Source organism: Micromonospora sp. IBHARD003 (assembly GCF_056106285.1).
The window spans coordinates 6,134,865-6,192,535 of record NZ_JBWBBX010000001.1; the positions used below are offsets into that span (position 1 = coordinate 6,134,865).

General features: G+C 68.2%; 41 protein-coding genes, 1 tRNA gene, 3 rRNA genes and 2 pseudogenes (2 of these 47 cut by a window edge). 31 read left to right on the forward strand and 16 right to left on the reverse strand.

The features are described from left to right. A protein-coding gene (gene eccCa, locus ACTWOL_RS27325) for a type VII secretion protein EccCa (RefSeq protein WP_474299446.1) crosses the window boundary here: on the reverse strand, positions 1–141 show its 5' portion. The gene continues 3,813 nt to the left of window position 1, outside the view; 141 of the gene's 3,954 nt are visible here — the first part of the coding sequence; the start codon lies at positions 139–141; its stop codon lies beyond the left edge, outside the window. Positions 142–358: 217 nt separating this feature from the next. Between eccCa and eccD the strand changes: the two genes are divergently transcribed. The 6 genes and pseudogenes from eccD to ACTWOL_RS27355 all read left to right on the forward strand — a co-directional run bounded on the left by eccD (position 359) and on the right by ACTWOL_RS27355 (position 7,520). Continuing rightward, complete coding sequence (eccD, locus tag ACTWOL_RS27330) at positions 359–1,828, forward strand: type VII secretion integral membrane protein EccD (RefSeq protein ID WP_474299448.1); 1,470 nt, start codon at positions 359–361, stop codon at positions 1,826–1,828. A 233-nt stretch (positions 1,829–2,061) separates the two neighbouring features. After that, positions 2,062–2,349, forward strand: a complete 288-nt coding sequence (gene rpsO, locus ACTWOL_RS27335) for a 30S ribosomal protein S15 (protein WP_138052768.1) — start codon at positions 2,062–2,064, stop codon at positions 2,347–2,349. 291 nt (positions 2,350–2,640) lie between these two features. Then, a pseudogene (locus ACTWOL_RS27340) lies at positions 2,641–4,869 on the forward strand (polyribonucleotide nucleotidyltransferase); the annotation flags it as partial. Positions 4,870–4,877: 8 nt separating this feature from the next. After that, entirely contained in the window at positions 4,878–6,257 is a 1,380-nt protein-coding gene (locus ACTWOL_RS27345; RefSeq protein ID WP_474299449.1) for a M16 family metallopeptidase, read from the forward strand. Between the two features lie 46 nt (positions 6,258–6,303). Continuing rightward, positions 6,304–7,056 carry a 4-hydroxy-tetrahydrodipicolinate reductase gene (dapB, locus tag ACTWOL_RS27350; RefSeq protein ID WP_474299450.1) on the forward strand — a complete coding sequence of 251 codons (753 nt, stop codon included), beginning with the start codon at positions 6,304–6,306 and terminating at the stop codon, positions 7,054–7,056. An 11-nt stretch (positions 7,057–7,067) separates the two neighbouring features. Further along, positions 7,068–7,520 (forward strand): hypothetical protein, encoded by a 453-nt coding sequence (locus tag ACTWOL_RS27355; RefSeq protein WP_474299451.1) that lies wholly within the window; start codon positions 7,068–7,070, stop codon positions 7,518–7,520. A 137-nt stretch (positions 7,521–7,657) separates the two neighbouring features. On the opposite strand, the gene ACTWOL_RS27360 is transcribed toward ACTWOL_RS27355, so the two are convergent. Together ACTWOL_RS27360 and ACTWOL_RS27365 are read right to left on the reverse strand one after the other, a co-directional pair. Then, positions 7,658–8,245 (reverse strand): hypothetical protein, encoded by a 588-nt coding sequence (locus ACTWOL_RS27360; RefSeq protein WP_474299452.1) that lies wholly within the window; start codon positions 8,243–8,245, stop codon positions 7,658–7,660. A gap of 91 nt (positions 8,246–8,336) precedes the next feature. After that, the gene (locus tag ACTWOL_RS27365) at positions 8,337–8,606 is read right to left on the reverse strand and encodes a hypothetical protein (protein ID WP_474299453.1); all 270 of its coding nucleotides are present in this window, start codon (positions 8,604–8,606) and stop codon (positions 8,337–8,339) included. A 187-nt stretch (positions 8,607–8,793) separates the two neighbouring features. Between ACTWOL_RS27365 and thyX the strand changes: the two genes are divergently transcribed. The 7 genes from thyX to ACTWOL_RS27400 all read left to right on the forward strand — a co-directional run bounded on the left by thyX (position 8,794) and on the right by ACTWOL_RS27400 (position 18,463). After that, entirely contained in the window at positions 8,794–9,531 is a 738-nt protein-coding gene (gene thyX, locus ACTWOL_RS27370; protein ID WP_474299454.1) for an FAD-dependent thymidylate synthase, read from the forward strand. 190 nt (positions 9,532–9,721) lie between these two features. Beyond that, positions 9,722–10,621 (forward strand): 4-hydroxy-tetrahydrodipicolinate synthase, encoded by a 900-nt coding sequence (gene dapA, locus ACTWOL_RS27375; protein ID WP_474299455.1) that lies wholly within the window; start codon positions 9,722–9,724, stop codon positions 10,619–10,621. 127 nt (positions 10,622–10,748) lie between these two features. Further along, positions 10,749–12,434 carry a ribonuclease J gene (locus ACTWOL_RS27380; RefSeq protein ID WP_474299456.1) on the forward strand — a complete coding sequence of 562 codons (1,686 nt, stop codon included), beginning with the start codon at positions 10,749–10,751 and terminating at the stop codon, positions 12,432–12,434. 543 nt (positions 12,435–12,977) lie between these two features. Further along, positions 12,978–14,503: ribosomal RNA gene (locus ACTWOL_RS27385) — 16S ribosomal RNA — on the forward strand. A gap of 308 nt (positions 14,504–14,811) precedes the next feature. Then, positions 14,812–17,935, forward strand: a 23S ribosomal RNA gene (locus ACTWOL_RS27390). Between the two features lie 83 nt (positions 17,936–18,018). After that, a 5S ribosomal RNA gene (gene rrf / locus ACTWOL_RS27395) occupies positions 18,019–18,135 on the forward strand. Together the 16S, 23S and 5S rRNA genes with 1 tRNA gene alongside form the textbook arrangement of a ribosomal RNA operon. Positions 18,136–18,387: 252 nt before the next feature. Continuing rightward, a tRNA-Thr gene (locus ACTWOL_RS27400) sits at positions 18,388–18,463 on the forward strand. 67 nt (positions 18,464–18,530) lie between these two features. On the opposite strand, the gene ACTWOL_RS27405 is transcribed toward ACTWOL_RS27400, so the two are convergent. Beyond that, entirely contained in the window at positions 18,531–21,185 is a 2,655-nt protein-coding gene (locus ACTWOL_RS27405) for a SpoIIE family protein phosphatase (protein WP_474299457.1), read from the reverse strand. A 402-nt stretch (positions 21,186–21,587) separates the two neighbouring features. Between ACTWOL_RS27405 and ACTWOL_RS27410 the strand changes: the two genes are divergently transcribed. From ACTWOL_RS27410 to ACTWOL_RS27450, 9 genes and pseudogenes are all read left to right on the forward strand, one after another. After that, positions 21,588–26,963, forward strand: coding sequence for a HAMP domain-containing protein (locus ACTWOL_RS27410; RefSeq protein ID WP_474301272.1), 5,376 nt, complete (start codon positions 21,588–21,590; stop codon positions 26,961–26,963). A 305-nt stretch (positions 26,964–27,268) separates the two neighbouring features. Next, positions 27,269–27,688: pseudogene (locus tag ACTWOL_RS27415) on the forward strand (response regulator); the annotation flags it as partial. Positions 27,689–28,135: 447 nt separating this feature from the next. After that, positions 28,136–30,874 (forward strand): DNA translocase FtsK, encoded by a 2,739-nt coding sequence (locus tag ACTWOL_RS27420; RefSeq protein WP_474299458.1) that lies wholly within the window; start codon positions 28,136–28,138, stop codon positions 30,872–30,874. A gap of 189 nt (positions 30,875–31,063) precedes the next feature. Further along, entirely contained in the window at positions 31,064–31,927 is an 864-nt protein-coding gene (locus ACTWOL_RS27425; RefSeq protein WP_474299459.1) for a helix-turn-helix domain-containing protein, read from the forward strand. 347 nt (positions 31,928–32,274) lie between these two features. Beyond that, complete coding sequence (gene rimO / locus ACTWOL_RS27430; RefSeq protein WP_474299460.1) at positions 32,275–33,825, forward strand: 30S ribosomal protein S12 methylthiotransferase RimO; 1,551 nt, start codon at positions 32,275–32,277, stop codon at positions 33,823–33,825. Then, a complete protein-coding gene (pgsA, locus tag ACTWOL_RS27435; RefSeq protein WP_474299461.1) occupies positions 33,822–34,514 on the forward strand; it encodes a CDP-diacylglycerol--glycerol-3-phosphate 3-phosphatidyltransferase in 693 nt (230 codons plus the stop codon). Before rimO ends, pgsA begins: the two co-directional genes overlap by 4 nt. Next, positions 34,511–35,032: a CinA family protein gene (locus ACTWOL_RS27440; protein WP_474299462.1), complete on the forward strand. Its 522-nt coding sequence runs from the start codon at positions 34,511–34,513 to the stop codon at positions 35,030–35,032. Before pgsA ends, ACTWOL_RS27440 begins: the two co-directional genes overlap by 4 nt. A gap of 109 nt (positions 35,033–35,141) precedes the next feature. Further along, a complete protein-coding gene (locus ACTWOL_RS27445; RefSeq protein ID WP_474299463.1) occupies positions 35,142–35,525 on the forward strand; it encodes a helix-turn-helix domain-containing protein in 384 nt (127 codons plus the stop codon). A 149-nt stretch (positions 35,526–35,674) separates the two neighbouring features. Continuing rightward, positions 35,675–36,145 carry a Dps family protein gene (locus ACTWOL_RS27450; protein ID WP_474299464.1) on the forward strand — a complete coding sequence of 157 codons (471 nt, stop codon included), beginning with the start codon at positions 35,675–35,677 and terminating at the stop codon, positions 36,143–36,145. Between the two features lie 598 nt (positions 36,146–36,743). Here the strand turns inward: ACTWOL_RS27450 and ACTWOL_RS27455 are convergent. From ACTWOL_RS27455 to ACTWOL_RS27465, 3 genes are all read right to left on the reverse strand, one after another. Beyond that, positions 36,744–37,520 carry an SDR family NAD(P)-dependent oxidoreductase gene (locus ACTWOL_RS27455; protein ID WP_474299465.1) on the reverse strand — a complete coding sequence of 259 codons (777 nt, stop codon included), beginning with the start codon at positions 37,518–37,520 and terminating at the stop codon, positions 36,744–36,746. A 67-nt stretch (positions 37,521–37,587) separates the two neighbouring features. Next, positions 37,588–38,379: an Fpg/Nei family DNA glycosylase gene (locus ACTWOL_RS27460; RefSeq protein WP_474299466.1), complete on the reverse strand. Its 792-nt coding sequence runs from the start codon at positions 38,377–38,379 to the stop codon at positions 37,588–37,590. 100 nt (positions 38,380–38,479) lie between these two features. Then, positions 38,480–43,102 (reverse strand): ATP-dependent helicase, encoded by a 4,623-nt coding sequence (locus ACTWOL_RS27465; protein ID WP_474299467.1) that lies wholly within the window; start codon positions 43,100–43,102, stop codon positions 38,480–38,482. An 89-nt stretch (positions 43,103–43,191) separates the two neighbouring features. Between ACTWOL_RS27465 and ACTWOL_RS27470 the strand changes: the two genes are divergently transcribed. The 3 genes from ACTWOL_RS27470 to ACTWOL_RS27480 are packed head-to-tail and all read left to right on the forward strand — an operon-like array spanning position 43,192 to position 45,177. Beyond that, the gene (locus ACTWOL_RS27470) at positions 43,192–44,076 is read left to right on the forward strand and encodes an AraC family transcriptional regulator (RefSeq protein ID WP_474299468.1); all 885 of its coding nucleotides are present in this window, start codon (positions 43,192–43,194) and stop codon (positions 44,074–44,076) included. A 10-nt stretch (positions 44,077–44,086) separates the two neighbouring features. Then, on the forward strand, positions 44,087–44,872 hold the full coding sequence (locus ACTWOL_RS27475; RefSeq protein ID WP_474299469.1) for an AzlC family ABC transporter permease: 786 nt from the start codon (positions 44,087–44,089) through the stop codon (positions 44,870–44,872). Continuing rightward, complete coding sequence (locus tag ACTWOL_RS27480; RefSeq protein ID WP_474299470.1) at positions 44,869–45,177, forward strand: AzlD domain-containing protein; 309 nt, start codon at positions 44,869–44,871, stop codon at positions 45,175–45,177. The genes ACTWOL_RS27475 and ACTWOL_RS27480 overlap by 4 nt, the downstream gene beginning before the upstream one ends. A 96-nt stretch (positions 45,178–45,273) precedes the next feature. Here the strand turns inward: ACTWOL_RS27480 and ACTWOL_RS27485 are convergent, their stop codons facing one another. Beyond that, positions 45,274–46,179: a hypothetical protein gene (locus ACTWOL_RS27485; RefSeq protein ID WP_474299471.1), complete on the reverse strand. Its 906-nt coding sequence runs from the start codon at positions 46,177–46,179 to the stop codon at positions 45,274–45,276. A 79-nt stretch (positions 46,180–46,258) separates the two neighbouring features. Here ACTWOL_RS27485 and ACTWOL_RS27490 point away from each other — a divergent pair, with 79 nt between their 5' ends. The 4 genes from ACTWOL_RS27490 to recX all read left to right on the forward strand — a co-directional run bounded on the left by ACTWOL_RS27490 (position 46,259) and on the right by recX (position 49,894). Further along, the gene (locus tag ACTWOL_RS27490) at positions 46,259–46,453 is read left to right on the forward strand and encodes a DUF3046 domain-containing protein (protein ID WP_469771533.1); all 195 of its coding nucleotides are present in this window, start codon (positions 46,259–46,261) and stop codon (positions 46,451–46,453) included. An 82-nt stretch (positions 46,454–46,535) separates the two neighbouring features. Then, on the forward strand, positions 46,536–47,846 hold the full coding sequence (locus ACTWOL_RS27495) for an AI-2E family transporter (RefSeq protein ID WP_474299472.1): 1,311 nt from the start codon (positions 46,536–46,538) through the stop codon (positions 47,844–47,846). 324 nt (positions 47,847–48,170) lie between these two features. Continuing rightward, the gene (gene recA, locus ACTWOL_RS27500) at positions 48,171–49,304 is read left to right on the forward strand and encodes a recombinase RecA (RefSeq protein ID WP_474299473.1); all 1,134 of its coding nucleotides are present in this window, start codon (positions 48,171–48,173) and stop codon (positions 49,302–49,304) included. Further along, on the forward strand, positions 49,301–49,894 hold the full coding sequence (gene recX / locus ACTWOL_RS27505; protein ID WP_474301273.1) for a recombination regulator RecX: 594 nt from the start codon (positions 49,301–49,303) through the stop codon (positions 49,892–49,894). The genes recA and recX overlap by 4 nt, the downstream gene beginning before the upstream one ends. 223 nt (positions 49,895–50,117) lie before the next feature. On the opposite strand, the gene ACTWOL_RS27510 is transcribed toward recX, so the two are convergent. The 8 genes from ACTWOL_RS27510 to ACTWOL_RS27545 form a co-directional block, all read right to left on the reverse strand. Continuing rightward, positions 50,118–50,540: a rhodanese-like domain-containing protein gene (locus ACTWOL_RS27510; protein WP_474299474.1), complete on the reverse strand. Its 423-nt coding sequence runs from the start codon at positions 50,538–50,540 to the stop codon at positions 50,118–50,120. Continuing rightward, positions 50,537–51,130: a cupin domain-containing protein gene (locus ACTWOL_RS27515; RefSeq protein ID WP_474299476.1), complete on the reverse strand. Its 594-nt coding sequence runs from the start codon at positions 51,128–51,130 to the stop codon at positions 50,537–50,539. Before ACTWOL_RS27515 ends, ACTWOL_RS27510 begins: the two co-directional genes overlap by 4 nt. 88 nt (positions 51,131–51,218) lie before the next feature. Beyond that, a complete protein-coding gene (locus tag ACTWOL_RS27520; RefSeq protein ID WP_311605579.1) occupies positions 51,219–51,305 on the reverse strand; it encodes a putative leader peptide in 87 nt (28 codons plus the stop codon). A gap of 32 nt (positions 51,306–51,337) precedes the next feature. Next, entirely contained in the window at positions 51,338–52,960 is a 1,623-nt protein-coding gene (locus tag ACTWOL_RS27525) for an FAD-dependent monooxygenase (RefSeq protein WP_474299477.1), read from the reverse strand. Between the two features lie 182 nt (positions 52,961–53,142). After that, entirely contained in the window at positions 53,143–54,054 is a 912-nt protein-coding gene (locus ACTWOL_RS27530; RefSeq protein WP_474299478.1) for an amino acid ABC transporter permease, read from the reverse strand. Next, on the reverse strand, positions 54,051–54,701 hold the full coding sequence (locus tag ACTWOL_RS27535) for an amino acid ABC transporter permease (protein WP_474299479.1): 651 nt from the start codon (positions 54,699–54,701) through the stop codon (positions 54,051–54,053). Before ACTWOL_RS27535 ends, ACTWOL_RS27530 begins: the two co-directional genes overlap by 4 nt. Positions 54,702–54,804: 103 nt before the next feature. Then, the gene (locus tag ACTWOL_RS27540) at positions 54,805–55,653 is read right to left on the reverse strand and encodes a glutamate ABC transporter substrate-binding protein (protein WP_474299481.1); all 849 of its coding nucleotides are present in this window, start codon (positions 55,651–55,653) and stop codon (positions 54,805–54,807) included. 54 nt (positions 55,654–55,707) lie between these two features. After that, positions 55,708–56,493 carry an amino acid ABC transporter ATP-binding protein gene (locus ACTWOL_RS27545; protein WP_474299482.1) on the reverse strand — a complete coding sequence of 262 codons (786 nt, stop codon included), beginning with the start codon at positions 56,491–56,493 and terminating at the stop codon, positions 55,708–55,710. A gap of 279 nt (positions 56,494–56,772) precedes the next feature. Between ACTWOL_RS27545 and ACTWOL_RS27550 the strand changes: the two genes are divergently transcribed. Both ACTWOL_RS27550 and ACTWOL_RS27555 read left to right on the forward strand, forming a co-directional pair. Continuing rightward, positions 56,773–57,477 (forward strand): response regulator transcription factor, encoded by a 705-nt coding sequence (locus ACTWOL_RS27550; protein WP_474299483.1) that lies wholly within the window; start codon positions 56,773–56,775, stop codon positions 57,475–57,477. Positions 57,478–57,492: 15 nt separating this feature from the next. After that, positions 57,493–57,671 carry the 5' end (the start) of a sensor histidine kinase gene (locus tag ACTWOL_RS27555; RefSeq protein WP_474299484.1) on the forward strand. 1,231 nt of this gene lie beyond the right edge of the window, so 179 of the gene's 1,410 nt are visible here — the first part of the coding sequence; the start codon lies at positions 57,493–57,495; its stop codon lies off the right edge, out of view.

The following is a 57,671-nucleotide window of genomic DNA, read 5'->3' on the forward strand; positions in this document are numbered from 1 at the left end:
GCCGAGCATCGGCAGAAGCTGCATCAGCATGGACTCCTGCTGACCACGCGGCAGCTCCGGTGGAGCCTCCAGCGTCAGCTCATCCGTGGGCACTTCCGGCGGAAGCGAGCGCGGCGGGCGTTTGACGACGATCTGGCTCACCGGAACATCAATCCCTCGATACGGACGGAAGTCGGAGGTCCGGCGATGCCTGGATTCCGCACCGGCGCCCCCGTCGCTGCCAATGCTGCGCAGACTCGCTCCGCGCGACGGTGATCCTACTTGCAGTCAGTGACACTGCCTCCCGGTAGGGTGGCCCGGCACCGTGCGCAACCGCGAATCAGCTTGTGCGCCATCGCCATTCAGGGGGTCCAGACACGTGAGTACGACCGCAGCGACCGGCTTCTGCCGCGTCACTGTCGTGGCGCCCGACAGCCGGATCGACGTCGCCCTCCCCGAGGACATCGCCGTCGCCGACGTCTACCCGGAGATCCTTCGGCTCACCGGTCAGACGCAGGCCGTCGGCACACCCACGGGGTACCACCTGGTCCGCCGCGACGGCACCGTGCTCGACGGCGCCCGCTCGCTCGCCGCCCAGCAGGTGCTCGACGGCGAGGTGCTCAGCCTGCGTCCGTTCGCCCAGTCGCTGCCGCCCGCGGTCTTCGACGATGTGTCAGACGCCGTCGCCGCGGCCGTCACGCGTGACCGCCACCTGTGGAGCGACGAACTGCTGCGCGGGGCCGGACTCGCCGGCGGGGTGCTGCTGCTGGTCCTCATGGGCTTCGTGCTCTGGTTCGCCGATCCGGTACGCCACGACATGCACAGCCTCCCCGGCGTCATCGCGGGCGCGGCAGGCCTGCTGCTGACCGCTTTCGCCGGCGTGCGGGCCCGGGTGTACGCCGACCGGGCCACCGCCGTCGCACTCGGGCTCGGCGCACTCCCGCTGCTGCTCATCGCGGGCTCCGGGATCATCGCTCCGGCGGAGGGCCACGGCCCCGGGCGGCTGCAGTTCCTGCTCGGGTGTGTGACCGTCCTCGTCGCCTCGGTCGCCCTGGTCGCCCTCACCCCGAGTGGTGACGCCCCGTTCGTCGCCGCCACCTTCCTGGCCGTGGTCGGCACCCTCGCCACGTTCGCCGCGGTCCTCACCGAGGCGTCGCCCACCGCGACCGCCGCCGTCTGTGCCCCGGTCGCCATCGGCCTTGTCGCCTTCCTGCCCGGGCTGTCGGCCCGCTTCGCCCGCCTGCCCATCGGTTACTCGTCGCCGCGCAGCGCCGCGGACGACGAATTCCACGCCGCACCGCACGAGCTCCCCGAGGCCCAGCCCGTCGACGCGGACCGCATCGCCGCCCAGGCCCGCCGGGGGCACGAGATGCTGCTCGGACTGGTCGGAGGCTGTGCGGCCGTCGTGATCGGCTCCGCGGCCGTCCTCGGCTTCGCCGGCAACGTGTGGGGCCACTTCCTTGCCCTGGCCGCCGGTCTGGCGATGCTGCTGCGCGCGCGTCTCTTCCGCTACACCTCACAGGTCGCCTGCGCCCTGGTGGCGGGCATCGCCGCGATCGCCCTGCTCGTCCTCGGGCTCTCCCTGAATCCGCCCGTCGATCTGGTCAAGGAACTGCTGATCTTCGGGGACCGAGGCGGTCTGGACCTCCGTACGATGTGGCTCGCCGCTGCCGTCGCCGGCGGAGCGGCCCTGATCACCGCGATCGGTCTGATCATTCCGAAGAAGGGTCTCTCGCCGTTCTGGGGCCGGCTGCTGGACCTCACCGAGGGCCTGGTGCTGCTCGCCCTGATCCCGCTGTGTCTGGCCGTCCTCGACGTCTTCGACGCCGCCAGGTCCCTGACCAGCTGACCGACCCGTCGCACCGGGCCCCGCGGACGTTTCGTCGGCGTCCGGGGCCCGGTCGGATCAGGACACCGAGGCTGGTACGCTGTGTGACGGCCGTATGTGTACGCGCCCCCAGCCTCGGCTTCGCACAGCTGGGAGCAGCGCCCATCGCGCCTTCGCCTTCGAGTCACGGAAGCTCCCCTGAGACCAAGACCAGGGGCACTCGCAGGCGCACGAATTCGAAAGAGGAGTACCGCGTGTCTCTCGACGCCGCTACGAAGAAGCAGATCATGTCCGAGTTCGGCACCAAGGAGGGCGACACCGGCTCCCCGGAGGTCCAGGTCGCGATGCTGTCGCGCCGCATCTCCGACCTGACCGAGCACCTCAAGACCCACAAGCACGACCACCACTCGCGCCGTGGTCTGCTGATCCTGGTCGGCCAGCGCCGCCGTCTGCTGCAGTACCTGGCCAAGAAGGACATCCAGCGCTTCCGTACGCTGGTCGACCGCCTCGGCATCCGCCGTGGTGCGGCGGGCGCGAAGTAAGACGCCGTGAAGGGAGCGGTTCCCAGACCTAGGGAGCCGCTCCTTTTGCTGTACATGCGGTCCTGCGGCGAACCTCAGTAACCTGGTGGTAACGCAGTACCGGAAAATACGGCAGAGCCGTACAGAAAACGCAATACCGAACGAGGAGGAGCGCCCCTCCGCCGCCGGTCCTCGGTAGTGGCCCCCGGAACCCATATCCCGGGTGCTTCGATCGAAGACCGGCCCGCACACAAGGCGCGCTTCTCCGCCATCGTCCCCGGGCCACACGGGCCGGGGGACGCAGACGAGGAGATATCGCTGGTGGAGAACGAGACCCACTACGCCGAAGCCGTGATCGACAACGGTTCCTTCGGCACCCGTACCATCCGCTTCGAGACGGGCCGCCTGGCCAAGCAGGCCGCCGGTTCCGCCGTGGCGTACCTGGACGACGACACCATGGTGCTGTCGGCCACCACCGCGTCCAAGAACCCCAAGGACCAGCTGGACTTCTTCCCCCTGACGGTCGACGTCGAGGAGCGGATGTACGCCGCGGGCAAGATCCCCGGCTCCTTCTTCCGCCGTGAAGGCCGCCCGTCCGAGGACGCGGTCCTGACCTGCCGCCTGATCGACCGGCCGCTGCGCCCCTCCTTCAAGAAGGGCCTGCGCAACGAGATCCAGATCGTCGAGACGATCATGGCGCTCAACCCCGACCACCTGTACGACGTGGTCGCGATCAACGCCGCCTCCTGCTCCACGCAGCTGGCCGGCCTGCCCTTCTCCGGTCCGATCGGCGGCACGCGTGTCGCGCTGATCAAGGGCCAGTGGGTGGCGTTCCCGACCCACACCGAGCTCGAGGACGCCGTCTTCGACATGGTGGTCGCGGGCCGCGTCCTGGAGGACGGCGACGTCGCGATCATGATGGTCGAGGCCGAGGCCACCGAGAAGACCATCGAGCTGGTCAAGGGTGGTGCCGAGGCTCCGACCGAGGAGGTCGTCGCCGCCGGTCTCGAGGCCGCGAAGCCCTTCATCAAGGTCCTGTGCAAGGCGCAGGCGGACCTCGCCGCGAAGGCTGCCAAGCCGACCGGTGAGTTCCCCGTCTTCCTCGAGTACCAGGACGACGTCCTGGAGGCGCTCACCGCCGCGGTCAAGAGCGAGCTCTCCCAGGCGCTCACCATCCCCGGCAAGCAGGAGCGCGAGGCCGAGCTCGACCGCGTCAAGGCGCTCGCCGCCGAGAAGCTCCTTCCGGAGTTCGAGGGCCGCGAGAAGGAGATCTCCGCCGCGTACCGCTCGCTGACCAAGTCCCTGGTCCGTGCGCGCGTGATCAAGGAGAAGACGCGCATCGACGGCCGTGGCGTCACGGACATCCGTACGCTCGCCGCCGAGGTCGAGGCCATCCCGCGGGTGCACGGTTCCGCCCTGTTCGAGCGTGGCGAGACCCAGATCCTGGGCGTCACCACCCTCAACATGCTCCGTATGGAGCAGCAGCTGGACACCCTTTCCCCGGTGACCCGCAAGCGCTACATGCACAACTACAACTTCCCGCCGTACTCCGTCGGTGAGACCGGCCGTGTCGGCTCGCCGAAGCGCCGCGAGATCGGCCACGGCGCCCTGGCCGAGCGCGCCATCGTGCCGGTGCTGCCGACCCGCGAGGAGTTCCCGTACGCGATCCGTCAGGTGTCCGAGGCTCTCGGCTCCAACGGTTCGACGTCCATGGGATCGGTTTGCGCCTCCACCATGTCGCTGCTGAACGCCGGTGTGCCGCTGAAGGCCCCCGTCGCCGGTATCGCCATGGGCCTGATCTCCCAGGAGATCGACGGCCAGACGCACTACGTCGCCCTCACCGACATCCTCGGTGCGGAGGACGCCTTCGGCGACATGGACTTCAAGGTCGCCGGTACGAAGGAGTTCGTCACCGCCCTCCAGCTCGACACCAAGCTGGACGGCATCCCGGCCTCCGTCCTGGCCGCGGCCCTCAAGCAGGCCCGCGACGCCCGCCTCCACATCCTCGACGTGATGATGGAAGCGATCGACACCCCGGACGAGATGTCCCCGAACGCCCCGCGGATCATCACCGTCAAGATCCCCGTGGACAAGATCGGTGAGGTCATCGGCCCCAAGGGCAAGATGATCAACCAGATCCAGGAGGACACCGGCGCCGAGATCACGATCGAGGACGACGGCACCATCTACATCGGTGCCTCCGAGGGCCCGGCCGCCGAGGCCGCCCGTGCCACGATCAACTCGATCGCCAACCCGACCATGCCGGAGGTCGGCGAGCGTTACCTGGGTACGGTCGTCAAGACCACCACCTTCGGTGCCTTCGTCTCCCTGATGCCCGGCAAGGACGGTCTGCTGCACATCTCGCAGATCCGCAAGCTCGCCGGCGGCAAGCGCGTGGAGAACGTCGAGGACGTGGTCGGCGTGGGCCAGAAGGTCCAGGTCGAGATCGCCGAGATCGACCAGCGCGGCAAGCTCTCCCTCATCCCCGTGATCGAGGGCGAGGGCGAGGGCGAGAACGACGCCGATGGCGAGAAGGACGACGCTGCCAAGTGACGTCCCGTAGTTCCAGGACGACGGCCCGCACCTCCTCGGAGGCGCGGGCCGTCGCCCGTACCCAAACGCTCCTCAAGGGCGAGCACGGCATCGGCACGGTCCGCCGCACGGTCCTGCCCGGCGGGCTGCGCATCGTCACCGAGACCCTCCCCTCCGTGCGCTCGGCCACCTTCGGTATCTGGGCACACGTCGGATCACGCGACGAGACCCCTTCGCTCAACGGCGCCACGCACTATCTGGAGCACCTGCTCTTCAAGGGCACCGAGCGCCGCTCCGCCCTGGACATCTCCGCCGCCATCGACGCGGTCGGCGGCGAGATGAACGCGTTCACGGCGAAGGAATACACCTGCTACTACGCGCGGGTGCTCGACACCGACCTGCCACTGGCGATCGACGTCGTCTGCGACATGCTCACCGGCTCCCTGATCCTCGACGAGGACGTCGACGCCGAGCGCGGTGTCATCCTCGAGGAAATCGCGATGACCGAGGACGACCCGGGTGACGTCGTCCACGACCTCTTCGCGCAGACCATGTTCGGTGACACCCCGCTGGGCCGTCCGGTCCTCGGCACGGTCGACACGATCAACGCCCTCGGCCGCTCGCAGATCACCCGCTTCTACAAGAAGCACTACGACCCCACGCACCTGGTCGTCGCCGCCGCGGGCAACATCGACCACGGCACGGTCGTCCGCCAGGTCCGCAGGGCTTTCGAGCGGGCCGGAGCGCTGACCCGGACGGATGCCCGGCCGATCGCCCCGCGCGACGGCCGCCGGACGATCAAGGCCGCCGGCAGGCTCGACGTCCTCGGCCGCAAGACCGAGCAGGCCCATGTGGTCCTCGGCATGCCAGGACTGGCCCGCACCGACGAGCGCCGGTGGGCCCTCGGAGTACTGAACACGGCACTCGGCGGCGGTATGTCGTCGCGCCTCTTCCAGGAGGTGCGCGAGAAGCGGGGCCTCGCCTACAGCGTGTACTCGTACACGTCGGGCTTCGCCGACTGCGGACTGTTCGGCGTGTACGCGGGCTGCAGGCCCAGCCAGGTCCACGACGTACTGAAGATCTGCCGTGGCGAGCTGGACCGCGTGGCCTCCGAAGGTCTGTCCGACGACGAGATCGGCCGTGCCATCGGCCAGCTCTCCGGTTCCACGGTCCTCGGACTCGAGGACACCGGTGCGCTGATGAACCGCATCGGCAAGAGCGAGCTGTGCTGGGGTGCCCAGATGTCGGTCGACGACATGCTGGCCAACATAGCCGCGGTGACCCCCGACGACGTCAGGGCGGTCGCCCGCGACGTCCTCGGACAGCGCCCCTCGCTCGCGGTGATCGGTCCGCTGAAGGACAAGCAGGCGGACCGGCTGCACGAGTCCGTCTCATAGAGCCCGCAGAGCCCGTAGTTTCCGATTCGTAGAGAGAGCACAAGCAATGAGCAAGCTGCGTGTGGCCGTCCTCGGAGCCCGGGGCCGTATCGGATCCGAGGCGGTCCGGGCGGTCGAAGCCGCCGACGACATGGAACTGGTCGCCGCGCTCGGCCGGGGCGACAAGCTGGAGACCCTCGCCGAGAAGGGCGCGCAGGCCGTGGTCGAACTGACCACGCCCGCCTCGGTGATGGGCAACCTCGACTTCTGCGTACGCCACGGCATGCACGCGGTGGTCGGTACCACCGGCTGGACCGACGAGCGGCTCGCGCATCTGCGTACCTCGCTGGACGCTTCCCCGGACACCGGTGTGCTCATCGCGCCCAACTTCTCCATCGGCGCCGTGCTCACCATGAAGTTCGCCGCCCAGGCCGCTCGCTACTTCGAGTCGGTCGAGGTCGTCGAGCTGCACCACCCGAACAAGGCGGATGCACCCTCCGGTACGGCGACGCGCACCGCCCAGCTGATCGCCGCGGCCCGCGCCGAAGCCGGCTGCGCCCCTCAGCCCGATGCCACGGTCACGGCGCTGGAGGGTGCGCGGGGTGCGGACGTCGACGGGGTGCCCGTACACGCCGTACGGCTGCGGGGACTGCTCGCCCACCAGGAGGTCCTGCTGGGAGGTGAGGGCGAGACCCTCACGATCCGGCACGACTCGCTGCACCACAGCAGCTTCATGCCGGGCATCCTGCTCGGGGTGAGGGGCGTGGTGAGCACACCGGGGCTCACCTTCGGCCTTGAGCACTTCCTCGACCTGGACTGAGGATCGACCCCATGCGCGCGAAGATCACCTACCTCGTCACGGCTGCCGTCCTGGTCGTCTACTTCGTCCTGGTCGGCAGCCGGGGTGTACTGCTCGTCCGGCAGGGCACCGCGCTGACCGTCTCGTTCGGTGTGGCCGTGCTCATCCTGCCGGGGATCGGCCTGTGGTTCCTGTGGAAGAACACCCAGTTCGTCAAGAAGGCCAATGCCCTCGCGGACGAGTTGGACGCTGAGGGCGGACTGCCGGTCGACGAGCTGGTGCGGACCCCGGGTGGCCGTATCGACCGCGAATCGGCCGACGCCGTCTTCGCCAGGCGCCGGACGGAGGCCGAGGAGTCGCCCGGAGACTGGCGCTGCTGGTTCCGGCTGGCCGTGGCCTATCACGACGCGCGGGACACGCCACGTGCCCGCAAGGCCATGCAGCGTGCGATCGCGTTGCACGACGGCAAGCCCGTCCGGGTCTGAGCTCGCAGGGTGTGTGCCGGACTCTGCGGCACGGTGCGTGCCGGATCTGATCCGGCCGAGGAGTTCCTCGGGCCCTGACCCGGTCGTCCCGTGGTCAGGGCCTGCTCGGAGACCGGCCTGATCGTCCGGTCAGCCCCTCACTGCCCGCGGGCGGCGGGAGCGGCAGCAAGACCCTGGCCGTACTGGGCGCCCCAGGCCTCGATCGTGTCCGCGGCCCGGTCGAACGCCTCCATCCGGGACAGGAAGTCGGCATTGTGATCGGTGAGCAGCGGCAGCGGGTCCTTGCTGCCGCCGCGGATCAGCATCAGCGACTGCCCCTGAACCGTGCGCGGCAGTCCCAGCCAGCGCACCGGCTGCTGCGCCGTCCGCAGTCCCGTGACGTGCCCCCAGCCGACGGTGGACGTCGAGAAGAAGCTGACGCAGCGCAGACCATGCCTGCTCACCCAGGTGCCCATGCGCAGCAGCCGCAGCGCCGCGACGATCACCAGCACGGCGAATCCGAAGCACAGCCCCGCACCCGGCAGCGCGCCCGCGAACGCGATGATCACTGCTGCCATGAGCACGAACGACGCGAACAGCAGGAGAAGGGCAGCCGCCGCCACCCGCCAGGGGCCCGGACGGTAGGGTCGCCGCCACTCGTCATGGTCGTCGAGCGGCAGTGCGACATCGTCATCCGGCGCCGACGTGTCGAAGGCGCGGTCGGCCGTCAGAAAGGGCAGGGGCACGGCTGAACCTCACTCATTGCGCACAACGGGCTGTGACGGGTGAGGCTACCGATGCGGTCAACCCCGGACCACCCCAGGGGGTCCGAAAGAGTCAGCGACTCTGGCCCGAGCCGGACCGCTGAGCCTGCGACGGAGCCTTCTGCGGGGCCTCGAGCGCAGGCATCCCGAAGAGCAGCGATCCGGCCAGGCCGGCCACGACGGTCAGCCCGATCAGCGCACGGCCGAGGATCTGCCCCGTGCTCGGCCGGGTCCTGGGCGGGGGAGCGACATTGCTGCGAAATCGGTCGGCGTCGGCGACGAAGGCGAACGGTACGGCCTCGCGCCTGGTGGTACCGCCCAGCGAGGGCTGGGGGAGGGACATCTGAACGAGCCTCCTTGGCTGTGAAGGGTGTGGTTACCGGTACAGACGCACGGAACGACCACATGGTGCCCGATTCCGGTGAATTGGCCGAGAAAAATCGAGACGACCCGCCCCGGCCGTCGTTGTCAGTGCCGAGCCGTAGAGAATGGGCGCCGCACGAGCGACGCAACTGGAAGGACACCCACCGGTGACCGAGAGCCCCGCCGACATCAAACCCGGCTTCCGCAGCGATGTGACCGTCGAGCTGGTGAAGCACACCGCCGGCGACTCGGACGTGCTGTGGGCGGCCCGGGTCTCCACTGCGGGCGAGCAGTCCCTGGAAGAGCTCTCCAGGGACCCCGAGCGCTCGAAAGGCCTGATCAACTATCTGATGCGGGACCGCCACGGCAGCCCCTTCGAGCACAACTCGATGACCTTCTTCATCAGCGCACCGATCTTCGTCTTCCGGGAGTTCATGCGGCACCGGGTCGGCTGGTCGTACAACGAGGAGTCGGGGCGCTACCGGGAGCTGCAGCCCGTCTTCTACGTCCCGGACGAGTCGCGCAAGCTGGTCCAGGAGGGCCGCCCGGGCAAGTACGTCTTCGTCGAGGGCACGCAGGCGCAGCAGGAGCTGACGGGGCGCGTGATGGAGGACTCGTACCGACACGCGTACGAGGCGTACCAGGAGATGCTGGCGGCCGGGGTCGCCCGCGAGGTCGCCCGCTCGGTGCTGCCCGTGGGCCTCTACTCGTCGATGTACGCCACGTGCAACGCCCGTTCGCTGATGCACTTCCTCGGTCTGCGTACGCAGCACGAACTCGCCAAGGTGCCCTCCTTCCCACAGCGGGAGATCGAGATGGTCGGCGAGAAGATGGAGGAACACTGGGCCAGGCTCATGCCGCTCACCTATGCCGCGTTCAACGCGAACGGGCGCATCGCTCCTTAAGGGACAGATGTACGGTTCAGCCTTACTCGGTGTCCGTATTGCGGCGTTTCGAGAAGTTCATCTAGGCTGATCAAACGGACCCGGCACTGCCTGAACCCCCGAGCAGGCAGTGCCGGGCTCCACCGGTCACGGCATACGTCACGTCCCCCGAGGGAGCCCTACCCGCCAAGCAGCGAGTAGCGTGTTACCCATGGCTCCGATCTCCACTCCGCAGACCCCCTTCGGACGGGTCCTCACCGCTATGGTCACGCCGTTCGCGGCGGACGGCGCACTCGATCTCGACGGCGCGCAGCGGCTCGCCGCCCACCTGGTGGACGCAGGCAACGACGGCCTGATCGTGAACGGCACCACCGGCGAGTCCCCGACCACCAGCGATGCGGAGAAAGACCAGCTCGTGAGGGCGGTCCTCGAAGCGGTCGGCGACCGGGCCCATGTGGTCGCAGGAATCGGCACCAACGACACCCGCCACAGCATCGAGCTCGCCCGCGCTGCCGAGAGCGCCGGCGCGCACGGCCTGCTCGCAGTCACGCCGTACTACAACAAGCCCCCACAGGAGGGGCTGTACCGGCACTTCTCGACCATCGCCGACAGCACGGGTCTGCCCGTCATGCTGTACGACATCCCCGGCCGCAGCGGTGTGCCGATCGACACCGAAACGATCGTGCGACTCGCGCAGCACCCGCGGATCGTGGCCAACAAGGACGCCAAGGGCGACCTGGGCCGTGCCAGCTGGGCCATCGCCCAGAGCGGCCTCGCCTGGTACTCGGGCGACGACATGCTCAATCTCCCGCTCCTGTCCGTCGGCGCCGTCGGCTTCGTCTCGGTGGTCGGCCATGTGGTCACCCCCGAGCTGCGAGCCCTCGTCGACGCGTACACCGCGGGTGACGTGCAGAAGGCCACCGAGATCCACCAGAAGCTGCTCCCGGTGTTCACCGGCATGTTCCGGACCCAGGGCGTCATCACCACGAAGGCGGCGCTCGCGCTCCAGGGTCTGCCCGCCGGTCCGCTCCGCCTGCCGCTGATCGAGCTCAGCGAGACCGAGACCGCGCAGCTCAAGCTCGATCTCGCCGCAGGCGGGGTACAGCTGTAGCCACAGACTTCACAACTGAATATGAAACAACTGAACACACATCACATCGACGACAACAGCAAGTGCACGAATGTCACGCGCGCCACGTGCCCACGCGGTACGTGGCGCGCGTGGTGAGGAGAGTCTTTTGAGTCATCCGCATCCTGAACTCGGCGCTCCGCCGAAGCTCCCCCCGGGCGGCCTTCGCGTCACCCCGCTCGGCGGTCTCGGTGAGATCGGCCGAAACATGACGGTCTTCGAGTACGACGGCCGACTCCTGATCGTCGACTGCGGCGTCCTCTTCCCCGAGGAGGAGCAGCCCGGTGTCGATCTGATCCTGCCGGACTTCAACGCGATCAAGGACCGCCTCGACGACGTCGAGGGCATCGTGCTCACGCACGGACACGAGGACCACATCGGTGGCGTTCCTTTCCTGCTCCGGCTCAAGCCGGACATTCCGCTGATCGGCTCCAAGCTGACCCTCGCTCTCATCGAGGCCAAGCTCCAGGAACACCGCATCCGCCCGTACACCCTCGAGGTGGCCGAAGGGGACCGCGAGCGCGTCGGCCCCTTCGACTGCGAGTTCATCGCGGTCAACCACTCCATCCCGGACGCGCTGGCCGTCGCCATCCGCACCCCCGCGGGCATGGTCGTCCACACCGGCGACTTCAAGATGGACCAGCTCCCGCTGGACGGCCGCCTCACCGACCTGCACGCGTTCGCCCGGCTGAGCGAAGAGGGAATCGACCTCCTGCTGGTGGACTCCACCAATGCGGAGGTTCCCGGATTCGTCCCCGCCGAGCGCGACATCTCCAATGTGCTGCGTGGTGTCTTCGCAGGGGCGAGTAAGCGCATCATCGTGGCCAGCTTCGCCAGCCACGTCCACCGCATCCAGCAGATCCTGGACGCCGCACACGAGTACGGCCGCCGAGTCGCGTTCGTCGGCCGTTCGATGGTCCGCAACATGGGCATCGCCCGGGATCTGGGCTATCTGAAGGTCCCGGCGGGTCTCGTCGTGGACGTCAAGACGCTGGACGACCTGCCGGACGAGAAAGTCGTACTCGTCTGTACGGGCTCCCAGGGCGAGCCGATGGCCGCCCTCTCGCGGATGGCCAACCGCGACCACCAGATCCGCATCGTCCAGGGCGACACCGTGATCCTGGCGTCCTCGCTCATCCCGGGCAACGAGAACGCGGTCTACCGCGTGATCAACGGTCTGACGCGGTGGGGAGCGAACGTCGTCCACAAGGGCAACGCCCGCGTCCATGTCTCGGGCCACGCCTCGGCCGGCGAGCTGCTGTACTTCTACAACATCTGCAGGCCGAGGAACCTGATGCCGGTCCACGGTGAGTGGCGGCACCTCCGGGCCAACGCCGAGCTGGGAGCCATGACGGGCGTCCCGAAGGACCGCATCGTCATCGCGGAGGACGGTGTGGTCGTCGACCTGATCGACGGCAAGGCCAAGATCTCCGGCAAGGTCCAGGCGGGGTACGTCTACGTCGACGGCCTTTCGGTCGGCGATGTCACGGAGTCCTCGCTCAAGGACCGTCGCATCCTCGGCGACGAGGGCATCATCTCCGTCTTCGTCGTGGTCGACTCGACGACCGGAAAGATCGTCGGCGGCCCGAACATTCATGCGCGCGGCTCCGGTATCGAGGACAAGGTGTTCGACGCTGTCATCCCGAAGATCGAGGAAGCCCTCAACAAGTCCGCGGCGGACGGCGTCGCCGAGCCCCATCAGCTGCAGCAACTCATCCGGCGCACCATCGGCAAGTGGGTCTCCGACACCTACCGTCGGCGTCCGATGATCCTCCCTGTGGTCGTGGAGGTCTGACACTTCGTCGGACGACCCTGGAGCGGAGCGGCCCTCGATTTGCATCGACCGCTCCGCTCCAGTACGTTTACGGCTCCACCCAAGGGAAGCCTGCGGCGCACACGTGTGTGCGGGCCCAAGGCCTCCCGAAGAGGGTGGGAATTCCGACTCAGATCCTCTGATAAAGTCGGATCAGCCGAAAGGCAAAAGGCCCTCCAACGGCCACCGGAATTCAGAATCCGAACCGGGAACGGAACGGAAAAAGAATCTGGTAAGGTTGGAAACACCGAAGGGAAGCGCCCGGAGGAAAGCCCGAGAGGGTGAGTACGAAGGAAGCGTCCGTTCCTTGAGAACTCAACAGCGTGCCAAAAATCAACGCCAGATTAGTTGATACCCCGTCTCCCATCGTGGAGATGAGGTTCCTTTGAAAAGTCCTACCGGCCACTTGTGGTGGGTAGGCGATACACAGCGAGGACGCTGTGTGCGATCGGGATTATTCCTCCTGGTCGCACCGCTCTCGTGGTGTCAGCCCGCAGCTTTTTGTTAAGCGCAGTCGGGTAAGCATTCACGGAGAGTTTGATCCTGGCTCAGGACGAACGCTGGCGGCGTGCTTAACACATGCAAGTCGAACGATGAAGCCTTTCGGGGTGGATTAGTGGCGAACGGGTGAGTAACACGTGGGCAATCTGCCCTTCACTCTGGGACAAGCCCTGGAAACGGGGTCTAATACCGGATACCACTCTCTTCCGCATGGGGGAGGGTTGAAAGCTCCGGCGGTGAAGGATGAGCCCGCGGCCTATCAGCTTGTTGGTGGGGTGATGGCCTACCAAGGCGACGACGGGTAGCCGGCCTGAGAGGGCGACCGGCCACACTGGGACTGAGACACGGCCCAGACTCCTACGGGAGGCAGCAGTGGGGAATATTGCACAATGGGCGAAAGCCTGATGCAGCGACGCCGCGTGAGGGATGACGGCCTTCGGGTTGTAAACCTCTTTCAGCAGGGAAGAAGCGAAAGTGACGGTACCTGCAGAAGAAGCGCCGGCTAACTACGTGCCAGCAGCCGCGGTAATACGTAGGGCGCAAGCGTTGTCCGGAATTATTGGGCGTAAAGAGCTCGTAGGCGGCTTGTCACGTCGGATGTGAAAGCCCGGGGCTTAACCCCGGGTCTGCATTCGATACGGGCAGGCTAGAGTGTGGTAGGGGAGATCGGAATTCCTGGTGTAGCGGTGAAATGCGCAGATATCAGGAGGAACACCGGTGGCGAAGGCGGATCTCTGGGCCATTACTGACGCTGAGGAGCGAAAGCGTGGGGAGCGAACAGGATTAGATACCCTGGTAGTCCACGCCGTAAACGTTGGGAACTAGGTGTTGGCGACATTCCACGTCGTCGGTGCCGCAGCTAACGCATTAAGTTCCCCGCCTGGGGAGTACGGCCGCAAGGCTAAAACTCAAAGGAATTGACGGGGGCCCGCACAAGCAGCGGAGCATGTGGCTTAATTCGACGCAACGCGAAGAACCTTACCAAGGCTTGACATATACCGGAAACGGCCAGAGATGGTCGCCCCCTTGTGGTCGGTATACAGGTGGTGCATGGCTGTCGTCAGCTCGTGTCGTGAGATGTTGGGTTAAGTCCCGCAACGAGCGCAACCCTTGTTCTGTGTTGCCAGCATGCCCTTCGGGGTGATGGGGACTCACAGGAGACTGCCGGGGTCAACTCGGAGGAAGGTGGGGACGACGTCAAGTCATCATGCCCCTTATGTCTTGGGCTGCACACGTGCTACAATGGCCGGTACAAAGAGCTGCGAAGCCGCGAGGCAGAGCGAATCTCAAAAAGCCGGTCTCAGTTCGGATTGGGGTCTGCAACTCGACCCCATGAAGTCGGAGTTGCTAGTAATCGCAGATCAGCATTGCTGCGGTGAATACGTTCCCGGGCCTTGTACACACCGCCCGTCACGTCACGAAAGTCGGTAACACCCGAAGCCGGTGGCCCAACCCCTTGTGGGAGGGAGCTGTCGAAGGTGGGACTGGCGATTGGGACGAAGTCGTAACAAGGTAGCCGTACCGGAAGGTGCGGCTGGATCACCTCCTTTCTAAGGAGCACTTCTCACCAGCTTCGGTTGGTCAGAGGCCAGAACATCGGCGAATGTCCGGTGCTGGTAGCTCATGGGTGGAACGTTGATTATTCGGCACGATTCAGGATGAGAGACTGTTAGTACTGCTTCGGCGTGGAACGCAGAGTCTCAACTGATCGTGTCGGGCGCGCTGTTGGGTGTCTGAGGGTACGAGCGTGAGCTTGTGTCTTCGGGTTGCCGGCCCCAGTGAACTCGTCCTGTTGAAGGATGGGGTGATGGGTGGCTGGTCGTTGTTTGAGAACTGCACAGTGGACGCGAGCATCTGTGGCCAAGTTTTTAAGGGCGCACGGTGGATGCCTTGGCACCAGGAACCGATGAAGGACGTGGGAGGCCACGATAGTCCCCGGGGAGCCGTCAACCAGGCTTTGATCCGGGGGTTTCCGAATGGGGAAACCCGGCAGTCGTCATGGGCTGTCACCCGCTGCTGAACACATAGGCAGTGTGGAGGGAACGAGGGGAAGTGAAACATCTCAGTACCCTCAGGAAGAGAAAACAACCGTGATTCCGGGAGTAGTGGCGAGCGAAACTGGATGAGGCTAAACCTATGACGTGTGAGACCCGGCAGGGGTTGCGTCGTGGGGGTTGTGGGATTTCTCTTTCATCGTCTGCCGGCGATGAGACGAGTCAGAAACCGTTGATGTAGGCGAAGGGCATGCGAAAGGCCCGGCGTAGAGGGTAAGACCCCCGTAGCTGAAACATCAGCGGCTCGTTTGAGTTATTCCCAAGTAGCACGGGGCCCGAGAAATCCCGTGTGAATCTGGCGGGACCACCCGCTAAGCCTAAATATTCCCTGGTGACCGATAGCGGATAGTACCGTGAGGGAATGGTGAAAAGTACCGCGGGAGCGGAGTGAAATAGTACCTGAAACCGTGTGCCTACAAGCCGTGGGAGCGTCGCACAGAGACTTGTCTCTGTGTCGTGACTGCGTGCCTTTTGAAGAATGAGCCTGCGAGTTAGCGGTGTGTAGCGAGGTTAACCCGTGTGGGGAAGCCGTAGCGAAAGCGAGTCCGAATAGGGCGATTGAGTTGCACGCTCTAGACCCGAAGCGGAGTGATCTAGCCATGGGCAGGTTGAAGCGGAGGTAAGACTTCGTGGAGGACCGAACCCACCAGGGTTGAAAACCTGGGGGATGACCTGTGGTTAGGGGTGAAAGGCCAATCAAACTCCGTGATAGCTGGTTCTCCCCGAAATGCATTTAGGTGCAGCGTCGTGTGTTTCTTGCCGGAGGTAGAGCACTGGATAGGCGATGGGCCCTACCGGGTTACTGACCTTAGCCAAACTCCGAATGCCGGTAAGTGAGAGCGCGGCAGTGAGACTGTGGGGGATAAGCTCCATGGTCGAGAGGGAAACAGCCCAGAGCATCGACTAAGGCCCCTAAGCGTACGCTAAGTGGGAAAGGATGTGGAGTCGCAGAGACAACCAGGAGGTTGGCTTAGAAGCAGCCACCCTTGAAAGAGTGCGTAATAGCTCACTGGTCAAGTGATTCCGCGCCGACAATGTAGCGGGGCTCAAGCGTACCGCCGAAGTCGTGTCATTGCAGTATGTACCCCCAACGGGGACTGTGATGGGTAGGGGAGCGTCGTGTGCCGGGTGAAGCAGCCGCGGAAGCGAGTTGTGGACGGTTCACGAGTGAGAATGCAGGCATGAGTAGCGATACACACGTGGGAAACGTGTGCGCCGATTGACTAAGGGTTCCTGGGTCAAGCTGATCTGCCCAGGGTAAGTCGGGACCTAAGGCGAGGCCGACAGGCGTAGTCGATGGACAACCGGTTGATATTCCGGTACCCGCTTTGAAGCGCCCAATATCGAATCCATTAATGCTAAGGCCGTGAAGCCGCCCTTGATCTCTTCGGAGTGAGGGGGAGTGGTGGAGCCGCTGATCCAAGGTGGTAGTAGGTAAGTGATGGGGTGACGCAGGAAGGTAGTCCAGCCCGGGCGGTGGTTGTCCCGGGGTAAGGGTGTAGCCCGAGAGATAGGTAAATCCGTCTCTCATACAGGGTGAGACCTGATGCCGAGCCGATTGTGGTGAAGTGGATGATCCTATGCTGTCGAGAAAAGCCTCTAGCGAGTTTCATGGCGGCCCGTACCCTAAACCGACTCAGGTGGTCAGGTAGAGAATACCGAGGCGTTCGGGTGAACTATGGTTAAGGAACTCGGCAAAATGCCCCCGTAACTTCGGGAGAAGGGGGGCCACGTCTGGTGATCCGATTTACTCGGTGAGCTGGGGGTGGCCGCAGAGACCAGCGAGAAGCGACTGTTTACTAAAAACACAGGTCCGTGCGAAGCCGTAAGGCGATGTATACGGACTGACGCCTGCCCGGTGCTGGAACGTTAAGGGGACCGGTTAGCTCCATTTCGGTGGGGCGAAGCTGAGAACTTAAGCGCCAGTAAACGGCGGTGGTAACTATAACCATCCTAAGGTAGCGAAATTCCTTGTCGGGTAAGTTCCGACCTGCACGAATGGCGTAACGACTTCTCGACTGTCTCAACCATAGGCCCGGTGAAATTGCACTACGAGTAAAGATGCTCGTTTCGCGCAGCAGGACGGAAAGACCCCGGGACCTTTACTACAGTTTGATATTGGTGTTCGGTTCGGCTTGTGTAGGATAGGTGGGAGACTTTGAAGCGGCCACGCCAGTGGTTGTGGAGTCGTCGTTGAAATACCACTCTGGTCGTGCTGGATGTCTAACCTGGGTCCGTGATCCGGATCAGGGACAGTGTCTGATGGGTAGTTTAACTGGGGCGGTTGCCTCCTAAAGAGTAACGGAGGCGCCCAAAGGTTCCCTCAGCCTGGTTGGCAATCAGGTGTTGAGTGTAAGTGCACAAGGGAGCTTGACTGTGAGACCGACGGGTCGAGCAGGGACGAAAGTCGGGACTAGTGATCCGGCGGTGGCTTGTGGAAGCGCCGTCGCTCAACGGATAAAAGGTACCCCGGGGATAACAGGCTGATCTTCCCCAAGAGTCCATATCGACGGGATGGTTTGGCACCTCGATGTCGGCTCGTCGCATCCTGGGGCTGGAGTCGGTCCCAAGGGTTGGGCTGTTCGCCCATTAAAGCGGTACGCGAGCTGGGTTTAGAACGTCGTGAGACAGTTCGGTCCCTATCCGCTGCGCGCGCAGGAGTCTTGAGAAGGGCTGTCCCTAGTACGAGAGGACCGGGACGGACGAACCTCTGGTGTGCCAGTTGTTCTGCCAAGGGCATGGCTGGTTGGCTACGTTCGGGAGGGATAACCGCTGAAAGCATCTAAGCGGGAAGCCTGCTTCGAGATGAGGACTCCCACCCACTTGATGGGGTAAGGCTCCCAGTAGACGACTGGGTTGATAGGCCGGATATGGAAGCACGGTAACGTGTGAAGTTGACCGGTACTAATAGGCCGAGGGCTTGTCCTCAGTTGCTCGCGTCCACTGTGTTAGTTCTGAAGTAACGAACACGCCCCCGTTTATGCCGGTGGTGTTTGATTTCTTCATAGTGTTTCGGTGGTCATAGCGTTAGGGAAACGCCCGGTTACATTTCGAACCCGGAAGCTAAGCCTTTCAGCGCCGATGGTACTGCAGGGGGGACCCTGTGGGAGAGTAGGACGCCGCCGAACAATTTGTAGCCTCAACCCCCGGACTTTGTCCGGGGGTTGAGGCATTTCTGCATCCATATTCGGACGGAGTGCGGGCCCGGTCGGCCGGCCACCGAATCGCCGTCTACCCTCGAGCAGGCGACGTGGGCTCGTCGTGGCAACGAGGCTGATGTGGTGGGAGGAAGCAGCGTATCCAGCGAGACGGGCGGTTCTGAGCATTCCCCAGTTCAGGGTATGATTCTGTTCGTTGCTGCGGGAGACCGCAGGTGACAGGCCCCTATAGCTCAGTCGGTAGAGCGTCTCCATGGTAAGGAGAAGGTCAACGGTTCGATTCCGTTTGGGGGCTCCACAACAAAGAAGGCCCTCGCCTCACGGCGGGGGCCTTCTTCATGTCTCCGTACTCAGTGTCCCCGTACTCAACCCTTCTGCGGCTCAGGGACACGCATGGCCAGGATCGCCATGTCGTCCGACGCCGGTTCAGCGGCAAAGCGCTCGACCGCTCGCAGGATGCGTGCCGCCACTGCGCCCGCCGTCAGCCCCGTGCACGTCGTCAGCACATCCATGAGACCGTCGTCGCCGAGCATGCGCGTGCCCTCACGGCGTTCCGTGACACCGTCCGTCACGCACAGCAGGACATCGCCCGGGTCGAGCGTGATGGTCTGCTCGTACAGCTCCAGGTCGTCCATCACGCCCAGCAGCGGCTGCGGTTCCGCCGCGGGCTCCACGGTGCCGTCCTGGCGGAGCCGCAAGGGAAGCGGGTGGCCGGCGCAGACGACCTTGAGGGTCGCCGAGCCGTCCTCCTGGGGCCACAACTCCCCGTAGAGAAGAGTGAGAAAGCGGCTGCGGGCACCCTCGTCCAGGATGGCCGCGTTCAGTCGCTCGAGCACCGCCGGGCCGCCGAAACCCTCGCGGGCCAGCAGACGGAGGGCGTGGCGGGCGAGTCCGGTGACCGCGGCGGCTTCCGGTCCCGTACCGCAGACGTCGCCGATCGCGAAGCCGTAGACGCCGTCGCGGATGGGGAAGAGGTCGTAGAAGTCGCCGCCGACCTCGTTCCCTTCGCCCGCGGCACGGTAGATGACCTCGACCTCCACACCCGGCACCTCGGGGCGGCTGGGGGGAAGGAGGCTGCGCTGGAGCGACTGGCTGATGGCCGTGCGCTCGGAATAGAGCCGGGCGTTGTCGAGAGCCAGTGCCGCACGACGGGAGAGGTCTTCGGCGAGTTCCAGGATCTCCTGACGGAAGTGGTCGTCGGAGGGCTTGCCGAGGGTGAGCATCCCGATGACACGGTTGCGTGCGACGAGCGGAAGGACGACGGTCTCGCCGCCGACCGCGGAGGCGGTGGCCAAGGTGGTGCCGATACCGGAGGACAAGGGGGCGGACGCCATGCCCAGTTCGCGCATGGACGTGCGCAGCGCCGCCTGGTGCGCGGCTTCGGCCGGCGCACTCCAGACACGGGCACCGGGCGTGGGTACCGGGTCGGGCGGCGCAATCCTGGAGAGCAGGGCCTTGAGGCCGTCGATACGATCCTCGTCCTCGTGGAGTACATAGGAGAGGTCCGGCTCGGAGGACTGGTCCGCGATGGTGTAGACGGCACACCACGTCGCGAGCGTGGGGACGGTCATCTGCGCCATGAGGGCCAGGGTCTGGTCGCGGTCGAGCGTGCCCGCCAGCAGATCCGACGCCTCGACCAGGAAGCTCAGAGAGCCGCGACGCAGCCTCTCCAGCTCGCCGAGTCGTGCGGACTCGACGGCGAGGGCGATGCGGTCGGCGGCGAACTGGAGGCGCAATGCCTCCTCGTTGGAGTAACGGCCGCCCGATTCCGTGGCGACCCCGAGGGAACCGGTGAGCCGTCCCTCGACCTTCAGGGGCACGGTCACGACGGAACGCATTCCCGTGCCGTCGAGCAGGGGCACCGCGCCGGGTACGGCGGTGAGGTCCTCGTGTACGGCGGGCATCCTGGCGGAGCCGTAGCGGCCCGTGCCGGCCTCGACGGGAACCCGGGCGAAGCGCTGCCGCGCGGACGGGAGTCCGGTGGTGGCGCGCACCTCGAGCTCTGTCTCGTCGTCAGTGGCCAGCAGCAGGAAGGCGGAATCGCCGTCGAGCATGTCGCGGGCGCGCTCGACCGTGCGCTGGAGCAGCCCGTCGAGGTCGTCGGGGGCGGGAGAGCCGATGAACACCTCGAAGGGATCCGCGCTGCGGTTCTCGGGACCCGTGGTGTCGGCGGACGGCACGCGTACGGGCGACTGCAGCACCGCACGCTCGTAGTCACGGACGAGCAGGCACACGGTGGAGGCTTCGCCGTGGGTGTCGCGGACCCGGAGGTGGGAGGCGTAGACGGGGACGACCCGGCCGTCGGTGTCCCGGATGCCGTAGCTGCCTTCCCAGCGGGACAGTTGCAGCGCCTCGGCGATGCCGGTGCCGATGCCGGGTGTGTGGGGCCAGGCCGCGAGGTCGCCCAGCGGTTTTCCGAGCACCTGGTCCCCCGCGTATCCGAAGAGGTGCTCGGCGTCGTCGTTCCAGGAGCTGATGGCGCCGTTGCGGTCGATCTGGAGGACGGCCACCCGGACCCGCTCGTCGGCGACCGGGAGGAGGTCGATGGGGAGTACGGGGCCCGCCGAACGGGTGCCGACGGGACGCTGCGGCAGGTCGAGCTGGAACCAGACCTGTTTGGTCGTGGCCGAGTACTCGACGCCCCACCGTGTGGCCAGAGCGGCGCAGAGCAGGAGACCGCGGCCGTTCTCGCGGTCCGGGTGGGGGAGGGATCTGCCGCCGCCCTGGAGGGGGATCTCACGCTCGGGATAGCGGTCGCCGACCTCGACCCGTACGCCGTCCGGTGTCCGCAGGCAGAGCACATCGGCCGCGGTGCCGGCGTGGATCACCGCGTTGGTGACGAGTTCGCTGGTGAGGACCACCGCGTCGTCGACGACCTCGGCGTATCCCCAGCCCTGGAGTGTGTCCCGGACGAAGGCGCGGGCCGTGGCGACAGATCTCCCCACGGGGTCGAAGCTGGCAGCCGCCCGCGCGGTGATCACGGAACTCCTGGTACGCGTCTCGACGCCCGGCTCTGCCATGGTCGGTGCCTGCCCCTCCCAGTGCCCGGTCGTGGTCCTTGCGCCGCACTACCCCTGCCGGGCGACCGGGGCGGTTGGACAGCCGGATGCCAGGTTACTTACCTTCGCTGTCCGAGCGGATGCCGGTCGGGGTCGTTTCCGCCCTCCGGGTGTGGGGACGCTATGCGAAGCTGCCGAACTGTTATGGCCTGGTTCGGCTGCGGTGAAACACTGGGAACGATTCCTGAGACAGCCCGAGCATGACGTAACCCCTGCGGGAGGGACACGGTGGAGTCTGGTGCAGCGGCGCGAGGCACGAGCACGCGCGCACAAGGCGGACAGTCCCGGAAGAATCAACCCCGGGGCGGAACGACAGCGGTGGACACCGCGGCTCTGAACCGGCTTCTCGCGGCGCTCGTCTCCATGCGTGACGGGAACTTCCGCAAGCGCCTGACGGTCTCCGGCGACGGAGTCATGTCCGAGATCGCGGCCGTCTTCAACGAGGTCGCCGACCGCAATCTCCATCTCACCGGCGAGCTGGCGCGCGTCCGGCGTGTCGTCGGGCGTGAGGGAAAACTCACGGAACGGCTGGAGCCCGGTGCCTGCGAGGGGTCCTGGGCGGCCGCGATCGACGCGTCCAACGCGCTCGTGGACGATCTCGCCCGGCCGGTCTCCGAGGTCAGCCGGGTGCTGTCGGCCGTCGCGGAGGGCGATCTGGAGCAGCGCATGGAGCTGCGCTCGCACGCCGCCGAGGGCACCGAGGGGGCGGTGCGGCCGCTGCGCGGCGAGTTCCTGAAGGTCGCGCGCACGGTCAACAGCCTCGTGGATCAGCTGTCGGCGTTCACCGACGAGGTGACACGGGTCGCACTGGAGGTCGGCACCGAGGGCAAGCTCGGCGGCCAGGCCCAAGTGCGAGGTATGTCCGGTTCGTGGAAAGACCTCACGGATTCGGTGAACACGATGGCGTACCGGCTGACGGCCCAGGTGCGTGACATTGCTCTCGTCACCACGGCGGTCGCCAAGGGCGATCTGTCGCGGAAGGTCACCGTCCATGTGGCCGGTGAGATGCTCCAGCTGAAGAACACCGTCAACACGATGGTGGACCAGCTGTCCTCGTTCTCGTCCGAGGTGACGCGGGTCGCGCGCGAGGTGGGTACGGAGGGCGAGCTCGGCGGTCAGGCGGTTGTGCCGGGAGTCGCCGGCGTATGGAAGGACCTCACCGACTCCGTCAACACGATGGCGGGCAACCTCACATCTCAGGTGCGTGGCATCGCGGAGGTCACCACGGCGGTCGCCAACGGCGATCTGTCGCAGAAGGTCACGGTGAGCGCGCGCGGCGAGGTGGCGCAGCTGGCCGAGACGATCAACCAGATGACGGAGACGCTTCGTACCTTCGCGGACGAGGTGACCCGGGTGGCCAGCGAGGTCGGTGCCGAGGGCCTGCTGGGCGGCCAGGCGCAGGTGCCCGGGGCCGCCGGGACGTGGAAGGACCTCACGGACTCGGTCAACACCGTGTTCCGCAACCTCACCACACAGGTGCGGGACATCGCCCAGGTGACGACGGCGGTCGCGAGCGGTGATCTGTCGCAGAAGGTCACGGTGGATGTGGCCGGCGAGATGCTGGAGTTGAAGAACACCGTCAACACGATGGTGGACCAGCTTCAGTCGTTCGGTTCGGAAGTGACCCGGGTCGCCCGCGAGGTCGGTGTCGAAGGGCGGCTGGGCGGCCAGGCCGAGGTGCCGGGTGCGGCCGGGACGTGGAAGGACCTGACCGATTCGGTGAACACGGCCTTCCGTAACCTCACCGGTCAGGTGCGGGACATCGCCCAGGTGACGACGGCGGTCGCGAACGGTGATCTGTCGCAGAAGGTCACGGTGGATGTGGCCGGCGAGATGCTGGAGTTGAAGAACACCGTCAACACGATGGTGGCGCAGCTGTCGTCGTTCGCGGACCAGGTGACGCGGATGGCCCGGGACGTGGGCACCGAGGGCCGGCTCGGCGGTCAGGCGCGCGTGCCCGGCGTCTCCGGTACCTGGAAGGAGCTCACGGACTCCGTCAACTTCATGGCGGGGAACCTGACTTCACAGGTGCGGCAGATCGCGCAGGTGACGACGGCGGTGGCGCGTGGTGATCTGTCGCAGAAGATCGACGTGGACGCGCGTGGCGAGATCCTGGAGTTGAAGAACACCATCAACACGATGGTCGACCAGCTGTCGGCGTTCGCCGAGCAGGTGACCCGGGTGGCCCGTGAAGTGGGTACGGACGGCCGGCTGGGCGGTCAGGCGCAGGTGCCCGGCGTCGCGGGCGTCTGGCGCGACCTGACGGATTCCGTGAACGGCATGGCGGGGAATCTCACGGCCCAGGTCCGCAACATCGCCCAGGTCGCCACGGCGGTGGCGCGTGGTGATCTGTCGCAGAAGATCGACGTGGACGCGCGTGGCGAGATCCTGGAGCTGAAGAACACCCTCAACACGATGGTGGACCAGCTCTCCAGTTTCGCGGAGCAGGTGACCCGGGTGGCCCGGGAGGTGGGTACCGAGGGCATCCTCGGCGGCCAGGCCGAGGTCCAGGGCGTCTCCGGCACCTGGAAGGACCTCACCCAGTCCGTCAACTTCATGGCGAACAACCTCACCTCGCAGGTGCGCAACATCGCCGAGGTCACGAAGGCGGTCGCCAAGGGCGATCTGTCGAAGAAGATCACGGTCGATGCCAAGGGCGAGATCCTCGAGCTGGTGACGACCGTCAACACGATGGTGGACCAGCTCTCGAACTTCGCCGACGAGGTGACGCGGGTCGCCCGCGAGGTGGGTACGGAGGGCATCCTCGGCGGCCAGGCGCGGGTGCGTGGCGCCACGGGTATCTGGAAGGACCTCAGCGACAACGTCAACACCATGGCGGCGAATCTGACCAGCCAGGTGCGGAACATCTCCCGGGTGTCGTCGGCGGTCGCCAACGGCGATCTGACGAAGAAGGTGACCGTCGAGGCGCGTGGCGAGGTCGCCGAGCTCGCCGACACCGTGAACACGATGGTGACGACTCTGTCGGCGTTCGCGGAGCAGGTGACGCGGGTCGCCCGTGAGGTGGGGACGGAGGGCGAGCTGGGCGGACAGGCACGGGTGCCCGGCGTGTCCGGGACGTGGAAGGACCTCACGGAGTCCGTGAACTCGATGGCGTCCAACCTGACGGGTCAGGTGCGCCAGATCGCCGCGGTCACCACCGCCATCGCCAAGGGCGATCTCACCAAGAAGATCGACATCGACGCGCGCGGTGAGATCCAGGAGTTGAAGAACACCATCAACACGATGGTCGACCAGCTGTCGTCGTTCGCCCAAGAGGTCACCCGGGTGGCCCGTGAGGTGGGCACGGACGGGATGCTCGGCGGCCAGGCGCGGGTGCGGGATGTCGACGGCACCTGGCGGGATCTGACCGAGTCGGTGAACGAGATGGCGGGGAACCTGACCCGGCAGGTGCGCGCGATCGCGGCCGTCGCCACCGCCGTGACCCGCGGTGACCTCAATCTGAAGATCGACGTGGACGCGGCCGGCGAGATCCAGGTCCTCCAGGACAACATCAACACGATGATCGCCAACCTGCGTGACACCACGCTCGCCAACGAGGAGCAGGACTGGCTCAAGGGCAACCTGGCCCGGATCTCCGGTCTGATGCAGGGCCGCCGGGATCTCGACGACGTCGCGTCGCTCATCATGAGCGAGCTGACGCCGGTGGTCTCGGCGCAGCACGGCGCGTTCTTCCTGGCGATGCCGACGGGCGGCGGCGACCTCGGCGCGGAGGGCGAGGGCGGTGCGTACGAGCTGGTGATGCGCGGCAGTTACGGCTACTCGGCGGGTGCGATGCCGACGTCGTTCCGGCCGGGGGAGACGCTGATCGGGACGGCGGCCGAGGAGAAGCGGACGATCCAGGTCAATGTGCCGCCGGGTTATCTGAAGGTCTCGTCGGGGCTGGGCGAGGCGCCGCCCGCGTATGTGATCGTGCTGCCGGTCCTGTTCGAGGGGAAGGTCCTCGGTGTGATCGAGCTGGCGTCGTTCCAGCCGTTCGCCCACATCCAGCGCGACTTCCTCAACCAGATCGCCGAGATGATCGCGACGAGCGTCAACACGATCAGCGTCAACACCAAGACCGAGCTGCTGCTCAAGCAGTCCCAGGAGCTGACGGAGCAGCTGCGTGAGCGTTCCGCGGAGCTGGAGAACCGGCAGAAGGCGCTGCAGTCCTCCAACGCCGAGCTGGAGGACAAGGCCGAGCTGCTCGCCCAGCAGAACCGCGACATCGAGGTGAAGAACACCGAGATCGAGGAGGCGCGGCAGGTGCTGGAGGAGCGGGCCGAGCAGCTCGCCGTCTCCATGCGCTACAAGTCCGAGTTCCTGGCGAACATGTCGCACGAGCTGCGCACGCCGCTCAACTCGCTGCTGATCCTCGCCAAGCTGCTGGCCGACAACGCCGACAGCAATCTCACCCCGAAGCAGGTGGAGTTCGCCGAGACGATCCACGGGGCGGGGTCCGATCTGCTGCAGCTCATCAACGACATCCTCGATCTGTCGAAGGTCGAGGCGGGCAAGATGGACGTCAGTCCCACCCGTATCGCCCTGGTGCAGCTGGTGGACTACGTCGAGGCCACGTTCAGGCCGCTCACGGCGGAGAAGGGGCTGGACTTCTCGGTGCGGGTGTCGCCCGAACTGCCGGCGACGCTGCACACGGACGAACAGCGGCTGCTGCAGGTGCTGCGCAATCTGCTGTCGAACGCGGTGAAGTTCACCGACACGGGAGCGGTCGAGCTGGTGATCCGGCCGGCCAACAGCGATGTGCCGCAGTCGATCCGGGAGCAGCTGCTGGAGGCGGGCTCGCTGCGTGACCCGGACGGCGATCTGATCGCGTTCTCGGTGACCGACACCGGTATCGGGATCGCGGCCAGCAAGATGCGGGTGATCTTCGAGGCGTTCAAGCAGGCGGACGGCACGACCAGCCGCAAGTACGGCGGCACGGGTCTGGGCCTGTCCATCAGCCGGGAGATCGCCCGGCTGCTCGGTGGTGAGATCCATGCGGCGAGCGAACCGGGCCGTGGGTCCACGTTCACGCTCTATCTGCCGCTGCACCCGAGCGAGCTGCCCCCGCAGGGCTACCCGCAGCTCGGTCCCGGTGCCGACGCGCAGCCGGCCGCTTCGGACGACCCGACCGGATACGAGACGGGCGCGCGGGCTCCTCAGCCGGGCGGTCAGCCCGTGGCGGGCGGTGACCCGCAGTCAGGTCCTGCGGTCCTCTTCAGGCGCCGCCGCAAGGCTTTGGGCACCACGGATCTGCGGGCGGCACTGCCCGGACAGACGGACGGGGCGCCGGGCGCTGGACAGGAGTCGTGGAACGGCCACCATGCGCAGGACGGTTCGTCCGAGCCGCGCCGCACTTTCGAGTTCCACAGCGAGAAGGTGCTCATCGTCGACGACGACATCCGCAACGTCTTCGCACTGACGAGCGTGCTGGAGCAGCACGGTCTGTCCGTCCTGTATGCGGAGAACGGACGCGAAGGCATCGAAGTCCTGGAACAGCATGATGATGTGACGGTCGTACTGATGGACATCATGATGCCCGAGATGGACGGCTACGCCACGACGACGGCGATCCGCAGAATGCCCCAGTTCGCCGGTCTGCCCATCATCGCGCTCACCGCGAAGGCGATGAAGGGAGACCGCGAGAAGGCCATCGAGTCCGGTGCTTCCGACTACGTCACCAAGCCGGTCGACCCCGATCATCTGCTCTCGGTCATGGAGCAGTGGATGCGCGGAAAGTGACGACGTCCGGTTGCGGGCGTATCACGGTCCGGTTGCACCTTGTGCGGTTCTCTTCGGATCGCTGACGGACTGTGTCCGGGAGTGTGTGAGGGGACGGCAATCGGGGAACCTTCTGGTCTCGCGCCGAGTTTCCGTTACGTACACAGTGACATCACGGTGACAGGGTGTGGCGACGGGCGGGGTGCAGCTACGATGACCGGCACAAGGACGGGCGGCATACGGGAGTCGCCCCCTGGGGCGGCGCCCGGTGTTTACCCTGGCTCTTCGGGCTGGGGTGATCCCAAGCCGGGCGAGGAGGGCGAGGCATGGTGCAGAAGGCCAAGATCCTCCTGGTCGATGACCGGCCGGAGAATCTGCTGGCGCTGGAGGCCATCCTCTCTGCGCTCGATCAGACACTGGTACGGGCATCGTCAGGAGAGGAGGCGCTCAAAGCGCTTCTGACGGATGACTTCGCGGTCATCCTCCTGGACGTTCAGATGCCAGGAATGGACGGATTCGAGACCGCCGCGCACATCAAGCGACGGGAACGGACCCGGGACATCCCGATCATCTTCCTGACCGCGATCAACCATGGCCCGCATCACACCTTCCGTGGCTACGCGGCGGGCGCCGTGGACTACATCTCCAAGCCGTTCGACCCATGGGTGCTGCGCGCGAAGGTGTCCGTCTTCGTCGAGCTCTACATGAAGAACTGCCAGCTGCGTGAGCAGGCCGCGCTGCTGCGGCTCCAGTTGGAGGGCGGCCATGTCGGCGCCGGCGACAGCAAGGAGCCGGCGGGGCTGCTCGCCGAACTCTCCGCGCGGCTGGCGGCCGTTGAGGAGCAGGCGGAGGCCCTGTCCAAGCAACTCGACGACGAGTCGGCGGACGCCGCGGCCGTGGCCACCGCAGCGCATCTCGAGCGCAAGCTCACCGGGTTGCGCAGGGCGTTGGACGCCCTGGAACCGGGCACCGGTACCGGCACTGCCACGCTTCCTTCGCAGAGCTGAGAGCTGAGAGCTGACGGGGAGACGTCCGGCCGGGCCTTCCGTGGGTCGAGTCGCCGGTCCACACTGCGCAGTTCGTCCGTATTTCATTTGAACGGGCGTCAGCTTCCGTACACGACAGGGCGACACAAAAGGGTGAAGCGGTAGGCACGCGTGTCCACCGCCGTTCACACCGGTAACCTCACCATCATGGCCTCTCGTACGTCCGGCAAGGGTTCCCAGGGCACGGCGGGCACCGCGAAGCCGCGTGCCGGCCGTACCGCCGGTGCCGCGAAGAAAGCGGCGCCTGCCAAGAAGCCTGCAGCGAAGAAGCCCGCCGCCAGGAAGCCGGCGCCGGCGAAGAAGGCACCGGCCAAGAAGGCCGCGCCCAAACCCGCCCCGAATCCCACCGGCGGTGTCATCTGGCTTCTGCGCGCGGTGTGGATGGGCCTCGCGCATGCCGTCGGTGCGATGCTGCGGGGCATAGGGCGCGGTGCCAAGGGCCTCGACCCGGCCCACCGCAAGGACGGTCTCGCCCTGCTGTTGCTCGGACTGGCCCTGATCGTCGCCGCGGGCACCTGGTCCCATCTGCGCGGCCCCGTCGGGGACCTCGTCGCGATGCTCGTCACCGGCGCCTTCGGCCGGCTCGATCTGCTCGTGCCGATACTCCTCACGGCGATCGCCGTGAGGCTGATCCTGTACCCGGAGAAGCCGGAAGCCAACGGGCGGATCGTCATCGGCATGTCCGCGCTGGTCGTCGGTGTGCTCGGCCAGGTCCACATCGCGTGCGGCTCGCCGGGCCGCGACGAGGGCTCGGAAGCGATGCAGGATGCCGGCGGGCTGATCGGCTGGGGCATCTCCAAACCCCTGGTCTTCGCCATGGGCGAGGTCCTCGCCGTCCCCCTGCTGGTGCTGCTCACGGTCTTCGGTCTGCTGGTCGTCACCGCCACCCCGGTCAACGCCATCCCCCGGCGGCTGCGTGCGCTCGGCGTCAAGCTCGGACTCCTGGACCCGCCGCACGGCGCCGACGAGAGCGAGGACGACGAGCGCTACGACGACCACTGGCGGGACGAGCCGCCGGCGAAGCCCGTGCGCCGTCGCGCCCCTGCCGGCGCGGGGCCCGGCGACCACGACGCCGAACAGGCCGAGGAAGCGGCGCTGTCACGGCGTCGGCGGTCGCGCCGTTCCCCGGCACCACCGGCCTCGGACCGTCCGATGGATGCGGTCGACGTCGCCGCGGCAGCCGCGGCGGCGCTCGACGGTGCCGTGCTCAACGGAATGCCGCCCTCGCCGGTCGTCGCCGATCTGACCCGGGACCTCGGCATCGACCGCGAGCGCGCCGTCCGTCCGCTCCCGGGCGCCCGTACCGAGCAGCCGTCCGCGCCGCGCGAGTCCGTACCCGACCTGACCAAGCCGGCCCCCGAGCAGTCGGCGCCCCTTCCGCCTCGGGCGGAGCAGCTCCAGCTGTCCGGCGACATCACCTATGGGCTGCCCGCACTCGACCTGCTGGAGCGTGGCGGCCCAGGCAAGACGCGCAGTGCGGCGAACGACGCGATCGTCGCGTCGTTGACCAACGTCTTCGCGGAGTTCAAGGTCGACGCCGCCGTCACCGGTTTCACCCGCGGGCCGACGGTCACTCGTTACGAGGTCGAGCTCGGCCCCGCGGTGAAGGTCGAGCGGATCACGGCTCTGACCAAGAACATCGCGTACGCCGTGGCGAGCCCGGATGTACGGATCATCTCCCCGATCCCGGGGAAGTCGGCCGTCGGCATCGAGATCCCCAACTCCGACCGCGAGATGGTCAACCTCGGCGATGTGCTGCGTCTCGCCGACGCCGCCGGTGACGACCACCCCATGCTGGTCGCGCTCGGCAAGGACGTGGAGGGCGGCTATGTCATGGCCAATCTCGCGAAGATGCCGCACATCCTTGTCGCCGGCGCGACCGGCTCCGGAAAGTCGTCCTGCATCAACTGCCTGATCACCTCCGTGATGCTCCGTGCGACCCCGGAGGACGTACGGATGGTCCTCGTCGACCCCAAGCGGGTCGAGCTGACCGCGTACGAGGGCATTCCGCACCTGATCACGCCGATCATCACCAACCCCAAGCGGGCCGCCGAGGCGCTGCAGTGGGTGGTACGCGAGATGGACCTGCGCTACGACGACCTCGCGGCCTACGGCTTCCGGCACATCGACGACTTCAATCAGGCGGTGCGCAGCGGCAAGGTCACTCCGCCCGAGGGCAGCGAGCGCGAGCTGCAGCCGTATCCCTATCTGCTGGTGATCGTCGACGAGCTCGCGGATCTGATGATGGTCGCTCCCCGTGACGTCGAGGACGCCATCGTCCGTATCACCCAGCTGGCGCGCGCGGCCGGGATCCATCTGGTACTGGCCACCCAGCGCCCGTCCGTGGACGTCGTCACGGGCCTCATCAAGGCCAATGTGCCCTCCCGGCTGGCCTTCGCCACCTCCTCGCTCGCCGACAGCCGGGTGATCCTCGACCAGCCCGGCGCCGAGAAACTGATCGGCAAGGGCGACGGGCTGTTCCTGCCGATGGGCGCGAGCAAGCCGACCCGGATGCAGGGCGCGTATGTGACCGAGGACGAGGTCGCCGCGGTCGTCCGGCACTGCAAGGACCAGATGACCCCGGTCTTCCGGGACGACGTGGTGGTCGGGACGAAGCAGAAGAAGGAGATCGACGAGGACATCGGCGACGACCTCGACCTGCTGTGCCAGGCCGCCGAGCTGGTGGTGTCCACCCAGTTCGGATCGACGTCGATGCTCCAGCGCAAGCTGCGGGTCGGCTTCGCGAAGGCGGGCCGCCTCATGGATCTCATGGAGTCCAGGAACATCGTGGGGCCCAGCGAGGGGTCGAAGGCGCGTGACGTGCTCGTGAAACCCGATGAGCTGGATGGAGTGCTGGCGGTGATACGGGGGGAGGCTCACCCGTGAGGAAAAGGGGGCAACCGTTTCCCTTGGTCATACGTCAACTTGGAGAGAGGGCCGGGAACGTGTTCCACCCTCCCCGCTGTCGGGCCATTCTGATGGCGTACAAACGGCATCCGCCCGGTTGCCCCACCCTTTCGTACCACCCCTAGACTGAACCTCCAGCAGGTGGCTACACGCTCGAAAGGCGCACTCGTGTCCATCGGCAACTTCCCCGAAGATGACCGGCCTTCGACTGCGGAAGACCGGTCTTCGTTCGAAGATGACCGGCCTTCGATCGGTGCCGCGCTGCAGCAGGCTCGCTGCGCGGCAGGTCTGACCATTGACGAGGTCAGTTCCTCCACCCGTGTTCGCATCCCCATCGTTCAGGCGATCGAGCAGGACGACTTCTCCCGCTGCGGTGGCGACGTGTACGCACGCGGCCACATCGGGACGCTCGCCCGTGCCGTAGGACTGGATCCGGCCCCGCTCGTGGCGCAGTACGACGCCGAGCACGGTGGCCGGCCGTCGCCCACGCCCGCCGCGCCGCTCTTCGAGGCGGAACGTATCCGCCCAGAGCCCAGGCGCCCCAACTGGACCGCCGCGATGGTCGCGGCGATCGTCGCCGTGATCGGTTTTGCCGCCTTCACGCTGTTCAGCGGCAATGAGACGGCCACGACCACCAAGAACGTCGCCGAGGGCGCCGCCCCGGCCAAGAGCAGTCCGAAGCCGCCCGCGAGCCAGCAGCCGGCGCAGCCGCAGCAGCCCCAGCCCGCCAAGCCGGACCCCTCGGAGAGCGCGATCGCCGCCGTCCCGCAGGACAAGGTCACGGTCAAGCTGATCGCCGTCGACGACAAGAGCTGGATCTCCGCGAAGTCCGCCAGTGGGAAGCTGCTCTTCGACGGGCTGCTCGACAAGGGCCAGTCCAAGACGTTCCAGGACGACGAGCGGCTGGACCTGATCCTGGGCAACGCCGGGGCGATCGAGCTGTTCGTGAACGGCAAGAAGGTCGAAGACGAGTTCGAGCCGGGACAGGTCGAGCGGCTCTCCTACACGAAGGGTGACCCCGAGGCCGGCTGACCGGCCGCGGCCGGTCCTTAGGTCCTGTCCGGGCGATCTTCTCGAGCCCGCGACGACAGCTGCGGCCCTCCCCGAGCTGCTGGGAGGTATTCCCACGCCGCGTGTCGGAGTCGTCCGAGTACGTCCAGTACGAGGACGATCTTCCCCAGCCTCCGGCCGGGGGTACCCCCACCGCCTTGCGATGCTTCCCCTCGGCCCCGGAGGGCTTGGGAAGACCCCATGCGTCTGACGCCGCCGGCTGACCCTCAAGGATCGCCCGGACAGGACCTGGCAGGACCGGCCGGCCACGGTCCGGCGGGCGGCCGCCGCGGGGCTCGTGCCGCCGGGGAGCCTCGCGGATCAGGTGCGTGCCGGGACGAAGTAGTCTTGAGCCCATGCCCGAACGCCGTACCGTCGCCCTTGTCACTCTTGGCTGCGCCCGTAACGAGGTGGACTCGGAGGAGCTCGCAGGCCGCTTGGCAGCGGACGGCTGGGAGCTCGTCGAAGAGGCCGCCGAAGCCGACGTGGCGGTCGTCAACACGTGCGGCTTCGTCGAAGCCGCCAAGAAGGACTCCGTCGACGCGCTCCTCGAAGCGAACGATCTGAAGGACCACGGCAGAACCCAGGCCGTGGTCGCCGTCGGCTGTATGGCGGAGCGGTACGGCAAGGAGCTCGCCGAGGCACTGCCCGAGGCGGACGGTGTGCTCGGATTCGACGACTACGCCGACATCTCCGACCGGCTCCAGACCATCCTCAGCGGCGGCGTCCACGCCTCTCACACCCCGCGCGACCGCCGCAAGCTGCTGCCGATCAGCCCGGCGGAGCGGCAGACTGCCGCAGTCGCCCTGCCCGGGCACGCCCAGGCTCCGGAGCCCGAGAGCGTGCCGGAGGACCTGCCGGAGGGCCTCGCGCCCGCCTCCGGGCCGCGTGCTCCGCTGCGCCGGCGTCTGGACACGAGCCCCGTTGCCTCGGTGAAGCTCGCCTCGGGCTGCGACCGGCGCTGCTCCTTCTGCGCGATCCCGTCCTTCCGCGGCTCCTTCATCTCGCGGCGTCCAAGCGACGTCCTCGGCGAGACGCGCTGGCTCGCCGAGCAGGGCGTCAAGGAGATCATGCTGGTCTCCGAGAACAACACCTCGTACGGCAAGGACCTCGGCGACATCCGGCTGCTGGAGACCCTGCTCCCGGAGCTGGCGTCCGTCGACGGAATCGAACGGGTCCGCGTCAGCTATCTGCAGCCCGCAGAGATGCGTCCGGGTCTGATCGACGTGCTGACGTCCACGGAGAAGGTCGCCCCGTACTTCGACCTCTCCTTCCAGCACAGCGCACCGGGTGTGCTGCGCGCCATGCGGCGCTTCGGCGATACCGAGCGGTTCCTCGAACTGCTCGAGACGATCAGGTCCAAGGCGCCGGCGGCCGGTGTGCGCTCGAACTTCATCGTGGGCTTCCCCGGTGAGACCGAAGAGGACTTCGCCGAGCTGGAGCGCTTCCTCACGGCCGCCCGGCTGGATGCCATCGGCGTCTTCGGCTACTCCGACGAGGAGGGCACCGAGGCCGCCACCTACGAGACCAAGCTCGACCAGGACGTCGTGGACGAGCGGCTGGCGCATCTGTCCCGGCTGGCTGAGGAGCTGACCGCCCAGCGCGCGGACGAGCGGATCGGGGAGACCCTGGAGGTACTGGTCGAGTCCGTGTTCGACGGAGGCGGGAGCGAGGATCCGGCCGACGCCCTGGACGAGGACGAGTACGCCGCTGTCGGCCGGGCCTCGCACCAGGCGCCCGAGACCGACGGCCAGGTGATCTTCACGGCCGCCGAGGGGCTGGTGCCCGGACGTCTGGTCGAAGCCAAGGTGGTGGGCACCGAGGGCGTCGACCTGGTGGCCGAGGTCGTCACCGAGCGGTGTGAGGAGGCAGTCAGATGACGGGAGTCCCGGCGTCCGCGGCGGGCGGGACCGGCAGGCCGGCTTCGCCCGGCGGCAAGCTGGGCGCTGCGGCCGTCAACCAGGCCAGCCTGTGGAACATCGCCAACCTCCTCACCATGGTGCGGCTGCTGCTGGTGCCCGGCTTTGTGGTCCTGCTGCTCCAGAACGGCGGATACGACCCGGCCTGGCGGGCCTGGGCCTGGGCCGCTTTCGCCGTCGCCATGATCACCGACCTGTTCGACGGCCATCTGGCCCGGACGTACAACCTGGTCACGGACTTCGGCAAGATCGCCGACCCGATCGCCGACAAGGCGATCATGGCGGCCGGTCTGATCTGCCTCTCGGCACTCGGCGACCTGCCCTGGTGGGTCACGGGAGTGATCCTCTTCCGTGAGCTCGGGATCACGCTGATGCGCTTCTGGGTGATCCGGCACGGGGTCATCCCGGCCAGCCGCGGCGGAAAGATGAAGACGCTCGCGCAGGGCACGGCGGTCGGGATGTACGTGCTCGCGCTGACCGGTCCGCTGGCCACGCTGCGCTGGTGGGTGATGGCCGTGGCGGTCGTGCTGACCGTGGTCACCGGGCTGGACTATGTACGGCAGGCGGTGGTCCTGCGGCGCAGGGGGCTCGCCGCCGAGCGTGAGGCGGCGCGGACCGCCGGGCAGGACACCGCGGAGTCCACGCGATGAACGCCGCTCGCGGTGACGCCGCCGCGGTGCTGGCGCTGCTCGCCGAGCGTGGCGAGACCCTGGCCGTCGCGGAGTCGCTGACGGGCGGTCTGGTGGCCGCGGAGCTCACAGCGGTCCCGGGCGCCTCGCAGTCCTTCCGCGGGTCCGTCACGGCGTACGCGACGGCCGTGAAGCAGGACGTCCTGGGAGTGGACGCCGCCCTGCTCGCCGCGCGCGGCGCGGTGGATCCGGACGTCGCGACGCAGATGGCCCAAGGAGCGCGAGCCAGACTGGGGGCCGGCTGGGGCATCGCGACCACCGGTGTCGCGGGGCCCGAACCCCAGGACGGGCAGCCCGTGGGGACGGTCTACGTGGCTGTCGCGGGGCCCGGTGGATCGCGGAAAGTGACCGCACTGAGGTTGAACGGCGACCGTGCGGAAATTCGTAGAGAGAGTGTACGGAGCGTGCTGGAGCTGCTCGCCGGAGAACTCTCGGGGAACGGGCGGGCACAGGATACGGAACAGAACGGGGGGACTTGATGTTTGCAGCCCTGAGTGAACACGTCATCGCTCCCCGCACGGCCGCAGCGCGAGGCGGTACGGTGGGGCGTGAAGGATGCGGCTACGCGGTCCGAGGAGGGAGCCACCGATGATTCTGCTCCGTCGCCTGCTGGGTGACGTGCTGCGTCGGCAGCGCCAGCGCCAGGGCCGTACTCTGCGCGAAGTCTCCTCGTCCGCCCGAGTCTCGCTCGGCTATCTCTCCGAGGTGGAGCGGGGGCAGAAGGAGGCATCCTCCGAGCTGCTCTCCGCGATCTGCGACGCGCTTGACGTACGGATGTCCGAGCTCATGCGTGAAGTGAGCGACGAGCTGTCGCTGGCCGAGCTGGCCGAGTCGGCAGCGGCGAGCGAGCCGGTGCACGCGCCGGTGCGCCCGATGCTCAATTCCGTGTCCGTGACGTCGGTGGCGGGCGTGCCGACGGAGCGGGTGACGATCAAGGCGCCCGCGGAGGCGGTGGACGTCGTCGCCGCCTGACGGCGACAGGCGCGCGTCCGCACGCTGACCTCCACGTGTGAGCCCCGTTCGAATGGGTAATCGAACGGGGCTTCACTTTTCCATTAAATGACCGTTTTGTTCCATGTGTGCCATGGTGGAGAGCGGTGTCGTCTTGTGGGAGGTCGCATATGTCTGTGGTGAAGGGCTCGTTGTCGTCGCAGGACCGCAAAGTCACCGGAGAAGCCCTTCAGGGCGCACTGGTGGACCTCGTCGACCTGGCGCTGGTGGCCAAGCAGGTTCACTGGAACGTCGTCGGGCCGCGATTCCGTTCGGTGCATCTGCAGCTGGACGAGGTCGTCGCGACGGCGCGGACGCATTCCGACACGGTGGCGGAGCGTGCATCGGCGATCGGTGTTCCGCCCGACGGCAGGGCCGGCACCGTGGCGTCGTCCAGCGCCGTCGGGAAGGTACCGGAAGGCTGGATCCAGGACACCGACGTGGTGCGCACGATGGTGAAGGTGCTCGAGTCCGTGATCGGCAAGATGCGGGAGCGCATCGAGGTGACGGACGATCCCGACCCGGTGAGCCAGGACATCCTGATCCAGCTCACGGCCGACCTGGAAAAGCATGCCTGGATGTTCCAGGCGGAGAGCGCCTAGGGGCTTCTGATGGATCGCCGTGGAAAAGGAGGGCGTCCGGTGCGTGCTCTGGGGGTACCCCCTGCTCGAAGAGCTCGGGGGAGCGTGCCGGACGTCGCGACGTCGCGGAGATCCGTCAGAAGCCCCCGGTCCACCGGTGCGCCCGGGGTGTGCACGCCCGTCGGGGTGCCGGAGGCCGCGGATGCGCCTGCTGCCGGCGGAGCTCCTTCGCCGGCAGCAGGCGCACGGTCGTGCGCAGGGTCCGCCGGTGTGAACGGTGGAGGCGTGCGCGGGCGCATAGCCCGGTGCGTGAACCCCTGGGGCGCCTGGCACATACGCTGCGGACGCGCCCGGTGTGCAACCGGTGCGCCCTCCCGCCGAGTGATCGGTCCGGTCTAGCGTCGACCGGAGGAGGCGGCCATGGTAAGGCGATGGGTCCTGCTGCCGGCGCTTGCACTGGGCGCGCTGTGGTGGTGGGCCGTACTGCGGCTGGCGTTGGTGCCGGAGCAAGCGGGGCTCGTCGAGGGGGCAGTGGCGGCAGGCGGGTGGGGGCTCAGCCTGTTGCCGGTGCATGTGGCGTCGCGAGCCGCGGACGCCGAGGGAGCCGGGGGAACGACGGCTACCACGGCATCGCGACGCCCCCGTTCGGCCGGAGGATCTGACCCGTCGTGAACGACGACGCGTCGGAGGCGAGGTGGAGGACCGCATGAGCGATGTCCTCGGGCTCGCCGACCCGGCCGAGCGGTGAGAGCCGGACCATGGCGGCCTCCGTCTTGTGCTGGAGGCTCTCGTCATGACGGTCGGTCATGGGGCTGCGTACCCAGCCCGGGGCGACCGCGTTCACCCGGATGGCGTAAGGCCCGAGTTCCGATGCCAGGGTCCTGGTGAGTTGTACGACGGCCGCCTTGGCGACGCCGTAGCAGAGCAGTCCGGGGCTGCCGGTGTCGACCGCGCCCGAAGCCATGGTGATCAGGGATCCGGCGATACCCGCGTCGATCATGCTGCGAGCGGCTGCCTGGCAGGCGTAGAGCACCCCTTTGAAGTTCACCGCGAGGATTCGGTCGAGGTCCTCCTCGCGTGTCTCGAGGACCGTGCTCGTATGCATGATCCCGGCGATCGCGGCCATGATGTGCAGCGGGCCGGCGGCGCGGACCGCCTCGTGGAGCGCGTGCCGGTCGCTGACGTCGACGGCATGGGCCTGGGCTGTGCGGCCGGGTCCGGACGCGCTGTCCGCGATCAGAGCCAGGGTCTCGTGGAGACCCTTCTCCTCCACGTCGGCGCAGTGCACCGTGGCGCCCGCCTGGGCGAGGAGGACGGCGGTCGCGCGGCCGATGCCGCTCGCCGCACCGGTGACGAACGCGGTGCGGCCGCTGAGGTCGTACGCCGTGAGGGCCATGAACGTGAACGTACGACCGTATCTGACGGTCCGTCAACCAAACTGCGGGGGACCGCGGATACCGCCGTCAGCCGACGGGACCCGACTGACAGCGCGGGCACCAGTACGTCACCCGGTCGTCCTGCTCCGACTTGCTGATCGGTGTGCCGCAGCGCAGACACGGCCGGCCCTCACGGCCGTACACGAACAGGCGCTGTTCCACACGGCGTTCGCCGGGTGTGGTGCGCCGGTAGAAGCGGTTCTTGTTCGCCTCCAGCAGCCGGTGCGCGGTGCTGACGAGTCGCTCGGGCAGGCCGGAGGGGACCTCGCCGACCGGGAGCCACGGCGTGACCCCGGCCATGAAGGCCAGCTCCGACTTGTACACATTGCCGATGCCGGCCAGATTGCGCTGGTCGAGCAGGGCCTCGCCGAGCGGCCGTGCCGGGTCGGCGAGCAGGTTGCGCAGAGCGGTGCCCGGATCCCAGTCGGGTCCCAGCAGATCCGGGCCGAGGTGCCCGACGACCCGCTGCTCGTCCTGGGTGCGCAGCAGCTCGAGCACCGGGAGGCGATAGCCCACCGCGGTGTACTCGGTGTTCCCGAGGACCGCCCTGATCTGGTGGCCGGGGCCGCCGCGCCAGCGTTCCCCGGCTGTGAACACCCGCCAGGAACCGTCCATCCGCAGATGCGAGTGCAGGGTGAGCCCGCCCTCGACGCGGGTGAGAAGGTGCTTGCCGCGCGGAGTGACGTCCAGGACCTCTCGCCCGGTGAGATCGGCGGTGGCGAACCGCGGGACCCTCAGATCGGAGACGGTGAGGGTGCGGCCGGCCAGGGCGTCGTGCAGCTTCCGGGCGGTCAGCCAGACGGTGTCTCCTTCGGGCATGGCACCCATGATGCGGGACGGGCCCCGCGTCGTCCTGTCGCGCCCGGCGGACCCGCGCCCGGGGCGAACCGGAGGGATCGCCCCGGGAGAACCGGCCGGATCATGGACGCAGCCGCAGTCCTCGCGGGGTGGCGTGGAAGCCGGCTTCCTCGAACGGACGGGCCAGCGTGGAGGTCAGTGCCGTGGCGCCGTTGATGCGTTCGACCGTGACCGTACCGAGCGACCCCGCCTGCGCCGCGGTCGCAAGAGCCTCGGACGCGGCCCGCAACTCCGGGGCGTCCGGTTCCGTGGCCCAGGACAGCAGGGTCTTGCCACCGCGTTCCAGGTAGAGCGTGAGCTCGCCGTCGACCAGCACCACCAGGGAGCCCGCCTTGCGGCCGGGCTTGTGGCCCGCACCGGTCGGCGGCTCGGGCCAGGACAGGGCAGCCCCGTAGGCGTTGGCCGGGTCGGCAGCCGCAAGCACCACCGCGCGGGTCACGGTGTGCGCGTCGGCGCGGTCACGGGCGGTGGCCGCTGTGCGCAGCCGGTCCACGGCCCCGTCCATGGCGAACTGGGCCGCGCCCAGCCCCTCCACGACATAGCCGCGACGGGCCTGCCCGCTGTCCTCGAAGGCGGACAGGATGCGGTACGTCGCCGAGAATCCGCCCTCGACCCCTTCGGCCGCGACCGCACCACGGGTGACCACGCCATGGCGGTCCAGCAGTGTGCGGGCCAGGGCATGGGCACGGTGGGTGGGATCCGGCTCGGGTGCGGGGAGCAGGGACCAGCGCCCGGAGACGGTCGGCGGCCCCGTGCGCGACGCGGTGCGCGCGGCCGCCGTGAGCGAACCGTAGCGCCCGCGCGGGACCGTGCGCTTGGCCCGGTGCGCCGTGGATCCGGCAGTGCGGCCCGAACCCAGGAGTGAGCGCAGCGGTGCCAGGGTGTCATTCGTCAGACGCCCCGACCAGGCCAGTTCCCAGAGGGTGTCGGCCAGTTGGGGATCGGTGGCGTCGGGATGTGTGGTGGCACGCACCTGGTCGGCGATCTGCCGGAAGAACAGACCGTATCCGCCGGAGAGGGCCGTCAGCACGGACTCGTGGAGTGCAGTCGGCTCCAGTGGGTGCGGCGGAGGGAGCAGCAGCGGGGCGGCGTCGGCGAGGTAGAGGGAGACCCAGCCGTCCTTGCCGGGCAGTGCGCCCGCACCGGCCCACAGCACTTCACCGGTCGTCGTCAGCTCGTCGAGCAGAGCGGGGGAGTAGCCCATCACCCGGGACGGCAGGATCAGCTTCTCCAGCGCGGAGGCGGGCACCGGGGCGCCCTGCAGCTGCTCGACGGCGCGCGCCAGTCCGTCGATACCGCGCAGACTGTTGTTCTCCAGGTGCTGCCACTGGGGGAGGAACGTCGCGAGCGCCGCCGGGGAGACCGGCTCCAGCTCCTGGCGAAGCGCCGCGAGCGAGCGGCGCCGCAACCGCCGCAGCACGGCCGCGTCGCACCACTCCTGGCCGATGCCGGAGGGATGGAATTCGCCCTGTACGACACGACCGGTCGCGGCCAGACGCTGCAGCGCCCCGTCGGTGACGGCCGCGCCCAGCCCGAACCGGGCGGCGGCCTGGGACGACGTGAACGGGCCGTGGGTGCGGGCGAAGCGGGCCAGCAGATCGCCCAGCGGATCCTTGACAGGCTCCGTGAACGCCTCGGGGACGCCCACCGGGAGCGCGGTGCCCAGGGCGTCCCGCAGCCGCCCGGCGTCCTCGACCGCCGCCCAGTGGTCGGCGCCTGCGATGCGGACCCGGATGGCACGGCGGGCCGCGGTGAGCTCCTCGGGCCAGCGCGGATCGGCGCCGCGCTCGCCCAGCTCCGCGGTCGTCAGCGGGCCGAGCACGCGCAGCGCATCGGCAACGCCCTCGGCGTCCTTCACCCTGCGGTCGTCCGTCAGCCACTGCAGCTCCTGCTCGAGCTCGCTCAGGACGTCCGCGTCGAGCAGCTCGCGCAGCTCCGCCTGGCCGAGCAGCTCGGCGAGCAGACGGGAGTCCAGAGAAAGGGCCGCGGCGCGCCGCTCCGCCAGCGGTGAGTCCCCCTCGTACAGGAACTGCGCCACGTAGCCGAAGAGGAGCGAGCGGGCGAAGGGGGACGGCTCCGGCGTGGTCACCTCGACCAGCCGGACCCGGCGGGACTCGATGTCGCCCATCAGCTCCGTCAGCCCGGGGACGTCGAAGACGTCCTGGAGGCACTCGCGTACCGCCTCCAGGACGATCGGGAACGAGCCGAACTCGCTCGCCACCTGCAGCAGCTGAGCCGCACGCTGCCGCTGCTGCCACAGCGGGGTGCGCTTGCCGGGACTGCGGCGCGGCAGCAGGAGGGCACGTGCCGCGCACTCGCGGAACCGCGAGGCGAACAGCGCCGAGCCTCCCACCTGGTCGGTGACGATCTGGCTGATCTCGCCCTTGTCGAAAACGGTGTCGGCAGCGCCGACCGGTGCCTGGTCGCTGTCGTAGGACGTGTCGAGATGCACCGGGTCCAGGTCGAGGAGGTCCAGACCCATGAGGTCGGCATCCGGCAGGCGCAGCACGATGCCGTCGTCGGCATGCATCACCTGTGCGTCCAGGCCGTATCGCTCCGCGAGCCGGGCACCGAGCGCGAGCGCCCACGGGGCGTGGACCTGGGCCCCGAAGGGGGAGTGGACCACGACCCGCCAGTCGCCCAGCTCGTCGCGGAACCGCTCCACAAGGATCGTGCGGTCGTCTGGCACATGACCGCAGGCACGGCGCTGCTCGTCGAGGTAGGCGAGCACATTGCCGGCCGCCCAGGCGTCGAGCCCGGCGGCGAGCAGCCGCAGCCTGGCGTCCTCTTCGGAGAGCGAGCCGATCTCGCGGAGGAACGCGCCCACCGCGCGGCCCAGTTCGAGTGGACGGCCCAGCTGATCGCCCTTCCAGAACGGCAGCCGGCCCGGCACCCCGGGAGCGGGCGAGACCAGCACCCGGTCGCGTGTGATGTCCTCGATCCGCCAGGACGTGGTGCCGAGCGTGAAGACGTCCCCCACCCGGGACTCGTACACCATCTCCTCGTCGAGCTCGCCGACCCGGCCGCCGCCCTTCTTCGGGTCGGCTCCGGCGAGGAAGACACCGAACAGCCCGCGGTCGGGGATGGTGCCTCCCGAGGTGACCGCGAGGCGCTGGGAGCCGGGACGCCCCGTGACCGTCCCGGCGACCCGGTCCCACACCACCCGCGGGCGCAGCTCCGCGAACGCGTCCGACGGGTAGCGCCCGGCGAGCATGTCGAGCACCGCCGTGAACGCCGACTCCGGAAGCGAGGCGAACGGCGCGGCCCGGCGCACCACGGCCAGCAGGTCATCCACCTGCCAGGTGTCCAGCGCCACCATCGCGACGAGCTGCTGGGCCAGCACGTCCAGCGGGTTGGCGGGGATCCGCAGGGCCTCGATGGAGCCGCCGCGCATCCGCTCCGTGACCACCGCTGCCTGGACCAGGTCACCGCGGTACTTGGGAAAGACCACACCGGTGGAGACCGCGCCCACCTGGTGGCCGGCCCGGCCCACGCGCTGCAGACCCGAGGCGACGGACGGCGGCGACTCGACCTGGACGACCAGATCCACCGCGCCCATGTCGATACCCAGCTCGAGACTGGAAGTGGCGACGACCGCGGGCAGCCTGCCCGCCTTGAGGTCCTCCTCGACCAAGGCGCGCTGCTCCTTGGAGACCGAACCGTGGTGGGCACGGGCCAGCAGCGGCGGCGCGCCCAGGGCGGCACCCGACTGCGCCATGATCTCGGCCGGGGGAGCGCCCTCGGGAAGGGCCTCCCCCACGGCGCGCTCATAGGCGATCTCGTTGAGCCTGTTGCACAACCGCTCGGCGAGACGGCGGGAGTTGGCGAAGACGATCGTCGAGCGGTGGGCCTGGACGAGATCGGCGATGCGCTCTTCGACGTGCGGCCAGATGGACGGCTTCTCCCCGGCGGCATCGGGCTCCGAGGCGGGCGATCCGCCCAGTTCACCGAGATCCTCGACAGGGACGACCACGGAGAGGTCGAATTCCTTGCCGGACGGTGGCTGGACGATCTCCACCCTGCGCTGCGGCGAGAGATAGCGCGCCACCTCGTCCACCGGCCGGACGGTCGCGGACAGACCGATCCGCCGGGCGGGGCGGGGCAGCACCTCGTCGAGCCGCTCCAGCGACAGGGCGAGATGGGCCCCCCTCTTGGTGCCCGCCACCGCGTGCACCTCGTCCAGGATCACCGTCTCGATGCCGGTCAGAGCCTCACGCGTGGACGACGTGAGCATCAGGAAGAGCGACTCCGGCGTGGTGATCAGGATGTCCGGGGGCCGGGTCGCCAGCGCCCTGCGCTCGGCGGCCGGCGTGTCCCCCGAGCGGATGCCGACCCGCACCTCGGGCTCGGGCAGCCCGAGCCGCACCGACTCCTGGCGGATACCGGTCAGCGGACTGCGCAGATTGCGCTCGACGTCCACGGCGAGCGCCTTCAGGGGCGACACGTACAGGACACGGCAGCGCTTCTTCGCGTCCGCCGGCGGCGGGCCGGACGCGAGACGGTCGAGGGCCGCCAAGAATGCCGCGAGCGTCTTGCCGGAACCGGTCGGGGCCACGACCAGGACGTCGGACCCCTCACCGATGGCGCGCCAGGCGCCTTCCTGGGCCGCGGTGGGCGCGCTGAACGCCCTCGTGAACCATCCGCGGGTCGCGGGGGAGAAGTCGTCGAGCGCGGTCCTGGACATGCCCCCATCCTGCACCCGGACACTGACAACCTGCCTGACCTGCGACAACACCGGATTCAGCGTCCCGCTCGAGCTGACACAATGGCGGTATGGCCAAGGAGGAGTGGGCGCGGTACTGGCAGCACGAGCGACTGCCGGGCATCGATCTGCTCCGGGCCCACTACGTCCGCCACACCTTCCCGCGCCACAGCCACGAGGGATACGTCCTGGCCGCCATCACGGGCGGGGTCGAGGACATAGGCCTGCCGGGCGGCGTGGTGCACGCCGGGCCCGGCACCGTGGTCATGGTCAACCCGGAGGTGCCGCACAGCGCGCGGGCCGGAGCACCCGAGGGCTGGGTGTACTCGACGCTGTACCCGTCGGCGGCCGCCGTCGCGGAGATCGTGGCCGAGGCGACATCGATGCGTGGCACCGTCGGTTTCACCGAGACCCATGTGGTCGATCACGAGGCGGCCACGCTCATCCGCGAGGTGCACCGTGCGGCCGAGGAGGGCAACGCCCTGGCCGCCGACAGCATGCTGAGGATCCTGGTCTCCCGGCTGGTACGGGTCTACGGGACGGCGCTTCCCGTGCACGAGCCGCGCTCGGCGGGTGCGCGCAACGCCGCGCGAGCCCGGTCCCTCCTCGAGGAGCACATGGACGACCCGCCGACGCTGGAGGCTCTGGCGGCAGAGCTCGGCACCGGCCCGTTCGCCCTGCTCCGGGCCTTCCGCGACAGCTACGGCATGCCGCCGCACACCTGGCTCACGGACGCGCGGGTCCGCCGCGCGCGCCGACTGCTCGACGCAGGCGTCGGTCCGGCCGAGGCGGCCGTCACGGTCGGTTTCACCGACCAGCCGCATCTGAACCGCCATTTCGCGAGGATCGTCGGGGTACCGCCCGGCGCGTACCAGCGGGGACGGCCGGTGCAGCCGGGAGCCCTGCGACCGGAGCCCGCAAGAACGTACAAGACCGGCGGCGTCCCACCCGCGTAGCGTCCGCTGCGTGGCAGAACCGACAGCACCCCCGGACATACCCGTCGGAGGCGAATCCTCCGTGGCCGCGTACGAGCCCCCGCGGCGCGACGTGCCCGCAGCGCTTTTGAAGGCCGACTCCGCAGCCGTGCGGGACGCCCTCGGCGTGGGCTTCGCCGTGGGTCTCTCCGGATTCGCCTTCGGCGTGACAGCGGCGGGCGCGGGGCTCGGGCTGCTGCAGATCTGCGCCCTCAGTCTGCTCGTCTTCACCGGCGCCTCACAGTTCGCGCTGGTCGGCGCGCTCGCCGCGGGCGGCAATCCGTTCACCGCCGCCGCGGGTGCCTTCTTCCTCGGCACCCGCAACGCGTTCTACGGCCTCAGGTTGTCCCAGCTGCTCGCCCTGCCGCGGTTCGTACGCCCCTTCGCCGCCCACTGGGTCATCGACGAGACCGCGGCCGTCTCCCTGGCACAGCCCACGCGGCGCACCGCACGCCTGGGGTTCACCGTCACGGGACTCACGCTGTATGTGCTGTGGAACCTCACCACGCTGCTCGGGGCGTTGGGCGCGGAGGCGATCGGCGACACCAGTGCCTGGGGGCTGGACGCCGCAGGGCCCGCCGTGTTCCTCGCCCTGCTCGCTCCGATGCTGCGCACCACGACGGAGCGGGCAGTCGCCGGACTCGCGGTCGTCCTGGGGCTGGGACTGCTGCCCCTGCTCCCCGCGGGGGTGCCCGTGCTCGTCGCCGCACTCGCCGCACCTGCCGTGCTCTGGTTCAACGGCCGCAGGGCCGCCAACAGGAAGGACGCGGACCGATGAACGTCTGGATCGCGATCGGGGCCACGGCTGTCGCCTGCTACCTGATGAAACTGGCCGGTCTCCTGGTCCCGGCCGCAACGCTGGAGCGACCGCTGGTGCAGCGGCTCTCCGCGCTGCTGCCGGTCGCCCTGCTGGCCGCGCTCACGGCGCAGCAGACGTTCAGTGCCGGAAGCTCACTGGTCGTCGACGCCAGGGCGGCGGGGCTGGGGGCGGCGGCGGTCGCCCTGGTCCTGCGGGCGCCGTTCCTCGTCGTTGTGGCGGTGGCCGTGCTGGTGACCGCCGGTGTGAGGGCGATCGGCGGCTGAGGACACCCCAGACGGCCGATGAGCACGGGGAATCAGCCCCGGACCCCGGCCCCGCGCGTCCGGATCCGCGCACGGCGCGGCCTGGCTCGCGCCGTCTCACCGCACTGCGCGCCCGTGCGCCCTCAGCATGCGCAGTGCCTCGATCGTCAGGATGGGGCGCCACTCGAGAGCGCTTCCGGGCGCCCACGCGCGCCGGTGGACCGGCCAGCCGCCGTCGGCCTGCTGACGGCCGGCGAGATGGTCCAGTGACCGTTCCAACTCCTCGTCCGTGAACCACCGGCGCGCCAGGGAGCCCGGCAGGCGCGCGTAGTCGTGCGGGTAGTGGCGATCGTGTGGGGCGTGGCCGGCGGGAGCCGGTCGGGGATCCGGCCGGTCCGGGTCGAGCACCACGAGCCGCTGCTCGCGCACAAGACGGCCGAGGCGGTCCGCGGCCGCCTCGGCACGGGACCGGTCCGGGGCGCCGTCCAGGAAGGCGACCGCCGCCCGGATCTCGTACGGATCGGGCTTCACCAGGGCGTCCACCGCCGCCCAGCAGAAGTCGGTCGCCCGGAACAGCCAGGCGTGCCACACCTGGTTGCGGTGCAGCAGCCCGACCACCGGCCCCGTCACCACCAGCTCGCTCGGGGGTTCGTCCGGCAAGGGGATGAACGGGGCGGTGGGATACCCCCGCTGCGAGGGGTGGACCGCGGGCAGTGCGCCGTCCCTGGTGGCCACGGCCGTCAGATAGCGGCACATCCGCTCGACCCGCAGCCCTCCGCAGCGTCCGATCGAGTCGAGGATGCCCAGAGCGTGCGCCGTGTGCTGCGGCTGGCTGACGGGTCCGCGCAGATCGGGCTCGAGGGCGTGCCCGTATCCGCCGTCCTCGTTGAGATGGGCGCTCAGCGCGGCCTCCACGGGATCCGCGCCCGCGCCCAGGAAGTGATACGCGAACCGCCGCTGTTCGAGCACGCGGGCCGTGAGCCAGATGAAGCGCTCGGCCCGTGCGAGGGGTGTTCCAGCCATGTTCCGACCGTAGGGCGCGAGCGGCCTCCGGTATGGCGGACGGCCACGGCTGCACTCTCAGGGGCGGGATACTGGGCGCATGCGGTTGACGATTTTCTGGGAGCGGATGGCGGAGCACTTCGGTGCGGCCTACGCCGACTCCTTCGCACGCGACCACGTGATGGCCGAGCTCGGCGGACGGACCGTGCACGAGGCACTGGCCGCCGGCTGGGAGACGAAGGACGTCTGGCGCGGGGTCTGCGCGGCCGTGGGGATACCGGCCGACAAGCGGTGAGTCGATCACCGGACAGCGGCGTGTGCCGCGGTTTTCCACAGCCCGTGGCCCGGTTGTCGTGTTCGTACGCAAAACTTGTCCCGTGGCATCGACTGACGAGACCGTCCGGGACGAAGAGCCGCCGACCGCCTCGTCGGGCACCGGTGGCACAAAGACCAGCTCCAGCACAGCGGAGCAGAGCGAGGGGACGGCCGTAGGAGCCGTCCCCGGAAGAGGCATGGCGGTGGGGCCCGCGGGTCCCGGCACCGCCCGGATGCCTCGCTGGCTGCCCAGGGCCATGATCCTGGCGCTCACTCTCTACGCCTGTTTCCAGTTCGGCAGCTGGGCCTTCCACCAGCTGGTCGGACTGCTGATCAACATCCTGATCGCCTTCTTCCTCGCGCTGGCGATCGAGCCCGCGGTGGGCCGCATGGCGGCACGCGGCATGCGCCGCGGTCTCGCCACCTTCCTCGTCTTCTTCGCGGTGATGATCGCCGGAATCGGCTTCGTCGTGCTGCTCGGCTCGATGCTCGCGGGCCAGATAGTCGACATGGTCGAAGACTTCCCCAAGTACCTCGACCAGGTGATCCACTGGATCAACGCGACGTTCCGCACGGAGCTGTCCCGCGTGGCGATCCAGGACAGCCTGCTGCGCTCGGACTGGTTGAAGAAGTACGTCCAGAACAGTGCGAGCGGTGTGCTCGACGTCTCCGCGACCGTGCTCGGCGGACTGTTCAAGCTGCTGACGATCTTCCTGTTCTCCTTCTACTTCGCGGCGGACGGGCCCCGGCTGCGCCGGGCGCTGTGCTCGGTGCTGCCGCCGGCGAAGCAGACCGAGGTGCTGCGCGCCTGGGAGATCGCCGTCGACAAGACCGGTGGCTATCTGTACTCGCGCGGCCTCATGGCCCTGATCTCCGGCATCGCGCACTACATCCTGCTGGCGCTGCTCGGGGTCCCGTACGCCCCGGCACTGGCGGTCTGGGTGGGCCTGGTCTCCCAGTTCATACCCACGATCGGCACGTACCTGGCGGGAGCCCTGCCGATGCTGATCGCGTTCACGGTCAACCCCTGGTACGCGGTGTGGGTACTCGGCTTCGTCCTCGTCTACCAGCAGTTCGAGAACTACGTGCTGCAGCCCAAGCTCACCGCGAAGACCGTGGACATCCATCCGGCTGTCGCATTCGGGTCGGTCATCGCGGGCACGGCCCTGCTCGGGGCGGTCGGCGCACTGATCGCGATTCCCGCGGTCGCGACGCTGCAGGCCTTCCTCGGCGCCTACGTGAAACGGTACGACGTCACGGACGACCCGCGTGTCCACGGTCACCGGCGCCATGGCGAGGCGGTGGTGGCCAGGCTGCAGCGTGCCCTGAGCGCCAAGAGGGAGCAGCCGCCGGCGCCGAGGGACGAGGCCTGAGGCTCCCCGCGGAGCCGGGGGAGAGCCGCCTTGTGGCCAGGTCCGGCCTCGGCGCACTGCGGCGCCCCGGGCACACCGGTCGGACTTCGATGGCACACGTGCACACGTGCAGGGTTCGACGGCACGGGACAGCACCGTGTCCGGAGGGCGGGTGGCCCGCTTGACACTAAAATCGAACATCCATTCTTATGGACTTCCGGCTTGGAACCCCGGGGTTTTCGCCGGGTTATCCACAGGCTGGACGGACGTCGGGGCGCATTGTCAGTGGCAAGGGATAGCGTCTGTGACGTGAAGCGATCGACTCAAGCACCCCGGGTGGAACCCATGGCAGGAACCGACCGCGAGAAGGCGCTCGACGCCGCGCTCGCACAGATTGAACGGCAATTCGGCAAGGGCGCCGTGATGCGCATGGGCGAGCGGTCGATGGAGCCCATCGAGGTGATCCCGACCGGCTCGACCGCGCTCGACGTCGCGCTCGGCGTCGGTGGCCTGCCCCGCGGCCGTGTGGTGGAGATCTACGGCCCGGAGTCCTCCGGTAAGACGACCCTGACCCTGCATGCCGTGGCCAACGCCCAGAAGGCCGGCGGTCAGGTCGCCTTCGTGGATGCCGAGCACGCCCTCGACCCCGAGTACGCGAAGAAGCTCGGCGTCGACATCGACAATCTGATCCTCTCCCAGCCCGACAACGGTGAGCAGGCGCTCGAGATCGTCGACATGCTGGTCCGCTCCGGCGCCCTCGACCTGATCGTGATCGACTCCGTCGCCGCGCTGGTCCCCCGCGCGGAGATCGAGGGCGAGATGGGTGACTCGCACGTGGGTCTCCAGGCCCGGCTGATGAGCCAGGCGCTGCGGAAGATCACCAGCGCGCTCAACCAGTCCAAGACCACCGCGATCTTCATCAACCAGCTGCGCGAGAAGATCGGCGTGATGTTCGGCTCGCCCGAGACCACGACCGGTGGCCGTGCGCTCAAGTTCTACGCGTCGGTGCGCATCGACATCCGCCGCATCGAGACCCTCAAGGACGGCACGGAGGCGGTCGGCAACCGCACCCGCTGCAAGGTCGTGAAGAACAAGGTCGCGCCCCCCTTCAAGCAGGCCGAGTTCGACATCCTCTACGGCCAGGGCATCAGCCGCGAGGGCGGCCTGATCGACATGGGAGTGGAGCACGGCTTCGTCCGCAAGGCAGGTGCCTGGTACACCTACGAGGGCGATCAGCTGGGCCAGGGCAAGGAGAACGCGCGGAACTTCCTGAAGGACAACCCCGACCTGGCCAACGAGATCGAGAAGAAGATCAAGGAGAAGCTGGGCGTTGGCGTCAGGCCGGCGGCTCCGTCGGCCGAACCGGGGGCGGACGCGGCGGGCGCCGCGGCTGCTGGCGATGAGCCCGCGAAGTCGGTGCCCGCGCCCGCAGCCAAGGCGACCAAGGCCACCAAGGCGGCTGCCTCGGCCAAGAGCTGAGCCCGCCCGTGACCCGGCGTACCGATTGGCCGGGCGACAGCCCCGAATCGTCGAGGGCCGAGAAGGAGCTGTCGCCCCAGGATCCGGCTGAGCGGGCGCGGGCCATCTGCCTGCGCCTGCTCACCGGAACCCCGCGCACGCGGAAGCAGCTTCGCGACGCGCTCCACAAGAGAGACATCCCGGAAGACGTCATCGAGGAGGTCCTGTCCCGTTTCGAGGACGTCGGCCTCATCGACGACGCGGTGTTCGCGAGCGCCTGGGTGGAGTCCCGGCATCATGGGCGTGGCCTGGCCCGCCGCGCCCTTGCGCGTGAACTGCGCACCAAAGGCGTCGACTCGACGCTGATCGACGAGGCCGTCGGCCGACTCGACCCGGATCAGGAGGAGGCGACCGCCCGGGAACTGGTCGCCCGTAAGCTGCGGTCCACGCGCGGCCTCGACCGTGACCGAAGACTGAGGCGCCTTGCGGGCATGCTCGCCCGCAAGGGATATCCGGAGGGCATGGCGCTACGGGTGGTCCGCCAGGCCATGGAGGAAGAGGGCGAGGACACCGGGGACTTGGGCGAGGCCCCCGGCGACGAGCCGTACTGATCCGCTCGGACCGAGAAGCCATACAGGACCACGCCCATACCACGCCCATACCGTCGGTACGGCCCCGCGGGGGGAGGCCGTACCGACTCCGGCCGCAGGTCCGGGAGCAGGGGCCCGTATGACGGTGCACGGGGGCGTCCAGTGCTGTGACCGGCAGGTGGGAAAGGTCGCGACGTCCGGTAGGGGAGGGATGCCGGGCGCCGCGGAGGTCCGTCAGAAGGACCTAAGCTCCCGGCACCCGCACCGGAAGCCCCGCCGCCCGCCAGGCCTGGAAGCCACCCACCAGATCGGTCGCCCGGTGCAGACCCAGCTGCCGCAGCGAGGCCGCCGCGAGCGATGACGCGTAGCCCTCGTTGCAGACCACCACGATCCGTAGATCGTGACCAGTGGCCTCGGGCGCGCGATGGCTGCCCGACGGATCGAGGCGCCATTCAAGTTCATTGCGCTCCACCACCAGAGCGCCGGGAATCAAACCGTCCCGGTCGCGCAGTGCCGCGTAGCGGATGTCCACCAGCAGTGCGCCGTCCGACGCGGCAGCGAAGGCATCATGCGGCCCGATCCGGTCCAGACCACTGCGGACCAAGTCCAGCAACGCGTCGATGCCTACGGGCTGTTCGTCCCGAGCGTCCACCGGCTCCTCGCTCACTGCCAGTCCTCCGGGCGTTCGACCTGCTCGAGCCGGAGCACCGCTCCCGACCTGCTGAACCGCCGGAGCAGCGGCAGCGGCGGATAGTACGCATGGACCGAAACCGCATGCTCCGTCTCCGACGTGTTCAACACCTCGTGCACATGGTGCCGTCCGAACGACCGCCCTTGGCCGGGGCCCAGACGCCGCTCTCGGTCCACTCCCTCGGCCAGCTCCAGGGTCTTCCAGCCGTCGGCCGGAAGACGTACCGCCAGTGCGTTCTCCGTCAGCTCGCCGGAGGCCGTGACGAAGGCACCGACCGATTCGTGGTGGTCGTGCCAGCCCGTTCCGGTGCCCGGCGGCCATCCGATCAGCCATGCCTCACTGCCTCCGGGGCCGTCGAGCCGTACCCATGTGCGGCCCTCGGGGTCCAGTGGCAGCGAGGCGATCAGATCCGCGTCGGCGGCGGTGTGCCGGGCGAAGTCGAGTAGATCGGCCGCGGTGGGCACGGTCGGCGCCGAGGTGGCGGACGCCGATCCGAGGGCCGATCCGGAAGTGGTGATTGCGGAAGTGGTGATTGCGGAAGTGGATGCGGGAAGAGAGCGAAGCACGACAACCGTCCTGGAAGTTCGCGACGATGCACGCAGCCGGACAGCGCAAAGAGCGGACGCGGCCGTGCAGCGGGAAGGGGAAGCGAGTTCAGCAGGACGGACGACACACGCAGCCCGCATAGCGGACCAGGTCCATATGGACCCTCCGCCACAGGCGCACATCGGTGTCGGTCATGTTCCGGAGTACACCATGTGCGCCCAAGCCGGTCAATTGACGTCCGCAGTGCGGTCACTGCGGCCGGAAGCACTCCCCGCGTGCGCCGGTGAGGGCTCAGGCGCTCCGCCTCGCACCGCGTCGGCCGCCGCGTGCAGCGCGTCCGGCTGCACCCCGCCGAAGGCCGCCACCAGATGCCCGTCCGGCCGCACCAGCAGCACGGTGTGCGCGGAGGCCCCCGGATAGCTTTCGGCGACCAGCAGCTCGGCCCGTACCGGAAGCTCCTCCACGGCGGAGTCCAGCCGTGGCATCACGCCCGCGCTCATCCAGTGCCGCCGGTCCCACACGCCCGTGCCGGGCGCCACCAGCACCACCAGCATCCTGCCCATCCCCAGCCGGTCCCTCAGCCATACGGTCGTGCCGTCCGGGGCCGTGACTCGGGCGTCGGCGACCGGTGCTCCGAACGGGGTACCGACGGTGGTGTGCGCATCGGCGGGTGAGGGCGCGAGAGGCGAGTGCGGGTACGCGGGGGGCGCGCCCAGCCGCCCGAGCCCCAGATGCCCGTCCATCAGCAGGGTGTCGTTGCCGCGCGCCGCACCCGGCAGATAGGTCCGCAGGCCGCCGCTGCCCCGCAGTATCGGCAGGGACTGGTCGGCGGCGCGCAGCCGCGCGGCGACGGCGGTGCGACGCTCCGCCTGATAGCTGTCGAGAAGGGTGTCGGACACTCCGTGATGCCAGGCGAGCGCCAGCTTCCAGGCCAGGTTGTCGATGTCCCGCAGCCCCTCGTCGAGACCCTGGGTGCCGATCGCGCCCAGCAGATGGGCCGCGTCACCGGCGAGGAAGGCCCGCCCTACGCGCCAGCTGCGGGCGAGACGGTGGTGCAGGGTGTAGACGCCGGTGTCGAGGAGGTCGTACTGCGGGGGGCCGTCGCACCAGCCCGCCAGGGTGTCCCGTACCCGCGACACCAGTGCCTCCGGGGTCACCAGCTCGCCCCTGGCCGGCAGCAGCCAGTCCAGTCGCCATACTCCGTCCGGCAGGGGCCTGGCCGTCACCTCCTCGCCGCCCGAGCGCCACGGCGGCAGCCGGTGCAGTACCGCTTCGCGGGGCCAGGGCAGTTCGGCGCGCAGCACGGCGACGGCGTGCCGCTCAACGGACGTACGCCCGGGGAAGCGGATGCCGAGGAGCTTGCGCACCGTCGACCGGGCGCCGTCGCAGCCCACCAGATAACTGCCGCGCCACCAGGTCGACCCGGGCCCGCGCGTGTGCGCGGTGACACCGGTGTCGTCCTGCTCCAGCGTGTCGAGCCGGCTGTGGGTGGCGATCGTGACCGGATGCGCCTCCGTGATGGCGTCCCGCAGACCGCGCATCAGCGCATGCTGCGGAATATGCACCGGTGCGGGCACGTCTTCCCCGCCGAGTTCCAGTGCCTGCAGCTCCTGCTTGCGCCGCCGGGAGCGCCAGCCGGTCCAGCGGATGCCCTCGTCACGGATCGTGGCGCAGCCGAGACGTTCCAGCAGCGCCGCGGTGTCGGCGCGCAGCACGACCGTACGGGCCGCGCGCGGCTCGTCCTTGCCCGCGCTCTCGTCGAGGACGACCGAAGGCACCCCCTGCGCAGCGAGTGCCAGGGACAGCGCAAGCCCCACCGGGCCCGCACCCACGATGATCACCGGGTCCACGGCGCTGCTCCTGTGGCGAGCCGGGACGGAGGGAACAACGGGGAGGGGCTGGCCGAAGCCCGGTGCGCGATCACAGAACGTATGCAACCCACTGCCGGTGTCCCCGTCAAGCGACGGCGGGACGCGGCGAGGGGCGGTGACCATCCGGTCACCGCCCCTCGTGCCACGTCCCTGACGACTGATCAGACCGCGCGGCCGTTCTCGACGTCGTTCTTGGCCGGGCCGACGGTCTCCAGACCCCCTCCGGGGCCGGCGTGGACGACCGCGCCCGTGCTCTTCTTGCCGCGCCGCAGCTTGCGCTCGAGCAGGCTCGCCGCTGAAGTGAGAGCAAAGTTCAGGATGACGTAGATGATGGAGACGACGGTGAAGCTGGCGATGACGTTTGCGCCGTAGTTGGCGCTCATCGTGCTGACCGACGCAAGCAGTTCCGAGAAGCTCAGCATCGCACCGCCGAGGGCGGTGTCCTTCACGATGACCACCATCTGGCTGACGATCGCCGGCAGCATGGCCGTCACCGACTGCGGCAGCAGCACGTACCGCATCGTCTGGCCCTTGCGCATGCCGATCGCCTTGGCCGCGTCCGTCTGCCCCCTGGGCAGGGACAGGATGCCGGCCCGGACGATCTCCGCGAGGACCGAGGCGTTGTAGAGCACCAGTCCGGTGACCACCGCGTACAGCGGGCGGACCTCACTGTCGATATCGGTGAAGTCGGAGTACGCCTGGTTGGCGAACAGCATCAGGATCAGTACCGGGATGGCGCGGAAGAACTCCACGACCGTGCCGGCGACGCCCCTGACCCACCGGTGGTCGGAGAGCCGGGCGATACCGAAGACCGCACCGAGCGGCAGTGCGATGACGAGCGAGAGGCTCGCGGCGATCAAGGTGTTCTGAAGGCCGGGCCAGATGTAGGTGGTGTACGGCTGGGAACTCGAGAAGAACGGCTCCCACTTGATCCAGTCGAGCTGGCCCTTGGAGTTCAGGCCGTCGTACACCCACCACAGGAGGGCTGCGACTGCGACCACGAAGACCAGCGTGTAGAGGACGTTTCGCCGCTTGGCGCGGGGTCCTTGGGCGTCGTAGAGAACAGAACTCATCGCTTCACCGCCACCTTCTTGCTCACCCAGCCGAGGATCAGTCCGGTCGGCAGCGTGAGGCAGATGAAGCCGAGCGCGAAGATGGTGACGATCGGCAGGAGAGCGGCGTAGTCCTCGATCCACTTCTTCATCAGCAGTGCGGCTTCCGCGACGCCGATGACCGAGGCGACGGTGGTGTTCTTGGTCAGCGCGATCAGCACATTGGCCAGTGGGTTGACCACCGAACGGAAGGCCTGCGGAAGGACGATGAGTCGCATGACCTGGGTGAAGCTCAGGCCCAGGGCACGCGCGGCCTCGGCCTGGCCGACCGGCACGGTGTTGATCCCGGACCGCAGCGCCTCGCACACGAACGCGGATGTGTAGGCGATCAGACCGAGCACGGCCAGCCGGAAGTTGAGCTGGTCGAAGTCGTTCGCTGCTCCGAGGCTGACACCGAGCGTCTGGAAGAGTCCCAGTGATGTGAACAGGATGATCACAGTGAGCGGGATATTGCGGACCACGTTCACATAGGTGGTTCCGAAGCCCCGCATGAGCGGGACTGGGCTGACCCGCATGCCGGCGAGCAAAGTGCCCCATATCAGGGAGCCGAGGGCGGAGTAGACGGTGAGCTGCACCGTCACCCAGAAGGCCCCCAGAAGCTGGTCCATATCAAGAAAGTCGAACACGATCTCCCGCGCTTCCGCGTATGCGTGTGGGAAGGGCCGGGCGCGCCGCCGCACTCAGCAGCGGCGCGCTCTGTGGCCCCCGAAGTCACTTGACGATGTTGCCGATCTTCGGCGCGGGCTCGTTCTTGTAGCCGGCCGGGCCGAAGTTGGCGTCGACGGCCTTCTGCCAGGACTTGTCCTGGACCATCTTCTCCAGCGCCTTGTTGATCTTGTCCTTGAGCTCGGTGTCGCCCTTCTTCAGGCCGATGCCGTAGTTCTCGTTGCTGAGCTTGAAGCCGGCGAGCTTGAACTTGCCCTTGAACGATTCCTGCCCGGCGTACCCGGCAAGGATGGAGTCGTCGGTGGTCACGGCGTCGAGGACCTTGTTCTCCAGGCCGGTCAGGCACTGGGAGTAGCCGCCGAGCTGCTGCAGCTGCGCGTTCGGCGCGATCTTCTCCTTGACGTTGGTCGCGGAGGTCGAGCCGGTGACCGAGCAGAGCTTCTTCTTGTTCAGGTCCTCGGGCTTGGCGATCGTGTTGTCGTCGGCGCGGATCAGGATGTCTTGGTGGGCCAGCAGGTACGGACCGGCGAAGTCGACCTTGGCCAGGCGCTTGTCGTTGATCGAGTAGGAGGCGACGATGAACTTGACGTCGCCGCGCTCGATGGCGGTCTCGCGGTCGGCGCTCTTGGTCTCCTTGAAGACGATGTCGCCCTCTTCGTAGCCGAGCTCCTTGGCGACGTACTTGGCCACGTCGACGTCGAAGCCGGTGTACTTGCCGTCCGGGGTCTTCAGGCCGATGCCCGGCTGGTCGACCTTGATGCCGATCGTGATCTTGCCGCCCTTGTCGCCGCCGCCGCCACCGGCGGAGTCCTTCTTGCCGCCGCCGCAGGCGGTGGCGGTCAGGGCGAGCGAGAGGACGACGGCCGAAGCGGCGGTGACCTTGCGAACGTTCATGGTGACTTCCCTTGGATGTGAAGCGATGAGGTGATCAGTTGATCCGGGACTGACTCAGTGATGCAGGATCTTCGACAGGAAGTCCTTGGCGCGGTCGCTGCGGGGGTTGCTGAAGAACTCCTCGGGCGACGCCTCTTCGACGATCTTTCCGTCGGCCATGAACACCACGCGGTTTGCGGCCGACCGTGCGAAGCCCATCTCGTGCGTGACGACGACCATGGTCATTCCGTCCCGCGCGAGCTGCTGCATGACCTCGAGCACCTCGTTGATCATCTCGGGGTCGAGGGCGGAGGTGGGCTCGTCGAAGAGCATCACCTTCGGCCCCATGGCCAGCGCCCGCGCGATCGCCACGCGTTGCTGCTGACCGCCGGAGAGCTGAGCCGGGTACTTGTCGGCCTGGGTGCCCACACCCACCCGGTCGAGCAGGGAGCGTGCCTTCTCCTCGGCGGCCTTCTTGTCCGCCTTGCGGACCTTGATCTGGCCCAGCATGACGTTCTCCAGCACGGTCTTGTGTGCGAAGAGATTGAACGATTGGAAGACCATGCCCACGTCGGCGCGCAGCCGGGCGAGTTCCTTGCCCTCCTGGGGCAGCGGCTTCCCGTCGATGGTGATGTCGCCGGAGTCGATCGTCTCCAGCCGGTTGATGGTGCGGCACAGCGTTGACTTGCCGGACCCGGAGGGCCCGATCACCACGACGACCTCGCCGCGCTGGATCTTCAGGTCGATGTCCTGGAGCACGTGCAGCGCGCCGAAGTGCTTGTTGACGTTGCTCAGAACGACCAGGTCCGCAGCCGTCGGTACCGCGTCCTGCGCGCCCTTGGTCACTGACACTCCGCTCATCGGCTTCTTGCTCCGTCCTCCTCGGTTGGAGAGGACCCTAAGCACCCGGTGAGACCAGCGTCAGTACATCTGAGCTGAAATTGAGCATAACGATACGGCTTCGGTCGGACACTCAGGGTGAGCGATGCTGCGGGCGTCGTACCGGGTGGATAACGGAACCCCCGGAGCAAGCGGTTGCCTCTTGACTCATGGGGCGGCAATCGGCGTTCATGCGATGTACACACGCCAGAGCTAGGGCCTGATCCGGACACATCGGGCCGCGACCCCGGAGGGGGGCCGTTGAGACTTCTGCTCGTCGAGGACGACGATCATGTGGCCGCTGCCCTGTCCGCGGTGCTCGCCAGGCACGGCTTCTCCGTCGTCCACGCCCGTAGCGGCGAGGAGGCACTGCAGGCGGTGCTGCCCGTGACGGCCGGCGACAAGCCGCCGTTCGGCGTGATCCTGCTCGACCTCGGCCTGCCCGACCAGGACGGCTACCAGGTCTGCGGAAAACTCCGGAAGATCACGTCCACCCCCGTCATCATGGTCACCGCGCGCTCCGACGTCCGCTCGCGGATCCACGGGCTCAACCTCGGCGCGGACGACTACGTCGTCAAGCCGTACGACACGGGCGAGTTGCTCGCGCGCATCCACGCCGTCAGCCGGCGCAATGTTCCGGGCGAGGAAGCCGCCGCGGCGGGCGACGGGGACGCCGTCCTGCTCGGTTCCGTCTCGATCGAACTGCCCACCCGCCGCGTCAGTGTCGAAGGCGCGGTCGTGCAGTTGACCCGCAAGGAGTTCGACCTGCTCGCGCTGCTCGCCCAGCGCCCCGGGGTGGTCTTCCGGCGCGAGCAGATCATCAGCGAGGTGTGGCACACGAGTTGGGAGGGCACCGGGCGCACGCTCGAGGTGCATGTCGCGTCGCTGCGTTCCAAACTCCGGATGCCCGCTCTGATCGAGACCGTGCGTGGCGTCGGGTACCGCCTCGTCACGCCCGCCGCGTAGAGGCTGCCGCTCCCCTTGCGTACCCGTCTTCTTCCGCTCCTCATCGTCCTCATGGCGGGCGTGCTGCTCGCCCTCGGCTTTCCGCTCGCCGTCAGCCTCGCCGCGGCCGAGCAGCAGAACGTCGTCGTCGACCGGCTGGACGACACCGCGCGCTTCGCCGCCCAGGCCCAGTTCGTCACCGACGGGATCTCCGG

Coding starts and splice junctions, on each gene's coding strand:
- dapB (WP_474299450.1), top strand. CDS start 6,304: ATGAGCAAGCTGCGTGTGGCCGTCCTCGGAGCCCGGGGCCGTATCGGA.
- ACTWOL_RS27355 (WP_474299451.1), top strand. CDS start 7,068: ATGCGCGCGAAGATCACCTACCTCGTCACGGCTGCCGTCCTGGTCGTC.
- ACTWOL_RS27365 (WP_474299453.1), bottom strand. CDS start 8,606: ATGTCCCTCCCCCAGCCCTCGCTGGGCGGTACCACCAGGCGCGAGGCC.
- dapA (WP_474299455.1), top strand. CDS start 9,722: ATGGCTCCGATCTCCACTCCGCAGACCCCCTTCGGACGGGTCCTCACC.
- ACTWOL_RS27405 (WP_474299457.1), bottom strand. CDS start 21,185: ATGGCAGAGCCGGGCGTCGAGACGCGTACCAGGAGTTCCGTGATCACC.
- ACTWOL_RS27410 (WP_474301272.1), top strand. CDS start 21,588: ATGCGTGACGGGAACTTCCGCAAGCGCCTGACGGTCTCCGGCGACGGA.
- ACTWOL_RS27420 (WP_474299458.1), top strand. CDS start 28,136: ATGGCCTCTCGTACGTCCGGCAAGGGTTCCCAGGGCACGGCGGGCACC.
- pgsA (WP_474299461.1), top strand. CDS start 33,822: ATGACGGGAGTCCCGGCGTCCGCGGCGGGCGGGACCGGCAGGCCGGCT.
- ACTWOL_RS27440 (WP_474299462.1), top strand. CDS start 34,511: ATGAACGCCGCTCGCGGTGACGCCGCCGCGGTGCTGGCGCTGCTCGCC.
- ACTWOL_RS27445 (WP_474299463.1), top strand. CDS start 35,142: ATGATTCTGCTCCGTCGCCTGCTGGGTGACGTGCTGCGTCGGCAGCGC.
- ACTWOL_RS27450 (WP_474299464.1), top strand. CDS start 35,675: ATGTCTGTGGTGAAGGGCTCGTTGTCGTCGCAGGACCGCAAAGTCACC.
- ACTWOL_RS27455 (WP_474299465.1), bottom strand. CDS start 37,520: ATGGCCCTCACGGCGTACGACCTCAGCGGCCGCACCGCGTTCGTCACC.
- ACTWOL_RS27460 (WP_474299466.1), bottom strand. CDS start 38,379: ATGCCCGAAGGAGACACCGTCTGGCTGACCGCCCGGAAGCTGCACGAC.
- ACTWOL_RS27465 (WP_474299467.1), bottom strand. CDS start 43,102: ATGTCCAGGACCGCGCTCGACGACTTCTCCCCCGCGACCCGCGGATGG.
- ACTWOL_RS27470 (WP_474299468.1), top strand. CDS start 43,192: ATGGCCAAGGAGGAGTGGGCGCGGTACTGGCAGCACGAGCGACTGCCG.
- ACTWOL_RS27480 (WP_474299470.1), top strand. CDS start 44,869: ATGAACGTCTGGATCGCGATCGGGGCCACGGCTGTCGCCTGCTACCTG.
- ACTWOL_RS27485 (WP_474299471.1), bottom strand. CDS start 46,179: ATGGCTGGAACACCCCTCGCACGGGCCGAGCGCTTCATCTGGCTCACG.
- ACTWOL_RS27490 (WP_469771533.1), top strand. CDS start 46,259: ATGCGGTTGACGATTTTCTGGGAGCGGATGGCGGAGCACTTCGGTGCG.
- recA (WP_474299473.1), top strand. CDS start 48,171: ATGGCAGGAACCGACCGCGAGAAGGCGCTCGACGCCGCGCTCGCACAG.
- ACTWOL_RS27520 (WP_311605579.1), bottom strand. CDS start 51,305: ATGACCGACACCGATGTGCGCCTGTGGCGGAGGGTCCATATGGACCTG.
- ACTWOL_RS27530 (WP_474299478.1), bottom strand. CDS start 54,054: ATGAGTTCTGTTCTCTACGACGCCCAAGGACCCCGCGCCAAGCGGCGA.
- ACTWOL_RS27535 (WP_474299479.1), bottom strand. CDS start 54,701: ATGGACCAGCTTCTGGGGGCCTTCTGGGTGACGGTGCAGCTCACCGTC.
- ACTWOL_RS27540 (WP_474299481.1), bottom strand. CDS start 55,653: ATGAACGTTCGCAAGGTCACCGCCGCTTCGGCCGTCGTCCTCTCGCTC.
- ACTWOL_RS27545 (WP_474299482.1), bottom strand. CDS start 56,493: ATGAGCGGAGTGTCAGTGACCAAGGGCGCGCAGGACGCGGTACCGACG.